52 protein-coding genes (1 of these 52 only partly in view) are annotated in these 57,671 nt (G+C 56.3%); 36 read left to right on the top strand and 16 right to left on the bottom strand.

All coding sequences use genetic code 11. From position 1 onward, the window contains the following. The first annotated feature begins 789 nt into the window (after nt 1–789). The 6 genes from flhD (at nt 790) to cheW (ending at nt 6,222) form a co-directional block, all read left to right on the top strand. Nucleotides 790–1,140, top strand: a complete 351-nt coding sequence (flhD, locus tag ACZ6J2_RS05145) for a flagellar transcriptional regulator FlhD (RefSeq protein ID WP_008500415.1) — start codon at nt 790–792, stop codon at nt 1,138–1,140. Between the two features lie 2 nt (nt 1,141–1,142). Next, nucleotides 1,143–1,721: a flagellar transcriptional regulator FlhC gene (gene flhC / locus ACZ6J2_RS05140; protein WP_013096051.1), complete on the top strand. Its 579-nt coding sequence runs from the start codon at nt 1,143–1,145 to the stop codon at nt 1,719–1,721. Nucleotides 1,722–1,844: 123 nt separating this feature from the next. Continuing rightward, nucleotides 1,845–2,732: a flagellar motor stator protein MotA gene (gene motA, locus ACZ6J2_RS05135; protein ID WP_008500417.1), complete on the top strand. Its 888-nt coding sequence runs from the start codon at nt 1,845–1,847 to the stop codon at nt 2,730–2,732. Then, nucleotides 2,729–3,658: a flagellar motor protein MotB gene (gene motB / locus ACZ6J2_RS05130; protein WP_032658606.1), complete on the top strand. Its 930-nt coding sequence runs from the start codon at nt 2,729–2,731 to the stop codon at nt 3,656–3,658. Before motA ends, motB begins: the two co-directional genes overlap by 4 nt. 4 nt (nt 3,659–3,662) lie before the next feature. After that, nucleotides 3,663–5,699 carry a chemotaxis protein CheA gene (cheA, locus tag ACZ6J2_RS05125; RefSeq protein WP_029741332.1) on the top strand — a complete coding sequence of 679 codons (2,037 nt, stop codon included), beginning with the start codon at nt 3,663–3,665 and terminating at the stop codon, nt 5,697–5,699. Nucleotides 5,700–5,718: 19 nt separating this feature from the next. After that, entirely contained in the window at nt 5,719–6,222 is a 504-nt protein-coding gene (cheW, locus tag ACZ6J2_RS05120) for a chemotaxis protein CheW (protein ID WP_471725019.1), read from the top strand. 104 nt (nt 6,223–6,326) lie between these two features. On the opposite strand, the gene ACZ6J2_RS05115 is transcribed toward cheW, so the two are convergent. Next, nucleotides 6,327–7,592 (bottom strand): dicarboxylate/amino acid:cation symporter, encoded by a 1,266-nt coding sequence (locus ACZ6J2_RS05115; protein ID WP_039263672.1) that lies wholly within the window; start codon nt 7,590–7,592, stop codon nt 6,327–6,329. A gap of 429 nt (nt 7,593–8,021) precedes the next feature. On the opposite strand from ACZ6J2_RS05115, the gene ACZ6J2_RS05110 reads away from it, so the two are divergent. The 11 genes from ACZ6J2_RS05110 to cheZ all read left to right on the top strand — a co-directional run bounded on the left by ACZ6J2_RS05110 (nt 8,022) and on the right by cheZ (nt 19,638). Next, nucleotides 8,022–8,594, top strand: coding sequence for a Csu type fimbrial protein (locus ACZ6J2_RS05110; protein WP_023312260.1), 573 nt, complete (start codon nt 8,022–8,024; stop codon nt 8,592–8,594). 12 nt (nt 8,595–8,606) lie between these two features. Beyond that, nucleotides 8,607–9,155, top strand: coding sequence for a Csu type fimbrial protein (locus tag ACZ6J2_RS05105; protein ID WP_047061108.1), 549 nt, complete (start codon nt 8,607–8,609; stop codon nt 9,153–9,155). Between the two features lie 16 nt (nt 9,156–9,171). Further along, nucleotides 9,172–9,927, top strand: coding sequence for a fimbrial biogenesis chaperone (locus ACZ6J2_RS05100; protein ID WP_471725016.1), 756 nt, complete (start codon nt 9,172–9,174; stop codon nt 9,925–9,927). Next, nucleotides 9,903–12,287, top strand: coding sequence for a fimbria/pilus outer membrane usher protein (locus tag ACZ6J2_RS05095; protein WP_471725015.1), 2,385 nt, complete (start codon nt 9,903–9,905; stop codon nt 12,285–12,287). The genes ACZ6J2_RS05100 and ACZ6J2_RS05095 overlap by 25 nt, the downstream gene beginning before the upstream one ends. Continuing rightward, nucleotides 12,284–13,246: a Csu type fimbrial protein gene (locus ACZ6J2_RS05090; RefSeq protein WP_471725014.1), complete on the top strand. Its 963-nt coding sequence runs from the start codon at nt 12,284–12,286 to the stop codon at nt 13,244–13,246. Before ACZ6J2_RS05095 ends, ACZ6J2_RS05090 begins: the two co-directional genes overlap by 4 nt. A gap of 84 nt (nt 13,247–13,330) precedes the next feature. After that, on the top strand, nt 13,331–14,998 hold the full coding sequence (gene tar, locus ACZ6J2_RS05085; RefSeq protein WP_471725013.1) for a methyl-accepting chemotaxis protein II: 1,668 nt from the start codon (nt 13,331–13,333) through the stop codon (nt 14,996–14,998). A gap of 44 nt (nt 14,999–15,042) precedes the next feature. Next, nucleotides 15,043–16,644 carry a methyl-accepting chemotaxis protein IV gene (gene tap, locus ACZ6J2_RS05080; protein ID WP_023312254.1) on the top strand — a complete coding sequence of 534 codons (1,602 nt, stop codon included), beginning with the start codon at nt 15,043–15,045 and terminating at the stop codon, nt 16,642–16,644. A 19-nt stretch (nt 16,645–16,663) separates the two neighbouring features. Then, on the top strand, nt 16,664–17,530 hold the full coding sequence (gene cheR, locus ACZ6J2_RS05075; RefSeq protein WP_023312253.1) for a protein-glutamate O-methyltransferase CheR: 867 nt from the start codon (nt 16,664–16,666) through the stop codon (nt 17,528–17,530). Then, nucleotides 17,527–18,576 carry a protein-glutamate methylesterase/protein-glutamine glutaminase gene (locus ACZ6J2_RS05070; protein WP_023312252.1) on the top strand — a complete coding sequence of 350 codons (1,050 nt, stop codon included), beginning with the start codon at nt 17,527–17,529 and terminating at the stop codon, nt 18,574–18,576. Before cheR ends, ACZ6J2_RS05070 begins: the two co-directional genes overlap by 4 nt. A 17-nt stretch (nt 18,577–18,593) precedes the next feature. Beyond that, nucleotides 18,594–18,983, top strand: coding sequence for a chemotaxis response regulator CheY (gene cheY, locus ACZ6J2_RS05065; protein WP_008500431.1), 390 nt, complete (start codon nt 18,594–18,596; stop codon nt 18,981–18,983). A 10-nt stretch (nt 18,984–18,993) separates the two neighbouring features. Continuing rightward, nucleotides 18,994–19,638: a protein phosphatase CheZ gene (cheZ, locus tag ACZ6J2_RS05060; protein WP_023312251.1), complete on the top strand. Its 645-nt coding sequence runs from the start codon at nt 18,994–18,996 to the stop codon at nt 19,636–19,638. 48 nt (nt 19,639–19,686) lie between these two features. Here cheZ and ACZ6J2_RS05055 read toward each other — a convergent pair whose 3' ends face one another. The 4 genes from ACZ6J2_RS05055 to ACZ6J2_RS05040 form a co-directional block, all read right to left on the bottom strand. Beyond that, complete coding sequence (locus ACZ6J2_RS05055) at nt 19,687–20,850, bottom strand: fimbrial protein (RefSeq protein WP_471725011.1); 1,164 nt, start codon at nt 20,848–20,850, stop codon at nt 19,687–19,689. Nucleotides 20,851–20,854: 4 nt separating this feature from the next. Next, nucleotides 20,855–23,395 (bottom strand): fimbria/pilus outer membrane usher protein, encoded by a 2,541-nt coding sequence (locus ACZ6J2_RS05050; RefSeq protein WP_471725010.1) that lies wholly within the window; start codon nt 23,393–23,395, stop codon nt 20,855–20,857. A gap of 9 nt (nt 23,396–23,404) precedes the next feature. Then, a complete protein-coding gene (locus tag ACZ6J2_RS05045; protein ID WP_471725009.1) occupies nt 23,405–24,097 on the bottom strand; it encodes a fimbrial biogenesis chaperone in 693 nt (230 codons plus the stop codon). A gap of 128 nt (nt 24,098–24,225) precedes the next feature. Further along, complete coding sequence (locus tag ACZ6J2_RS05040) at nt 24,226–24,843, bottom strand: fimbrial protein (RefSeq protein ID WP_471725008.1); 618 nt, start codon at nt 24,841–24,843, stop codon at nt 24,226–24,228. Between the two features lie 464 nt (nt 24,844–25,307). Here ACZ6J2_RS05040 and flhB point away from each other — a divergent pair, with 464 nt between their 5' ends. The 5 genes from flhB (at nt 25,308) to bglB (ending at nt 31,908) form a co-directional block, all read left to right on the top strand. Beyond that, the gene (gene flhB, locus ACZ6J2_RS05035; RefSeq protein ID WP_033145863.1) at nt 25,308–26,456 is read left to right on the top strand and encodes a flagellar biosynthesis protein FlhB; all 1,149 of its coding nucleotides are present in this window, start codon (nt 25,308–25,310) and stop codon (nt 26,454–26,456) included. Next, complete coding sequence (flhA, locus tag ACZ6J2_RS05030) at nt 26,449–28,527, top strand: flagellar biosynthesis protein FlhA (RefSeq protein ID WP_023312249.1); 2,079 nt, start codon at nt 26,449–26,451, stop codon at nt 28,525–28,527. Before flhB ends, flhA begins: the two co-directional genes overlap by 8 nt. Next, nucleotides 28,527–28,919: a flagellar protein FlhE gene (flhE, locus tag ACZ6J2_RS05025; protein ID WP_213729593.1), complete on the top strand. Its 393-nt coding sequence runs from the start codon at nt 28,527–28,529 to the stop codon at nt 28,917–28,919. Before flhA ends, flhE begins: the two co-directional genes overlap by 1 nt. A gap of 261 nt (nt 28,920–29,180) precedes the next feature. Next, a complete protein-coding gene (locus tag ACZ6J2_RS05020) occupies nt 29,181–30,764 on the top strand; it encodes an MFS transporter (protein WP_471725005.1) in 1,584 nt (527 codons plus the stop codon). Between the two features lie 4 nt (nt 30,765–30,768). Further along, on the top strand, nt 30,769–31,908 hold the full coding sequence (gene bglB / locus ACZ6J2_RS05015) for a beta-galactosidase BglB (protein WP_471725077.1): 1,140 nt from the start codon (nt 30,769–30,771) through the stop codon (nt 31,906–31,908). Nucleotides 31,909–31,944: 36 nt separating this feature from the next. On the opposite strand, the gene argS is transcribed toward bglB, so the two are convergent. Continuing rightward, entirely contained in the window at nt 31,945–33,678 is a 1,734-nt protein-coding gene (argS, locus tag ACZ6J2_RS05010) for an arginine--tRNA ligase (RefSeq protein WP_047647442.1), read from the bottom strand. Nucleotides 33,679–33,917: 239 nt separating this feature from the next. On the opposite strand from argS, the gene ACZ6J2_RS05005 reads away from it, so the two are divergent. Together ACZ6J2_RS05005 and cutC are read left to right on the top strand one after the other, a co-directional pair. Next, complete coding sequence (locus tag ACZ6J2_RS05005) at nt 33,918–34,478, top strand: VOC family protein (protein ID WP_471725003.1); 561 nt, start codon at nt 33,918–33,920, stop codon at nt 34,476–34,478. 78 nt (nt 34,479–34,556) lie between these two features. Further along, nucleotides 34,557–35,300, top strand: a complete 744-nt coding sequence (cutC, locus tag ACZ6J2_RS05000; RefSeq protein ID WP_471725002.1) for a copper homeostasis protein CutC — start codon at nt 34,557–34,559, stop codon at nt 35,298–35,300. Nucleotides 35,301–35,561: 261 nt separating this feature from the next. Here cutC and cmoB read toward each other — a convergent pair whose 3' ends face one another. Genes cmoB through ACZ6J2_RS04975 form a run of 5 tightly spaced genes read right to left on the bottom strand, consistent with a single transcriptional unit; the run spans nt 35,562 to nt 39,142 of the window. Continuing rightward, complete coding sequence (cmoB, locus tag ACZ6J2_RS04995) at nt 35,562–36,533, bottom strand: tRNA 5-methoxyuridine(34)/uridine 5-oxyacetic acid(34) synthase CmoB (RefSeq protein WP_471725001.1); 972 nt, start codon at nt 36,531–36,533, stop codon at nt 35,562–35,564. Continuing rightward, a complete protein-coding gene (gene cmoA, locus ACZ6J2_RS04990) occupies nt 36,530–37,273 on the bottom strand; it encodes a carboxy-S-adenosyl-L-methionine synthase CmoA (protein WP_471725000.1) in 744 nt (247 codons plus the stop codon). The genes cmoB and cmoA overlap by 4 nt, the downstream gene beginning before the upstream one ends. Nucleotides 37,274–37,313: 40 nt before the next feature. Beyond that, a complete protein-coding gene (locus tag ACZ6J2_RS04985) occupies nt 37,314–37,709 on the bottom strand; it encodes an MAPEG family protein (protein WP_021240443.1) in 396 nt (131 codons plus the stop codon). A 51-nt stretch (nt 37,710–37,760) separates the two neighbouring features. Next, complete coding sequence (locus tag ACZ6J2_RS04980; RefSeq protein ID WP_047061095.1) at nt 37,761–38,579, bottom strand: DUF72 domain-containing protein; 819 nt, start codon at nt 38,577–38,579, stop codon at nt 37,761–37,763. Then, complete coding sequence (locus ACZ6J2_RS04975; RefSeq protein WP_471724997.1) at nt 38,576–39,142, bottom strand: hydrolase; 567 nt, start codon at nt 39,140–39,142, stop codon at nt 38,576–38,578. The genes ACZ6J2_RS04980 and ACZ6J2_RS04975 overlap by 4 nt, the downstream gene beginning before the upstream one ends. Nucleotides 39,143–39,405: 263 nt before the next feature. Here ACZ6J2_RS04975 and aspS point away from each other — a divergent pair, with 263 nt between their 5' ends. The 6 genes from aspS (at nt 39,406) to ruvB (ending at nt 44,661) form a co-directional block, all read left to right on the top strand. Continuing rightward, nucleotides 39,406–41,178, top strand: a complete 1,773-nt coding sequence (aspS, locus tag ACZ6J2_RS04970) for an aspartate--tRNA ligase (RefSeq protein ID WP_023312238.1) — start codon at nt 39,406–39,408, stop codon at nt 41,176–41,178. Between the two features lies 1 nt (nt 41,179). Next, entirely contained in the window at nt 41,180–41,623 is a 444-nt protein-coding gene (nudB, locus tag ACZ6J2_RS04965) for a dihydroneopterin triphosphate diphosphatase (RefSeq protein WP_032658557.1), read from the top strand. A gap of 27 nt (nt 41,624–41,650) precedes the next feature. Then, nucleotides 41,651–42,391, top strand: a complete 741-nt coding sequence (locus ACZ6J2_RS04960) for a YebC/PmpR family DNA-binding transcriptional regulator (RefSeq protein WP_008500447.1) — start codon at nt 41,651–41,653, stop codon at nt 42,389–42,391. A 34-nt stretch (nt 42,392–42,425) separates the two neighbouring features. Continuing rightward, nucleotides 42,426–42,947 carry a crossover junction endodeoxyribonuclease RuvC gene (gene ruvC, locus ACZ6J2_RS04955; protein ID WP_003859749.1) on the top strand — a complete coding sequence of 174 codons (522 nt, stop codon included), beginning with the start codon at nt 42,426–42,428 and terminating at the stop codon, nt 42,945–42,947. A gap of 80 nt (nt 42,948–43,027) precedes the next feature. Then, nucleotides 43,028–43,642, top strand: a complete 615-nt coding sequence (gene ruvA, locus ACZ6J2_RS04950; RefSeq protein ID WP_348561377.1) for a Holliday junction branch migration protein RuvA — start codon at nt 43,028–43,030, stop codon at nt 43,640–43,642. Between the two features lie 8 nt (nt 43,643–43,650). Further along, nucleotides 43,651–44,661 (top strand): Holliday junction branch migration DNA helicase RuvB, encoded by a 1,011-nt coding sequence (gene ruvB / locus ACZ6J2_RS04945; RefSeq protein WP_471724995.1) that lies wholly within the window; start codon nt 43,651–43,653, stop codon nt 44,659–44,661. Between the two features lie 57 nt (nt 44,662–44,718). Here ruvB and znuB read toward each other — a convergent pair whose 3' ends face one another. Both znuB and znuC read right to left on the bottom strand, forming a co-directional pair. Further along, the gene (znuB, locus tag ACZ6J2_RS04940; RefSeq protein WP_029741768.1) at nt 44,719–45,504 is read right to left on the bottom strand and encodes a zinc ABC transporter permease subunit ZnuB; all 786 of its coding nucleotides are present in this window, start codon (nt 45,502–45,504) and stop codon (nt 44,719–44,721) included. Continuing rightward, a complete protein-coding gene (gene znuC, locus ACZ6J2_RS04935) occupies nt 45,501–46,256 on the bottom strand; it encodes a zinc ABC transporter ATP-binding protein ZnuC (protein ID WP_023312233.1) in 756 nt (251 codons plus the stop codon). The genes znuB and znuC overlap by 4 nt, the downstream gene beginning before the upstream one ends. 77 nt (nt 46,257–46,333) lie before the next feature. Between znuC and znuA the strand changes: the two genes are divergently transcribed. The 3 genes from znuA (at nt 46,334) to lpxM (ending at nt 49,706) form a co-directional block, all read left to right on the top strand. Then, nucleotides 46,334–47,278 (top strand): zinc ABC transporter substrate-binding protein ZnuA, encoded by a 945-nt coding sequence (gene znuA / locus ACZ6J2_RS04930; protein ID WP_063439346.1) that lies wholly within the window; start codon nt 46,334–46,336, stop codon nt 47,276–47,278. Between the two features lie 15 nt (nt 47,279–47,293). Continuing rightward, nucleotides 47,294–48,613 (top strand): murein DD-endopeptidase MepM, encoded by a 1,320-nt coding sequence (mepM, locus tag ACZ6J2_RS04925; protein ID WP_024909694.1) that lies wholly within the window; start codon nt 47,294–47,296, stop codon nt 48,611–48,613. 121 nt (nt 48,614–48,734) lie between these two features. Further along, nucleotides 48,735–49,706: a lauroyl-Kdo(2)-lipid IV(A) myristoyltransferase gene (gene lpxM / locus ACZ6J2_RS04920; protein WP_033145849.1), complete on the top strand. Its 972-nt coding sequence runs from the start codon at nt 48,735–48,737 to the stop codon at nt 49,704–49,706. Between the two features lie 45 nt (nt 49,707–49,751). Here lpxM and pyk read toward each other — a convergent pair whose 3' ends face one another. Together pyk and ACZ6J2_RS04910 are read right to left on the bottom strand one after the other, a co-directional pair. After that, on the bottom strand, nt 49,752–51,194 hold the full coding sequence (pyk, locus tag ACZ6J2_RS04915) for a pyruvate kinase (protein ID WP_008500455.1): 1,443 nt from the start codon (nt 51,192–51,194) through the stop codon (nt 49,752–49,754). Between the two features lie 140 nt (nt 51,195–51,334). Further along, the gene (locus ACZ6J2_RS04910) at nt 51,335–52,204 is read right to left on the bottom strand and encodes a MurR/RpiR family transcriptional regulator (RefSeq protein ID WP_023312229.1); all 870 of its coding nucleotides are present in this window, start codon (nt 52,202–52,204) and stop codon (nt 51,335–51,337) included. Nucleotides 52,205–52,560: 356 nt separating this feature from the next. On the opposite strand from ACZ6J2_RS04910, the gene zwf reads away from it, so the two are divergent. The 3 genes from zwf (at nt 52,561) to kdgA (ending at nt 56,761) form a co-directional block, all read left to right on the top strand. Then, nucleotides 52,561–54,036 carry a glucose-6-phosphate dehydrogenase gene (gene zwf, locus ACZ6J2_RS04905; protein ID WP_023312228.1) on the top strand — a complete coding sequence of 492 codons (1,476 nt, stop codon included), beginning with the start codon at nt 52,561–52,563 and terminating at the stop codon, nt 54,034–54,036. Nucleotides 54,037–54,268: 232 nt separating this feature from the next. After that, entirely contained in the window at nt 54,269–56,080 is a 1,812-nt protein-coding gene (gene edd / locus ACZ6J2_RS04900; RefSeq protein ID WP_221702165.1) for a phosphogluconate dehydratase, read from the top strand. Between the two features lie 39 nt (nt 56,081–56,119). After that, entirely contained in the window at nt 56,120–56,761 is a 642-nt protein-coding gene (gene kdgA, locus ACZ6J2_RS04895) for a bifunctional 4-hydroxy-2-oxoglutarate aldolase/2-dehydro-3-deoxy-phosphogluconate aldolase (RefSeq protein ID WP_014884307.1), read from the top strand. A gap of 41 nt (nt 56,762–56,802) precedes the next feature. Here the strand turns inward: kdgA and purT are convergent, their stop codons facing one another. Next, nucleotides 56,803–57,671, bottom strand: partial view of a formate-dependent phosphoribosylglycinamide formyltransferase gene (gene purT, locus ACZ6J2_RS04890; RefSeq protein ID WP_471724993.1) — the 3' portion only. The gene runs 310 nt beyond the window's last position; 869 of the gene's 1,179 nt are visible here — the last part of the coding sequence; its start codon lies beyond the right edge, outside the window — the gene reads right to left on this strand; its stop codon occupies nt 56,803–56,805.

Genomic DNA, 57,671 nt, shown 5'->3' with positions numbered 1-57,671 from the left:
ACTCCTTGGATGTCTGAAAGACAGCGTTTAACCACCTTTACCGCGAAATCTCCGGTTCTGCAAGAGCAGATTACGACATTAGTGTGAAGCTTATCATAATTATTCATTAATTATTCTTATAAGAAGAATAACTGAAAAATGCGCCTAAATGAAAAAAATTAACAACTTAACGTAAATCACACAAATTCACGCCTTGACTGTTAAATCGTTTTGACCCGTTACAAACTCATTTCGAATGATCACGTCCTGAAACATCTTTTTTGTGCTATCTGCATAACTATATGTTTTTTCACGGTAAGAAAAATGTTTCCCGAAGAGGGGGTTGTTGTAAATGTTTCCGCGCGGCGCTTACGGCTGGGAAAGCACGTTGCATGCCAGTTCGGATCACCCTTCTGCATGAGTATTCGTCAATTAAGAATACAAAACAGTACCGATTGGCCAAATTTTGAACAAATTACAAGTCATACTGATGGATTTATGGGTCATATTCACTTAAATTGTGTGACGTGGATCACATTTTTTTTAAATTTGAGGGTGGCTGGATTGTATGTGTCAAAACTGACGAGTAGAGTTTGCGTCGAATTAGGAAAAATCTTAGTTATTTGTAAGAAATGATAAATCATGTAAGAGACGCATTCGCGGTTTCTCTCTTACGGTTTCAGTGAATACAAACCTAAATTCAACTATGCATTTAGCCTTTTCTTTTTTATACCGGGTGATTTCCCGGCGACATCACGGGGTGCGGTCTTTCCGCATAAAAATAATAGTTGGTTATTCGGGATGGGAACAATGCATACATCCGAGTTGCTAAAACATATCTATGACATCAATTTGTCGTATTTACTGCTCGCGCAGCGTTTGATTAGTCAGGACAAGGCGTCCGCGATGTTTCGTCTGGGTATTAACGAAGAAATGGCAACCATGCTGGGCGGCTTAACCCTCCCGCAGATGGTTAAACTGGCTGAAACGAATCAACTGGTTTGCCAGTTCCGTTTCGATGATTCACAGACAATAACGCGTCTGACGCAGGAATCCCGTGTGGACGATCTTCAACAGATCCATACCGGTATTCTTCTTTCCACTCGCTTGCTTAACGAAATCAGCCAGCCTGATGACGTAGCCCGTAAGAAAAGGGCCTAGCAATGAGCGAGAAAAGCATTGTTCAGGAAGCGCGTGACATACAGTTGGCCATGGAGCTGATTACACTGGGTGCTCGTTTACAAATGCTGGAAAGCGAGACTCAGCTGAGCCGTGGTCGTCTCATCAAACTGTACAAAGAGTTACGTGGTAGTCCCCCGCCGAAAGGCATGCTGCCGTTTTCTACCGACTGGTTTATGACGTGGGAGCAGAATATTCATGCTTCCATGTTCTGTAATGCCTGGCAGTATCTTCTCAAAACCGGTTTGTGTAGCGGCGTTGACGCCGTGATCAAAGCGTACAAACTTTACCTTGAACAATGCCCACAGCAGGAAGAAGGCCCTCTGCTGGCGCTGACCCGCGCATGGACGCTGGTGCGTTTTGTTGAGAGCGGAATGCTTGAACTGTCGCGCTGCAACTGCTGCGACGGCAATTTTATTACCCATGCTCATCAACCTGCAGGCAGCTTCGCCTGTAGTTTATGTCAGCCTCCATCCCGCGCAGTAAAAAGACGTAAACTTTCCCGGGATGCTGCCGATATTATTCCACAACTGCTGGATGAACAGATCGAACAAGCTGTTTAACCCGAACGTGTGGGAAAGATTCCAGCAGCGGTAAGCAATTACCGCTGCTTTTTTTTACCCCGCAAACGGTAAACGCTGCGAGCTGGACGTCCTTGCCATAGTCACTAGCGGAAGGATGATGTCGTGCTTATCTTATTAGGTTACCTGGTAGTTCTCGGTACAGTTTTCGGCGGTTACATGATGACCGGCGGGCACCTTGGAGCACTCTATCAACCGGCTGAACTTATTATCATCGGCGGCGCAGGGGTAGGGGCTTTTATCGTTGGTAACAACGGTAAATCGATCAAGGGCACGCTGAAAGCGATTCCGTTGCTGTTCCGTCGCTCGAAATACACCAAAAGCATGTATATGGATCTGCTGGCACTGCTCTATCGCCTGATGGCGAAGTCGCGTCAGCAGGGCATGTTCTCGCTTGAACGGGATATTGAAAACCCGAAAGAGAGCGAAATTTTTGCCAGCTATCCGCGAATTCTTGCTGATGCCATGATGCTGGATTTCATCGTCGACTATCTGCGACTCATCATCAGCGGCAACATGAATACCTTCGAAATCGAAGCGCTGATGGACGAAGAGATCGAAACCCACGAAAGCGAATCTGAAGTGCCGGCCAACAGCCTGGCGCTGGTCGGCGACTCGCTTCCGGCATTCGGTATCGTTGCCGCGGTAATGGGCGTGGTTCACGCCCTGGCCTCGGCAGACCGTCCGGCAGCCGAACTGGGCGCGCTGATTGCCCATGCGATGGTGGGGACTTTCCTCGGTATTTTGCTGGCGTACGGCTTCATCTCTCCGCTGGCGAGCGTTCTGCGCCAGAAGAGCGCGGAAACCACCAAAATGATGCAGTGCGTGAAGATCACGCTGCTCTCTAACCTCAACGGTTACGCGCCACCGATCGCGGTTGAGTTTGGCCGTAAAACGCTTTACTCCAGCGAGCGTCCGTCGTTTATCGAGCTTGAAGAACACGTGCGTGCGGTGAAAAACCCAAACCAACAGACGACAACTGAGGACGCATGAAAAACCAGTCCCATCCGATCGTCATCGTAAAAAAACGCAAGCACAAGGGCGGCGGGCATGGTGCACACGGCTCGTGGAAAATTGCGTACGCCGACTTTATGACCGCAATGATGGCGTTCTTTCTGGTGATGTGGCTGATCTCCATCTCCAGCCCAAAAGAACTGATCCAGATTGCCGAATATTTCCGAACGCCGCTGGCAACGGCGGTGGCCGGTGGGCCGCGTATCTCTAACAGCGAAAGCCCGATCCCGGGCGGCGGCGATGATTACACCCAGCAGAAGGGTGAGGTGAAAAAAGAGCCGAACATCGACGAGCTGAAAAGAAAGATGGAGCAGGCGCGTCTGAAGAAACTGCGGGGCGATCTCGATCAGTTGATTGAAGCGGATCCGAAGCTGCGCGCGCTGCGCCCGCATCTGAAGATTGACCTGGTGCAGGAAGGGCTGCGTATTCAGATTATCGACAGCCAGAACCGCCCAATGTTTAAAACCGGAAGTGCGGAAGTCGAACCGTACATGCGCGATATTCTGCGAGCCATTGCACCGGTGCTGAACGGTATTCCTAACCGAATCAGCCTGTCAGGACACACGGATGATTTCCCGTACGCCAGTGGGGAGAAGGGATACAGCAACTGGGAGCTTTCTGCCGATCGTGCCAACGCCTCGCGTCGCGAGCTGGTGGTAGGTGGGCTTGATGATGGCAAGGTACTGCGCGTAGTCGGCATGGCCGCAACCATGCGCGTTTCCGACCGCGGGCCGGATGATGCCATCAACCGTCGTATCAGTCTTTTAGTGCTGAACCAGCAGGCGGAGCAGGCCATCCTGCATGAAAACGCCGAAAGTCAGAATGAGTCACTGGACGATTTAAAACAGCCTGGGGCCGTTCCTTCGGCTGCCGTTCCAACATCGCCACCAGCCAATCCGAGGTGATAGCGTGAGCATGGATATTAGCGATTTTTACCAGACATTCTTTGATGAAGCCGACGAATTGTTGGCCGATATGGAGCAACATTTGCTCGATTTGGTGCCCGAAGCACCGGACTCCGAGCAGCTCAATGCCATCTTCCGTGCGGCGCACTCTATTAAAGGCGGAGCCGGAACGTTTGGATTTACCATCCTGCAGGAAACGACCCATTTAATGGAAAACCTGCTTGATGAAGCACGACGCGGTGAGATGCAGCTCAATACCGACATTATCAACCTGTTTTTGGAAACCAAAGATATTATGCAGGAACAGCTCGACGCCTATAAAAGTTCGGCAGAGCCTGATGCCGCCAGCTTTGAATACATCTGCAATGCGCTGCGCCAGCTCGCCCTGGAAGCAAAAGGTGAAGTCGCTGCAGCCGTTGTCCCTGCGGCGAAACTGAGCGTTGTCGATGCGGTGGCTGCCGACGAGGCCGCGCCAGCCGCTGCACAAGCGGGAAAACTGCGCGTTGTGCTGTCACGCCTAAAAGAGAGTGAAGTTAACCTGCTGGAAGAAGAGCTGGGTAACCTGGCGAAGTTAAGCAACGTGGTAAAAGGCAAAGACAGCCTTGCCGCGACGCTTGATGACGGTATTGGCCAGGACGATATCGTGGCGGTACTGTGCTTTGTGATTGAAGCTGACCAGATCGCCTTCGAAACCGAAACGGCCGCGGTTGACGCCCCTGCCGCTGCGGAAGAGGTGGCCGTTGTCGCTCAGGCCGCCGCACCGGCTGTGGCTCCTGCGGCTCCGGCGCTGAAGGCGGTGCCAAAAGAGGCCGCGGCACCTGGCCGTGGTGAGAAACCTGCTGCGCGCTCCAGCGAGTCAACCAGTATCCGCGTTGCCGTTGAGAAGGTCGACCAGCTGATTAACCTGGTGGGCGAACTGGTGATCACCCAGTCGATGCTGGCCCAGCGTTCTAACGAACTGGACCCGGTCACGCACGGCGATCTGATCACCAGCATGGGCCAGCTGCAGCGTAACGCCCGCGACCTGCAGGAATCGGTCATGTCCATCCGTATGATGCCGATGGAATATGTCTTCAGCCGCTTCCCGCGTCTGGTTCGCGACCTTGCCAGCAAGCTGAATAAACAGATTGAACTGACCCTGATGGGCAGCTCAACCGAACTGGATAAAAGCCTGATCGAGCGCATTATCGACCCGTTAACGCACCTGGTGCGTAACAGCCTCGACCACGGTATCGAACTGCCGGAAAACCGCATTGCCGCCGGAAAATCGCCGGTCGGCAACCTGATCCTCTCTGCGGAACACCAGGGCGGGAACATCTGCATCGAAGTGACCGATGACGGCGCGGGGCTTAACCGCGAGCGCATCCTGGCAAAAGCGATTTCGCAGGGGATGGCGGTCAATGAAAACATGACCGACGAAGAAGTGGGCATGCTCATCTTCGCGCCGGGCTTCTCTACCGCAGAGCAGGTGACCGACGTGTCCGGACGCGGTGTGGGCATGGACGTGGTGAAACGTAACATCCAGGAGATGGGCGGCCACGTTGAGATCCAGTCTAAACAGGGTTCCGGCACCACCATTCGCATTCTGCTGCCGCTGACGCTGGCGATCCTCGACGGCATGTCAGTCAAAGTGGCGGACGAAGTCTTTATCCTGCCGCTGAACGCCGTAATGGAATCCCTGCAGCCGCGTGAAGAAGATCTGCATCCGCTGGCGGGCGGCGAGCGCGTCCTCGAAGTGCGCGGTGAGTACCTGCCGCTGGTTGAGCTGTGGAAAGTGTTCGAAGTGGACGGGGCGAAGACAGAGGCCACGCAGGGCATCGTTGTGATCCTGCAAAGCGCGGGCCGTCGCTACGCGCTGCTGGTCGATCAGCTGATTGGTCAGCACCAGGTGGTAGTGAAGAACCTCGAAAGCAACTACCGCAAAGTGCCGGGTATTTCTGCCGCCACCATTCTGGGTGATGGTAGCGTGGCGCTGATCGTCGATGTGTCGGCGCTTCAGGGATTAAATCGTGAACAACGTGTGGCGTACACAGCCGCCTGATTAAGTAGAAGGTAATAACATGACCGGTATGAGTAATGTAACGAAACTGGCGGGCGAGCCATCAGGGCAGGAATTCCTGGTATTCACTTTAGGCGATGAGGAGTACGGCATCGATATCCTGAAAGTGCAGGAAATCCGTGGTTACGACCAGGTTACCCGCATCGCTAACACGCCTGCTTTTATTAAAGGTGTCACCAACCTGCGTGGCGTCATTGTGCCAATCGTGGACCTGCGCGTGAAGTTCAGCCAGGGCGACGTTGACTACGACGACAACACCGTGGTGATCGTTCTGAATCTGGGGCAGCGCGTGGTAGGTATCGTGGTGGACGGCGTATCTGATGTGCTTTCCCTGACCTCTGACCAAATTCGTCCTGCGCCGGAGTTTGCGGTCACGCTGTCGACCGAATACCTGACCGGCCTGGGCGCGCTCGGCGAGCGTATGCTGATTCTGGTGAACATCGAGAAGCTGCTGAACAGCGATGAGATGGCGCTGCTGGATATCGCCGTGAGTCACGTAGCGTAGGAAAATGCAAAACGGCAACCCAGGTTGCCGTTTTTTGTGTTTACTCCCTCTGCCTGTGGGAGAGGGCAGGGGTGAGGGAATCAGGCCTCACCCTTTTTTTCACCTTACGCTTCCTGCTTTACCAGCTCAGCTTCAGCTTCCGCTTCCCGCGCGCCTTCATTCTGTGACAGCATCGCGGTCGCAATACCATTGCCCAGCACGTTAATTGCGGAACGGCCCATGTCCAGGAAGTGGTCGATCCCCATCAGCAGCAGAATACCCGCCACCGGAATATTAAAGCTCGGAATGGTTGCTGCCAGCACCACCAGTGAAGAACGCGGTACGCCGGCAATCCCTTTCGACGCCAGCATCAGGGTCAGCATCAGCACCGTCACTTCAGAGAAGCTCAGGTGAATGTTGTACGCCTGAGCGATAAACATCGAGGCGAAAGAGCAGTACACCATCGAACCCACCAGGTTGAAGGAGTAGCCAATCGGCAGAACGAAAGAGGCGATGTTGCGCGAGCAGCCGAAGCGCTCCAGCTGCTCCAGCGTTTTCGGGTAGGCGGCTTCAGAGCTGCTGGTGGTAAACGCCACCAGGACCGGATCTTTCAGCATGCTGACCAGGCGAAACACCTCTTTTTTCAGCACCATGTAGCCCACGGCCAGCAGCACCATGCAGGTGAGAAGAATGGCAACATAGTAGCCGCCAATAAAGGAGGCGTAGTTCAGCAGAATGCCGAGACCTTGCGTGGCAATGACGGATGAAATCGCCGCGAAAATGGCCAGCGGAGCAACGTACATCACGTAACCCGTTACCTTCAGCATGATATGGGAAACCACATCCAGCGCGGCCACCAGCGGCGCGTTGAATTTCTGTCCCAGCGACGCGCCGCCGATGCCGAAGAACATCGAGAACACCACAATCTGCAGGATCTCATTGTTCGACATCGCCCCCGCGATACTGGTCGGAATGGTATGCGACAGGAACGCTTTCAGCGTCATGCCGCCAACGGCCAGGCCGGTATCCACCGCTTCTGTCGGAACCGTCAGGTTCAGACCGCTTCCCGGATGCTCCAGCGTGACGATGAACAGGCCCACCAGAATAGAGAGCACGGATGAGCTGATAAACCACACCATCGCTTTTCCGCCAACGCGGCCAATGGTGGAGGTTTCGCCCAGCTTCATAATGCCGACGGTGAGCGTGCTGAAGACCAACGGTGCAATGACCATTTTGATCAGGCGGAGGAAAATATCGGTCAGAAGGGTAATATTATCCGACCAGGCTGTGATGGCATCCGCAGATGCATACTCATGAATTGCTGCCCCTGAAAGAATACCCGCCAGCATGAATATCACGATGAAGAGTGTGAGTTTGTTTGCACTTGCCACGAAAAAAGACCCTCTATGCGCTTCAGATGTAGCCCGCGTCGATACATATAAATTTTTTATTACGATACGGGAAATTATTCGGCACATAAATTGACGCAAAGTGTAGGGGGATACAACTCCTTTTTAATTTTTATTAATTTTGTTGTTAATGCGCTGACGATATATTGTGATCGTCGTCACACTTTAATGGATATATTCTCCCCGGATAGAATGAAATTGCTGCCTGAATTAAATTAACTTTCTGTTATTTATAAAAAAGTTGAGTCAATAAGACATATGCCTTATGCGTTAAGGGTCGGGTGGTCGAAGCGATATCCGTAAACTAAATTCTCAATAACCCCCTCAGAGGAACGTTAAGCGGGGCTAACATCTTGAACGACAAAAATAAAATGTGGCAAGGGAACGGAGACGTCTTCTGGAGGGTGGTAAATGAAAAGAAAACTTCTTTTGATCTGCGCAGGCACCTTACTGGCTGCGACAACGGCCCATCAGGCGCTGGCCGTCACCAGCAGCGGCACCATCGGTGCAACGCTGACGCTGACAAACGGGTGTCTGATAAACGGCTCGCCCGCGCAGAGTGGCATTAACTTCGGTACGCTCGACTTCGGTACCCATCCGGCAACCTTTTCCACGCTTACGACGCAGCTGAGCGGCGCCAGCGGCGGAAACACCTTCACCATTCAATGTACGACCGCCAGCTATACGGTCGCGATCACCGGTAATACCCACTCCACCGCGCCCGGCTCGGTTGTCGGTTCGCCGGGCACGCCTGAACGCTATCTGGTGAATACGGCCAACGCGGCACAGGGCGTGGCCTACAGCCTGTACAGCGACAGCGGGTTTAACACCGTGATTGCCAATAACGCCGCGCTGCCGATCGCGTCTACAGCCGGAGGGGTGGACAGTTACACCCTCTACGGACGGATTACCGGCGGCGGTAACAGCGTGACGGTCGTTCCGGGAACCTACACCGACACGATTAACGTCAGCGTCACCTACTAGTCCCGAACCGCCATGAAGGCATCTCTCACAGGTCTGCGCAAACGCGCAGAGGGACGCGTGCAGCCTTTTTTCGCGCTGATCGTCGGATTGCTCACGATGCCCACGGCGGATGCGGTGACATCCCAGTCGTTTAAGGTCAGCGCGACAATTGTGCCGGGATGCGCGGTGGCCACCGGTAGCGGAGGGCTTCTCGGTACGCTGGATTTTGGCAGCCATAACGGCGTCGAGAGCGCGCCGGTGAGCACCAGCTTTGTGCCAAACGGGGCGTTGTCAATTGCCTGTACGCCAGGCGTGGCGCTGAGCATGAGCATTAATGGCGGTCAAAATTATTCATCCGTTCGCCGCATGAAGCGTGCGAACGGCGCCGACGTGGTGCCATACCGGCTCTACAGCAGCAGCTCGCTGGCCGCGAACAGCGAAATTGGCGTCAACCAGGCGATAGCGGTGACCTATACCAACAGCAATAACATCGCGCTGCCGCTTTTTGGCGTGGCGCTACTGACCGGGTTTAGCCCGGCGGGAACCTATTCCGATCAGCTCACCGTGACCTTGTCATGGTAATAAAGGGAGAGTGTTGATGAAGCCATTTTTCAGACCGGTTTGTCTGGCGGGCGCGTTGGGAATGGCGGTTGCTGGCCAGGCGCAGGCGGCGGCCACCATCCTGCTCTGGCCCATCGATCCCTGGCTTGCTGCAGATGCCAACGCCACGGAACTGTGGATCCAGAACCAGGGAAACAGCGCCACGACGATGCAGGTCCGCATCGTGCGCTGGAAGCAGGAGGACGGACACGAGCGCTATACCGCACAGCAGGACGTGGTCGCCAGCCCGCCCATCGTCACGATTGGCACAGGCAGCAAGCAGCTTATTCGCCTTATCAAACAGGCTTCGGTTCCCGCCGGGGTCGAACAAGCCTATCGCATTATCGTCGATGAAATCCCCCAGCCTGATGCCAAAGCCGAACCCACCATCGGCCTCAAATTGCAGATGCGTTACTCCATCCCTCTGTTCGTGTATGGGCAGGGGATCCCGACCATCAAAGAGGGCGCGCATCACGCGCTGGCGGAGACCCAAAACCTGAGCTGGCGAGTGACGCAGGCGGAGGGGAAGCCTGCGCTGGAGGTCAAAAATCGGGGTGATGTCCACGTCAGGCTGAGCCAGGTGGCGCTGGAGCAGGGAGGTCAGAAACGCACGGTGGCGGAAGGATTGCTGGGTTACGTTCTGCCGGGCAGCACCCGCAGCTGGCCCATACCCGCTGGCGTTCGTCAGCCAGAGCGGATGAGCGCGCAGATTAATGCCAGGGACGCACAATGGCAGTCGACGCCCGTCAACTGAAGCCGGCGATGATGATACTGCTATGCGTCAGTTCCGCGACCCTGGCCGGGCCCGGCGACGACAGTTTACCGCCGCCTCCCCAGGCACAGGCGATAAATGATGAAGCGGTTTTCCAGCTGGCCATCGTGGTCAATCACTACGACACCGGCCTGGTCGTGCCCGTGACGCAGCGTAAAGGCGCTTTCTTTATCTCCAGCGCCGATTTGCTGCGCGCGGGGCTGCCCCCGGCGCACGTTCCCACCGGCGAGGTAAATCTCTCCTCGCTTGCTCAGGTTCGGGTGGAGTACGACAGCGCCGCGCAGCGCCTGCTGCTTAACGTTCCCCGCGACTGGGTAACGGCCCGCGTGACGCCTTTCAGCGCGCAAGCGGCGCAGGCCAAACCGCATTACGGGCGCGGGGCGCTGCTGAATTACGATCTCTACACCAACCACACGGAACATATCGGCGGTCAGGCGTCGATCTGGCATGAGTTCCGCTACTTCAACGAAAACGGCTCGTTTTCCTCGACCGGTTACGCGCGGGAAAATTTCACCGGTAACGACGGCCAGCAGGAAGGGTATGTCCGCTATGACACGACCCTGCTGTTCACCAACGAAGATGACGCGATGAGCTGGAGCGCCGGGGACGTGATCAGCGATGCCCTGAGCTGGAGCTCCAGCGTGCGGATGGGGGGGATAAGCGTCGGGCGGGATTTCTCCCTGCGTCCTGACCTGGTGACATGGCCGCTGCCCGAGTTCGCGGGGGAAGCCGCGGTACCCACTTCGGTCGATCTCTTTATCAACGGCTATCGCTCCGGCTCAACCCAGCTTCAGCCGGGGCCTTTCACCCTGACTAATCTGCCCTATATCAACGGCGCCGGGGATGCGGTGCTGGTCACGACGGATGCGCTGGGGCGCCAGGTAAGCACCACGCTACCGTTTTACGTCACCAGCGACCTGCTGAAACAAGGGCTGAGCGACGGCGCCGTGACGCTCGGCAGCCTGCGGCGTAATTACGGTATCAAGAATTTTGACTACGGTCCGGCAGCCGGCAGCGGCTCGTATCGCTACGGAATGACGGACTGGCTAACCCTCGAGGGCCACGCGGAAGGGGCGCAGGAGCTGGCGCTGGGCGGCGCGGGGACGGTGATAAAACTCGGCCAGTTTGGCGTGGTGAATACCTCTTACTCGCAAAGCCGCATGCGCGGTGATACGGGTGGGCAAATCAACTGGGGTTACCAGTACAGTACCAGCGAGTTTAGCGTCGCCACCCAGCACACGCGTCGCGACCGCGGCTTTGGCAATCTGGCCCTTTACGATCAGCCGACGGTGTATGACGAAAACGATAAGCCCATCGCCAGCTTTAGCCGTAATACGGACCAGTATTCGCTGACCTTCAATCTGGGACGGTACGGCAACATTGGTGCGGCCTGGATCGGCGTGGAGAGTTTTGACAGCCAAAAAACCGAGCTGCTCAATCTCTCCTGGAGCCGAAACCTGTGGGGAGCGAGCAGCATTTACCTGGCCGGCAGCCGGGATCGGCAGCGGGGAGACTGGACGGTCGCGCTGTCGCTGCAGGTGCCGCTGGGGGCGCGCGACAGCGCTGCCGTCACCGTTGAAAACACCCCGGATGCAGGCAGTACCCAGCGCATTAACTACAACCACTCCATGCCTTCTGACGGTGGGTTCAGCTGGAACATGGCCTGGGCCAACCAGTCAAGATCCAGTGATTATCAACAGGGTACGCTGGGCTGGCGTAATAACAACATCGAGCTGCAGGGCGGCGGCTATGGCGAAAGGGATGCCATGACCTGGTGGGGCGAGGCGATGGGCGCCGTTGTGCTGATGGACGGCGAGCTGTTCGCGGCGAATAAGATCAACGATGCTTTTGTGGTCATCAGTACCGACGGCCACCCGGACGTGCCCGTCAGCTATGAGAACCAGCCCGTCGGTAAAACCAATAACAACGGCTACCTGCTGGTCAGCGGGGTGTCGGCGTATTACCCGGCAAGCTACCGGATTGATACTTTGAATCTGCCGGCGGATACCCGTCTGAAAGAGACCGAGCGGCGGATCGCGATTCGGCGTCACAGCGGCTATCTGGTCGATTTCCCGATGGAGCAGGAGCGGGTGGCCAGCGTTATTCTGCATGACGCGCGCGGGAAGGCGTTGCCGGTGGGAAGCCAGGTTCGACGCGCCTCGCGCAGCAATGCGGTGGTGGGGTACGACGGCATCGCCTGGCTGGAAAATCTCAGCGATGTGAACCCGCTGGAGGTGATCGCACCTGACGGGAGGCGCTGTAAGACTACCCTGACCGTGGGGGCCAATCCGGAGCATAAGTTGAAAACCTACGGGCCGCTGGTTTGCCGGGAGGAGCCATGACGCGCCTGCTGCTATTCATCCTGCTGCTATTCTCCGGCGGCGGCTGGGCGGCGTGTACCGTCACTACGGTTAATGCGTCGTTTGGCAGCGTCACCTCGTTCGCGCTTAGCGGTACCGGAGAAGTTCAAACCACCGGCACGCTGGTGGTGGCCTGCGATGCCGTGCTGAATCTGCTGACCAGCGACTCGGTAACGCTGACCTACACCGCGGCATCGGTTTCGGGCAGCAGCCGGGCCACGATGAAACGCACGGATAATGCGGCCATCACGGACGTGATCCCCACCCGGCTGTGCGGGTTATCGGGATGCGCGAGCAGCAGCGAGGTACAGATAAGTAAATCGTATACCTGGAGCGGGAGTACCCTGCTGGGGTTGCTGGGGTCAAAGCAGTACAACATTCCGCTCTATTTCCGCACCGTCGCCGGGCAAAACGTCACTGCCGGGCCATATCAGGTGCAGTTAACCTTCAGCATTAACTACAGCGTCTGCTCCGTGGGCGCGCTCGGCATTTGCACAATCAATCAGACGGGAACCGCGACAACCACCATCCTGTTGGATATGACCGTCACCAACGACTGCAGCGCCATGACCACGCCAGATGTGAACTTCAACAGCGCGCCGCTGGTGCAAAGTTTCCCCACCGTCTCGCAGGCGATTGCCGTCACCTGTACCAAAGGAAGTTCGTATACCATCGGCATTAATAACGGTGCCAACGCGCTGAACAACGTGCGGCGGATGGTGAGCGGCAGCAACGCCATGAGCTACGACATCTATAAGGAAGCCACCGGTAACCGTTGGGGCGGCAGCGGCAGCGAGCGCTGGTCCAGCGCGGTATCGTCGCAGGTCAGTACCGACGGTTTACTGCGCACCTACAACTACACCGCGAAAGTCCTGACCAATCAGGCCACGCCGCCCGCCGGAACCTACACCGACACGCTGATTGTCGACGTGGCGTTTTAACCCCGCGCTTTTCCCTTTCGCAAATGTAAAGTTCCTGTGGGCTGTGCCGATAACACCGTTAATAAATCTATGAGAAGGTGTTGTATGTTGAACCGTATCCGCGTTGTCACAATGCTCATGATGGTGCTGGTCATTTTCGCACTTCTTCAGCTCATCTCCGGCGGGCTTTTTTTCTCGTCATTAAAACAGAACCAGGACAGCTTCGCGGCCTCGAACGATCTCCGCCTGCAGCAGAGTGAACTCACGTCGACGTGGGATCTGATGCTGCAAACGCGTATCAACCTGAGCCGCTCGTCCGCGCGCATGATGATGGACCCCAACAATCAGCAGAGCAGCGCGAAAACCGATCTGTTGAAAAATGCCCGTGCCACCCTCGCTGACGCCGCGAAACATTACAACGCCTTCAAAAAGATCGCCCCGCAGCCTGCTATGGAGCAGGTGAGCCAGAATATCGATGAAAAATACAATGCCTACCATACCGGCCTGACAGAGCTGATTCAGTTCCTGGAGAGCGGCAACATGGACGCCTATTTCGCGCAGCCAACGCAGGGGATGCAAAACGCACTCGGCGCGGCGCTGGGGGAATACGCGAAGGTCAGTGGCGATCTCTATCACTCGGCCTTTACGGCAAGCCAGAATGACTACCGCTTTGCGAAATGGCAGATGGCCGTGATGGCGCTGGCGCTGGTCATTGTGCTGGTCGCGGTCTGGTACGGCATTCGCCATATCCTGCTGAACCCTCTCGGCCGCGTCATTGCCCACATTCGTGAAATTGCCGGCGGTGACCTGACCAAAACGCTGACCGTTTCCGGGCGCAATGAGATCACCGAGCTGGCAAACAGCGTTGACCATATGCAGCGTTCGTTAATCGAAACCGTCGCCAACGTGCGCAACGGGTCGGAGGCTATCTACACCGGTACCAGCGAAATTGCGATGGGGAATAACGATCTCTCATCCCGTACCGAGCAGCAGGCGTCCGCCCTGGAAGAGACGGCCGCCAGCATGGAGCAGCTCACCGCGACCGTGAAGCAGAACGCCGATAACGCCCGCCAGGCGTCTCAGCTGGCGGAAAGCGCCTCCGAGACGGCGCAGCGCGGCGGACGCGTGGTGGACGGCGTGGTGAAAACCATGCACGAAATCGCCGACAGCTCGAAGAAAATCGCCGACATCATCAGCGTTATCGACGGCATTGCCTTCCAGACCAACATTCTGGCGCTGAACGCCGCCGTGGAAGCGGCGCGCGCGGGTGAACAGGGGCGCGGGTTTGCCGTGGTGGCCGGGGAAGTACGCAACCTGGCCAGCCGCAGCGCCAACGCGGCAAAAGAGATCAAGTCGCTGATTGAAGATTCCGTCTCCCGCGTGGATACCGGCTCCGTGCTGGTGGAAAGCGCCGGGGAGACCATGAATGACATCGTGAATGCCGTCACCCGCGTGACGGACATCATGGGTGAAATCGCCTCTGCGTCCGATGAGCAGAGTCGTGGTATCGACCAGGTTGCCCTGGCGGTATCGGAAATGGATCGCGTGACACAGCAAAACGCCGCGCTGGTGCAGGAGTCCGCTGCGGCGGCCGCTGCTCTGGAAGACCAGGCGAGCCGTCTGAAGATGGCCGTCTCGGCGTTTCGTCTCGCTTCACTCGCTGGAAACTCGGTCACCCCGCAGGCGACGTATCGCGCGCCAGCCGCTGAATCGGCTGCAAACCGTACGCGCACCGCGACGACCGGACAAGATGAAAACTGGGAAACATTTTGACTGACAATTAAACCGCGGCTGCTTGCCGCTTGATGGGAGCGTGGATGTTAAATCGTATTCGTATCTCGACCACACTGTTTTTGATTCTGATCCTTTGCGGTGTGTTGCAGGTTGGCAGTAACGGGTTGTCTTTTTGGGCGTTTCGCGATGGCTATCAGAATTTGCAGGAAGTTGAGGCGAGTAATCAGCAGCGCTCCGCACTGGCACAAACGCGTGCCGTGCTGTTGCAGGCAAGCACTGCGCTGAACAAGGCGGGAACCTTAACCGCGCTGAGTTATCCGCCGGATGACATTAAAGCGCTGATGGCGACCGCGCGCGACAGCCTGAAGCAGGCTGACGCACAGTTTAAAGCCTTTACGGCGCAGGCCGCCGACAGTGAGAAAGAGAAAGCGCTGAAGGCCGCCATGAAGACGAACTTTGAGCAGTGGTACAGCGATCTGGACCACCAGGCGACGTGGCTTGAGAACAACCAGCTTTCGGACTTTATGACTGCACCGGTTCAGGCCTCGCAGGCGGCGTTTGACGGCAGCTTTAACGCGTGGCAGCAGGATATTAACCAGTCTGTTCAGCGTGCCGGTGACCAGAGCCGTCAAAGCTATCACATGTCGGGCGTCATCTTTGCCGTGGTGGTGATCCTGGCAGGGCTGCTGACCGGCGGGGCGCTGCTCTGGTCGCGCAGAATGATTGTGCAGCCGCTGGCGATTATCAGCAGCCACTTCGACAGCATTGCGAAAGGGGACCTGGCGCGTCCGGTGGCGGTGTTCGGCAAGAACGAAATTTCGGCGATCTTTGCCAGCCTGAAGGCGATGCAGGGATCGCTGCGGGAAACGGTGAGCGACGTGCGGCAGGGCAGCTATGCCATGCACACCGGGATCTCTGAGATTGCGGCGGGGAACAACGATCTCTCGTCCCGCACCGAGCAGCAGGCGGCCTCGCTGGCGCAGACGGCGGCCAGCATGGAGCAGTTAACCGCGACGGTAGGCCAGAACGCCGATAACGCGCGTCAGGCGTCTGACCTGTCAAAACAGGCGGCGATGACGGCGAAGAAAGGCGGGGACCAGGCGTCCCATGTCGCCAGCACCATGCAGGAGATTGCTACCAGCTCGCAGAAAATTGGCGACATCATCAGCGTGATTGACGGTATCGCGTTCCAGACCAACATTCTGGCGCTGAATGCCGCCGTGGAAGCGGCGCGCGCCGGTGAGCAAGGGCGCGGGTTTGCGGTGGTGGCGGGGGAGGTGCGTAACCTGGCGAGCCGCAGCGCCAACGCGGCGAAAGAGATTAAGGTGCTGATCGAAGAGTCGGTTTCGCGCGTTCAGCAGGGCTCAACCCTTGTGGATACGGCGGCGAAAACCATGCACGAGATTGTCACCTCCGTGACGCGGGTGAACGACATCATGGGCGAGATTGCCTCTGCGTCGGATGAACAGCGTCGCGGGATTGAGCAGGTTGCCCAGGCCGTCAGCCAGATGGATCAGGTGACGCAACAGAACGCCTCGTTAGTTGAGGAAGCGGCAGCGGCAACCGATCAGCTGGCCAGCCAGGCGGATCGTCTGACCGGACTGGTCGCGGTATTTAATGTGAAAGAGCACGTTGAAGCAGTAACAGAAGTCGGGCGGTCGCAGGCCGTGCCAGTTGTATCCTGAATGTAATTAAGAAGGCGCTATGACATCACCAATGCCCCCTGGGCAAACGTCATTATTGTTGCAGATGACACAGCGCCTCGCGCTGTCCGACGCGCATTTTCGTCGGATATGTCAGTTAATCTATCAGCGTGCGGGGATCGTGCTTGCGGATCATAAGCGGGACATGGTCTACAACCGTCTGGTGCGGCGCTTGCGTACGCTGGGGCTGGATGATTTTGGCCGCTATCTGAGCATGCTCGAAGCGAACCAGAACAGCGCAGAGTGGCAGGCTTTTATTAACTCGTTAACCACCAACCTGACGGCGTTTTTCCGTGAAGCTCACCACTTCCCGGTCCTGGCTGAGCACGCCCGCCGTCGCACCGGGGAGTATCGCGTATGGAGCGCGGCCGCCTCGACGGGTGAAGAGCCGTACTCGCTGGCGATCACCCTTGCTGACACCCTGGGCATGACGCCCGGACGCTGGAAAGTCTACGCCAGCGATATCGATACCGAGGTGCTGGAGAAGGCGCGTAACGGCGTGTATCGCCAGGATGAACTGAAAACGCTGTCGCCGCAGCAGCTGCAGCGTTATTTCATGCGCGGCACGGGCCCGCATGAAGGCCTGGTGCGCGTACGCCAGGAGCTGGCGAACTGCGTCGAATTCGCGCCCGTTAACCTGCTGGATAAGCAGTACAACGTGCCGGGGCCGTTCGATGCCATTTTTTGCCGTAACGTCATGATCTATTTTGATAAAACGACGCAACAGGACATTCTGCGTCGGTTTGTTCCGTTGCTCAAGCCTGACGGTTTACTGTTTGCCGGGCACTCGGAAAACTTCAGCAACCTCGCGCGTGAGTTTAGCCTGCGTGGGCAAACGGTATATGCGCTGAGTAAGGAAAAAGCATGAGTAAAATCAGGGTGTTGTCTGTCGATGATTCAGCGCTGATGCGTCAGATCATGACTGAAATTATCAATAGCCACAGCGACATGGAGATGGTGGCGACTGCGCCCGATCCTCTGGTAGCGCGGGATTTAATTAAAAAATATAACCCCGACGTGCTAACGCTGGATGTCGAGATGCCGCGCATGGATGGCATAGATTTCCTCGAAAAATTGATGCGGCTTCGGCCCATGCCGGTGGTGATGGTCTCCTCCCTGACCGGAAAAGGATCGGAAATCACCCTGCGCGCGCTGGAGCTGGGGGCGGTGGATTTTGTCACCAAACCGCAGCTCGGCATTCGCGAAGGGATGCTGGCCTACAGCGAAATGATCGCGGAGAAGATCCGCACCGCGTCGCGGGCGAAGCTTGCTGCCCATACGCCATTGGCCGCGCCTGCGACCCTGAAGGCCGGTCCCTTACTCAGCTCGGAAAAACTGCTGGTTATTGGGGCGTCAACCGGAGGAACAGAGGCAATTCGTCATGTACTCCAGCCATTGCCGCTTTCAAGTCCGGGTATTCTGATCACTCAGCATATGCCACCAGGCTTTACCCGTTCATTCGCCGAACGCCTGAACAAGCTTTGCCAGATCAGCGTGAAGGAGGCGGAAGACGGCGAGCGCGTGCTCCCGGGACATGCCTATATCGCCCCGGGCGACAAGCATATGGAGCTGGCGCGCAGCGGCGCTAACTATCAAATCAAAATTCATGACGGACCGCCGGTCAACCGGCACCGTCCGTCGGTGGATGTGCTGTTTCATTCGGTGGCGAAACATGCGGGGCGCAACGCCGTTGGGGTGATCCTGACGGGGATGGGCAACGATGGTGCCGCCGGAATGCTTGCAATGCACCAGGCTGGCGCCTGGACGATTGCGCAGAATGAAGCAAGTTGTGTGGTGTTCGGCATGCCGCGCGAGGCCATCAATATGGGTGGCGTGAGCGAAGTGGTCGATCTTAGCCAGGTAAGCCAGCAGATGCTGGCGAAAATCAGTGCCGGACAGGCAATACGTATTTGACTCAGGAGTATTATTTTATGGCGGATAAAGAGCTTAAGTTTTTGGTTGTGGATGACTTTTCCACCATGCGTCGCATCGTGCGCAACCTGCTGAAAGAGCTGGGCTTCAACAACGTTGAAGAAGCAGAAGACGGCGTTGATGCGCTGAACAAACTGCAGGCTGGCGGGTTTGGTTTTGTTATCTCCGACTGGAACATGCCTAACATGGACGGTCTGGAACTGCTGAAAACCATTCGTGCCGATGCGGGAATGGCGTCTATGCCGGTTCTGATGGTTACTGCAGAAGCGAAAAAAGAGAACATCATTGCCGCTGCACAGGCGGGCGCAAGCGGCTATGTGGTGAAGCCATTCACCGCGGCAACCCTGGAAGAGAAGCTCGGTAAGATCTTCGAGAAACTCGGCATGTGAGGTGATGGAAATGTTGCAACCTGCTATGAAACCCGTTGAAGAACACTCGCCGAGCGATATTATCGTCCGCATCGGCAGCCTGACGCGCATGCTGCGTGACAGCCTGCGTGAGCTGGGTCTGGATCAGGCGATTGCCGAAGCGGCGGAAGCCATTCCTGATGCCCGCGATCGTCTGGACTATGTTGTGCAGATGACCGCTCAGGCCGCGGAACGTGCGCTGAACAGCGTTGAAGCGTCACAGCCGCACCAGGATGCGATGGAAAAGGGGGCGAAAGCGCTGAGCAAACGCTGGGACGAGTGGTTTGAGAATCCTATCGAGCTGGCGGATGCCCGCGAGCTGGTGACGGATACCCGTCAGTACCTGGGGGATGTGCCGGGGCACACCAGCTTCACCAACGCCCAGCTGCTGGACATCATGATGGCGCAGGATTTCCAGGACCTGACCGGTCAGGTGATCAAGCGCATGATGGATGTTATCCAGGAGATTGAGCGTCAGCTGCTGATGGTTCTGCTGGAGAACATCCCTGAACCGGCAGCCCGTCCAAAACGCGAGAACGAAAGCCTGCTCAATGGTCCACAGCTCGACGCCAGCAAGGCGGGCGTTGTGGCAAGCCAGGATCAGGTAGACGATCTGCTCGACAGCCTCGGCTTCTGATTGTTCTGATTACCCTCAGGCTGCGGCCTCAACCTGAGGGTAGTTCGGTTAGCGAAGATCCATCTTCACCGTCACGTTCCCTTCAAAGCGGCCCGGGGCCGGAGAGGCATTCGTCGTGCTGACCGGTACAGCCTGAATTTTGACCACACCGTTTCCCTGCGCGTCCATCGTCACCGGAAACTCATAGGTCCCGTCCAGCGCGACGTTCTGACTGTGTTCATCATATACACGCACCCCGAGGTCGTCCCTGTCCAGAAGTTTTGCAATGTACGGCGTACTGCTGTCCGCGACCCCCTGATCTGCGGTCAGCGTGAGCTTTATCCGGTCCGTGTTTCCCACTGCGTTATCATCACAGTGATAGGCAATATCAACGTTTTTGATGGCATAACGTTTTGGCGGTTGCCCCTTGATGACGAATTGCTTGCTGACGATGCTGCCAAACTCAACCTCAATGGTGCTGCCTTCGTTGATAACGCAGCTTAGCGGCGCAGAAAGCGTGCCGCTAAACCAGATATCAGAGACCTGATCTGCCTGCCCGGGATCGCAGCTTCCCCCCGAGCCGAAATAAAGACAGGCATAGTTTTGCGCGACGATCGTCGAAGGGATCACCTCTTGACCCAGGATGGGTTTTTTAATGTGAAGAAGGATCGCCACGACGTTCCAGCGGAAATTACGCTTTACTGTAGCGGCGTTGCTCGGCTGGGTGCCACTACTGCAAACGTTGGCATCTCCCTCCGTTTTGGCGAGTGCATTCTCGCTAGTGTTACGCATATTAGCTCTGGACGTCGGGTATTCATTGACAGCTATCGGGGTCAAAGAAGTGCCGTCCGGAGAGTTGATTGCATCCGCATAGGCGGTGATATCGGCATCGATCTTTTCTGTCAAATAGCCATATCCGCTTGTTCCCGGTTTCAACGGGCTTCCGGCAAACGTTTTTTCATAAACCATGCTCGACGAAAATATATTTCCGGGACAGCTGCAGTTGGCCACTATCACCGGGCCATTGCCGACCAGATGATTTGGCACATCATAGTCATGATTGGCGATATTTTCGCTGGACGAAAACTCATGATCGAACGTCGTGGTGTAGGCTTGCGGCGCACCGAAGCAGTCATGAAGTAAAGTCGCGGCCATGCTCGGGCTGGTTGCGGTCAGGCTCAGTACCGTGGCCAATGAAGCCCAGACGTCCCGTTTCTTGAGTATAGTTGTCATATGCTTATTCCTGCTGACAAAGCTCGTTAACCGAGCGAATACCGTTAGGGCTTTCGGTTTGGTTGGCTGACTGTTGCGAAATGCTGGCGCGGCACTGTTGGCCCGTGCCGTTGCCCCACTTCACGGTGAGCTGCGCGGTCTCTCCAATGCCTGACAGATAGACGGTGCTGGTTTCATCGACAATGCCGCTCATCACCGGGTCGCTACTGGTCGCGATGGCGCCGAACGGAACGGGGAGACCGTTTGGACGCTTCAGGGTGACCAGCATCCGGTAGCCTGTGTGTGCGTCAAATCTGGCCAGCACCGCCGCGTTGCGCGAGGGAATGACGGTGATGGCGGTATCGCTGCTGTCCACATTTTCCGGCAGGCTCGAGGTATCAATACGAATATTGTTCTCCTGGTACGGAGTGAGTGATGGAATGACCGCATTACCCTGCCAGTCGGTCTGAATACCCCGCTGGTTCAGGAAACGGACGCCGGAAGCATCGTTGGCGTTGACGATAGCAAACTGGCTTCCTAAAGGTTGAGCCAGCGTGATGCCCTGAGGATGGGCAACAATAGCGCCGCTAATGCCGTAGTTAAGCTGCTGAGAGTGATCGGTGGAAGCGTAATATCCGGCGGTCAGATTGGCGTATTGCGAGCGGTAGCTGCCATAGACGCTGCTGATATCTTCCCCGTCGTGGTTGGAGTGGCTCTGCTGCAACGAGTAGCTCAGACGCTCATCCTCCAGAAGCGTGCCGTTGAGGCCCACGTTTTGCCGCGTATAGCCATTTTTAGTGTTGCTGATGTTGTAGCTACTCCAGGCGCGTGGCAGCCATCTGGCGAGAGGAATGCTAAATCCCAAAGAGACCATCCTGTCAGACTCGTCGCCGTTGGTTTTGCTGTACGTATAGGCAATGTGATAGCTCGTGCCGGCAACAACGGTATTGAATCCCAGAGACAGGCTGCGCTCTTTTTTAGAGGTGCCCCAGTAATCCTGCTGATAACCGTTAAGATACAGACTCACCCCAGCAACGGTTTGGCTAACGCTGGCCTGAATGCGGTTGCGTTTATTGTAACGAAACTGCAGATCGTCTTCGTGGCCGTCATGCTTTTGGTTGGCGTCGGCAAAGCTGTAATACCCGCGGCTGGAGTATCGGTAGCTGCCGAGGCTGAAGTTGGTATCGGTCGAATCCAGCTTACCGGTATAAAGCAAACGCCATGACTGGCCGGTATGCTGGCTGTTATCGTCTAGCCGGGTGTCGGCCATGGTAACGTCAGCGGACAGCGAGCCCAGCGGCCCGAGCGCCAGACCGGCACCGGTATTGGCTGCGTTATAGTCTTTCGAGAGCGTCAGCCCTCCAAACCAGGTGAGAAGGTTATTTAAACCGTAAATCATGCTGCCCTGGAAAAAATCGGGTTCCTTTTGGTCGCTCCCGCTTTCAGCACGATAACGGCCTGCTGTCATTTCGTACTTCATACGCCCAGGCCGCAGCATAACCGCGATACTGGAGTAGGGCTGCGTAAAGTGATGCTCGGTGCCGTCAGCTTCTTTCACCGTAACGTCCAGATCGCCGCTGTTGGTCGTGGAGTAGAGATCGTCGATTTCGAACGCGCCCGGCGCGACATTTTGCTGATAGATGAGGTAGCCATTCTGGCGCACCGAGACTTCCGCATTTGAACTGGCGATGCCGCGTATGACAGGGGCATAGCCGCGTTGGCTGTAGGGAAGCATCTCTTCATCCGACGCAAGGTTAACGCCCCGGTACTGTAAGCTATCAAATACCTCGCCCCGCGTGTTGCTTTCTCCGGCAGTGAACTGTGCCTTGAGGGCGTCAACGTCATGCTGGAGGAAGGTATTGATGTTTTCCCACAGGTTTTCATTCTCTGAATTGCTCCACGTTGAATAGTTGCGCACTCGCCAGCCACCCAGGTTGGCGCCGGTGCGCAAATTCAGATACTGACTGGTGGCGCTGTTGTCGCCGCTCTCCTTATTTTTTGATCCTGAGAAAGCGTAGTCACTGAACAACACGGGAACACCGTCGTCCCAGCGCGAGGGATCGATGTAATCGCGACCGGTACTTCTTAACGCGGCCTGAGGAATACTCAACGCTAATGTCATGGTTGAAAAATCAAGCCGCGCGGAGGCCTGGGGGATATAGTTGCTGATATCTTTGGGTAAAGCCTTATTGCCTGGTAACGCAAGCAAGGCGGGATACCGGTCGATAGCAATTCCCCATGCCCGCAGCATATCCGGTGTGAGCTGCGGTATCAGTGACCCTTCCGGAGAGCTGACGTAAGCGATGTTGGTGGTGCTCAGACGGTGTTCGTTCACCTGCACTCGTGAAGAATAGGTGCCGGGTAGCTGAGCATTCGACTTTGAAAAGAGTGAAAGGTCGATCTCCTGCTGGGCCAGCATGTCTCCTTCAAGCGATGAGGGAGAGAAACGATACTCACGGGCCAGCGTCGAGAAGCTCGCGATGAGCAAGACACCGCCAAGGCAGCGAAGAAGCGGATTCGGTCTAAAGAGCCGCTCGTATGACATATCATTACGTCCTGTCATCATCGCGGTTTTTTAATCCTGCGCCAGGGGGGCGGTGTATTTTTCGGAAGCATTGCCGTAATCGGTTATGCAGCGCCAGGTGACGCTCGTTCCCTGAGCATTGTCAGGGAGAGGAATGTCAGCGCGGGATTTAGGGGCAACCATGTCGGCTTTCTCCACTTTGTGCGCTCCCAGCGCAAGTGAATCAAAGACGCTGTAGAACGCCCCCTCGTTGATGACAGTGAGCTGCTGACCATGACGCGCGAAGCGCAGGTTTTTGCAGGATTCAGAGGGCGTACCGCTCAGTCCAACAGGGCGCCAGAACAGTTTCAGACGCGTTTTATATATTAACCGCAGGACGTTTTTGTCTCCCTCATCCGTAGCCGTGGCAGGAACGGTTCGTACATTCATATAGAACAGAGACTCTTTATCGCCTGCTAAGGTTGTCCCGTTCCAGGTAATACGCAGGCTTTGCTCCTTTTGCGGATCGAGCCGAAAGAGAGGCGGTGTCACGATAAACGGTCCGTGCGTTTTACCATCACCTGTATCCGTCCATGACTGTATTAACCATGGAAGCTCTTTATCATTATTTTGTAAGGGCAGGGCAACTTCCTTTTTCGCGGCATCGTAGATTATGCGTGTGCGACCGATCTGAATACCTGCTGCGTGACAAAAGGTGCTCGCAATAACAGGAATGCATAATAAGACCTGGAGTAAAATGCGCATGGTGAAACCTTTAATAAAGGAGGTTAAGGGAAATGATAATAGTCCGAGTCCGGACTATTATCAGATCATGACTCCTTAAACGTCATGACGCCTAAATATATATATTGTGAATATCAGTAATACGATTATTAACGGTAAAGAATATTTACCGTCATATCAGCATCTGCCGGACCGGCGGTAACCGCATCTGCAAATGATTTATAGCGGGCATTAAAATCAGCTTTAATCGTATCTTCGGATTTTGTCGCCAGTTCGATATAGATCTGCCCTTCAGCACCATCCATCGTGATGAGCTTATCATCTTTACCCGCCGGGCTGACGGCAATGCCGATACCGGTGGCCGCGGTTTCGCCCGTGGTGGTAATTTTACTGACGTCCAGCAGCGTCTTGGTCTTGGTCAGGGTCGTTGGGCCGTTAAAGGTCAGCTGAACAGCCGGAAGCCCAGCGCTTGTTAACGGGCAGTTCGCCAGCGTAATGGAGAACTCCGTAAGTGCGGTCTCCTTCCCAACGGTATTAAACAATGATGTAGGATAGGTACCCAGTGGTATAGTACTGTCCGTGCCGTCGTCACCCTGAATGGTGCAGCTTGATTCGATAATTTCACCCGTGAAGTGAATAGTGCCAGCATTCATTTCTGCGGCGAAACCATTCATCGACAGTGTTGCAAGGGCTAAGCCCGCAATAATATTCTTTTTGAAATTCATCTTAGATGTCCCTTTTAATGATAAGAAATATTTGGCATACATTTTGCCTTCTTTTGAAAAAGTAAGTTATGTCGCGTGAAATTATAACATTTAATTTTTATCTGGTAAGGGAGTCTCAGGGTTAATGTTATGCAGATTAATCCATTTTAGGATTGTTTATGCTAATGGCTAATATACTTTCAATTGATCTGGATTATTGAATTCACATAGTTATATCAATCCTGCAATACCAGGTGGTTAAAATCGACGGCTATGTTAATTTTGTTTCGGAATGTTTTTAGAGTAAACGTTTTTTAAAACTGCGCTTAATTCATGAGGTGATGTGAAACACATCATAAAAGCTGGACTATATTTGTTCGGTCATTACGAGCCCTCTCTTCGCTCACCCAACGTGCGTAGGGTGGCCTTAAACTGGATAAAAAGACCCGGTTATAGGGTTTTTTCTGCCCATTGATGAAAGGCGGGGCTGGCATGATACCCGTGACGTAATGGGCTGAGCATGCACTGTGGCAGAAGAGAACGACGACAAAACGGAAGCCCCCACACCCCACCGACTAGAAAAGGCGCGTGAGGAAGGGCAGATCCCCCGATCCCGAGAATTGACCTCCCTGCTGATCCTTATCGTAGGCGTGTGCATTATCTGGTGGGGCGGGGAGTCGCTCGCCCGCAAGCTGGCGGGAATGTTGTCCACCGGCTTACGTTTTGACCACAGCATGGTCAACGATCCGAATCTGATCCTCAGCCAGATTATTCAGCTTATTAAAGGGGCCATGGTCGCGCTACTGCCCCTGATCACCGGGGTCGTGCTGGTCGCGCTGGTCTCTCCGGTGATGCTCGGCGGTCTGGTTTTTAGTGCCAAATCGCTGCAACCGAAATTTTCCAAACTGAACCCGCTGCCGGGCATTGCGAAAATGTTCTCTGCGCAGACCGGGGCTGAGCTGCTCAAAGCCGTTCTCAAATCGGTGCTGATGGGCAGTTCCGCAGGCTTTTACCTCTGGTACCACTGGCCTGAAATGATGCGTCTTATCAGCGAATCGCCGCTCACCGCGATGAGCAACGCGCTGAATCTGGTCGGGCTCTGCGCGCTGCTGGTGGTGCTCAGCATTATCCCGATGGTGGGTTTTGACGTGATCTTCCAGCTTTATACCCACTTCAAAAAGCTGCGCATGTCGCGTCAGGATATTCGTGACGAATATAAGCAGATGGAAGGTGACCCGCACGTAAAAGGGCGTATCCGCCAGATGCAGCGTGCCGCCGCCCGTCGCCGCATGATGGACGATGTGCCGAAGGCCGACGTCATTGTTACCAACCCGACGCACTATTCCGTTGCGCTGCGCTATGACGAAAACAAAATGAGCGCGCCGAAAGTCGTTGCGAAGGGGGCGGGGCTGATCGCACTGCGAATCAGGGAAATTGGCACTGAAAACCGCGTGCCGATCCTGGAAGCCCCTCCGCTGGCGCGTGCCCTGTACCGCCATGCGGATATCGGACAACAGATCCCGGGACAACTCTACGCCGCCGTGGCGGAAGTGCTGGCCTGGGTGTGGCAGTTGAAGCGCTGGCGTCTGGCTGGCGGTCAGCGGCCTGTGAAACCTGAAAACCTTCCGGTGCCTGCCGCGCTGGATTTTATGAACGAGAAGGACACTGATGGCTAATCTGGTGGCAATGTTGCGCCTGCCCGGCAACCTGAAATCGACTCAATGGCAGATCCTTGCCGGGCCGATTCTGATCCTGCTAATTCTGTCGATGATGGTACTGCCGCTCCCGGCGTTCATCCTCGATCTGCTTTTCACTTTCAATATTGCGCTGTCCATAATGGTGCTGCTGGTGGCGATGTTCACCCAGCGCACCCTGGAGTTCGCCGCGTTCCCGACCATTCTGCTGTTCACCACTTTGCTCCGACTGGCGCTGAACGTGGCGTCCACGCGTATCATCCTGATGGAAGGTCACACCGGTGCGGCAGCGGCAGGTAAAGTGGTGGAGGCGTTCGGCCACTTCCTGGTGGGCGGCAATTTCGCTATCGGTATCGTGGTGTTCGTTATCCTCGTTATCATCAACTTTATGGTTATCACCAAAGGTGCAGGGCGTATCGCGGAAGTGGGCGCGCGTTTTGTGCTGGACGGGATGCCGGGCAAGCAGATGGCGATCGACGCCGACCTGAACGCCGGTCTTATCGCCGAAGATGAAGCCAAAAAACGCCGTTCGGAAGTGACGCAGGAAGCGGACTTCTACGGCTCCATGGACGGTGCGAGCAAGTTTGTGCGCGGTGACGCCATCGCGGGCATTCTGATCATGGTGATTAACGTGGTCGGCGGTCTGCTGGTGGGGGTATTGCAGCACGGGATGGACATGGGCCATGCGGCGGAAAGCTATACGCTGCTGACCATTGGTGACGGTCTGGTCGCGCAGATCCCGGCGCTGGTTATCTCCACGGCGGCGGGTGTGATTGTAACCCGCGTGAGCACCGATCAGGACGTTGGCGAGCAGATGGTGGGCCAGCTCTTCAGCAACCCGCGCGTTATGCTGCTGGCCGCTGCCGTTCTGGGTTTGCTCGGCCTGGTGCCGGGGATGCCAAACCTCGTCTTCCTGCTGTTTACGGCGGGTCTGCTGGGGCTTGCCTGGTGGATGCGTGGCCGTGAAACCAAACCGGCAGCGGAGCCTGTTCAGGTAAAAATGCCGGAGAATACCCAGGCCGTCGAAGCGACCTGGAACGACGTTCAGCTGGAAGATTCCCTGGGAATGGAAGTGGGCTATCGCCTGATTCCGATGGTCGATTTCCAGCAGGATGGCGAGCTGCTTGGCCGTATCCGCAGTATCCGTAAAAAATTCGCGCAGGATATGGGCTTCCTGCCGCCGGTTGTACACATCCGCGACAATATGGACCTGCCGCCCGCGCGCTATCGCATACTGATGAAAGGGGTCGAAATTGGTAGCGGTGATGCCTATCCGGGCCGCTGGCTGGCGATTAACCCGGGCACCGCCGCAGGCACGCTGCCGGGCGAGCAAACCATCGATCCGGCCTTTGGTCTGGCCGCTATCTGGATTGAAAGTGCCCTGAAAGAGCAGGCGCAAATCCAGGGGTATACGGTTGTTGAAGCCAGTACCGTGGTGGCGACCCATCTTAATCACCTGATCGGGCAATTCTCGGCAGAGCTGTTTGGCCGTCAGGAAGCGCAGCAGCTGCTTGACCGCGTCACGCAGGAGATGCCGAAGCTGACGGAAGATCTGGTCCCGGGCGTGGTGACCTTAACCACGCTGCACAAGGTGCTGCAAAACCTGCTCGAAGAGAAAGTGCCGATCCGCGATATGCGCACCATTCTGGAAACTCTTGCCGAGCATGCGCCGATACAAAACGATCCGCACGAGCTGACGGCGGTGGTACGCGTGGCGCTGGGCCGTGCGATCACCCAGCAGTGGTTCCCGGGAACCGGAGAAGTGCAGGTTATTGGCCTCGATACGCCGCTTGAACGCCTGCTGCTGCAGGCCCTGCAGGGCGGGGGCGGCCTGGAGCCGGGCCTGGCGGACCGTCTGCTGGCGCAAACGCAGGAGGCGCTGGCGCGCCAGGAGATGCTGGGCGCGCCGCCGGTGCTGCTGGTGAACCATGCGCTGCGTCCGCTGCTGTCGCGCTTCCTGCGTCGTAGCCTGAACCAGCTGGTCGTGCTGTCGAATATGGAGCTGTCGGATAACCGTCACATCCGCATGACCGCGACGATTGGAGGAAAATAATGCGTAAATGGCTCTGGATTTTGTTCTTCCCGCTGGCAGCGTACGCTGCCGGGGAAGGCACCTGGCAGGCAAGCAGCATGGGAGTGACCCTCAGCAACCGGGGCGTTGCCATGTCATCTAACCCGCTGTCGCCTTCTGAAGGCGTTTCCGGTCAGATGGGCCTTGTGGTCTGGAATTACCGGCTGATTGGCCCAACGCCCGCAGGGCTGCGGGTGCGCCTCTGTTCTCAGACGCGCTGCACGGAAATCGACGGCGAAAATGGCACGACGCAGGCATTCAACGGCGTACCGGCTATTGAACCTTTGCGTTTCATCTGGGAAGTGCCGGGCGGGGGACGTTTAATCCCGGCGCTGAAAGTACAGAGTAATTCTGTCATCGTGAACTACCGCTAACACCCTGCCTTTTCACCAGCCATCAGCAATTTTGATGGCTGGCTCTCAAAACTGACCTCACCTTTTGATCAAATAGAAACGCTGTTTTATAAATCAGTGACGCGCGTGACGGTACTCTTTGCATTATTGCCATTCACCCTCTTAGTGATGGCAGAAACAGAAAGGTAACAACCGGTCGATGCATTTACTGTAGCCGTCTAAAAGCTCCCGGAAGACGCTTGCTTGCAGGGAGTCTCCCAAAACTGATTAGGGGTGACGGCAATGAGAACACGTAAAATTGGGCTCGCAAATTATCTCGCTTACGGTTCAGGCGATTTCCTCGGGGCGGGTACCACCGCCCTGACGGCGGCCTGGCTCTTATATTTTTATACCACCTTCTGCGGGCTCTCACCGATCGAAGCAACGTTTATCTTTGCCGCTGCAAGGGTGCTGGATGCCGTCGTTAGCCCGTTAATGGGCTTTTTAACCGATAACTTTGGGACGACCTGGCTCGGTAAGCGCTTCGGCCGTCGTAAGTTTTTTATCCTGCTGGGAATTCCGTGCGTGTTCAGCTACTCGCTGATGTGGGTTGGGGACATGAGCTTCTGGTACTACCTGCTCACCTATCTGGTGTTTGATATTGTCTACACCATGATTCTGGTGCCGTACGAAACGCTGGTACCGGAAATGACCGATGACTTTAAACAGAAAACCAAGTTCTCCGGGGCGCGTATCTCAATGGCGCAGATGTCCGCCATTCTGGCCTCCTTCCTGCCGGGGATCCTGTTAACCCACTTCGGGAAAGAAAACGCCATCTCCTTCTTCTACGCAAGCCTGGTCTTCTCCTTGCTCTGCGCGATGATGCTAACCTTCGTCTGGTTCTTTACCTGGGAACGCCCGCGTGAAGAGTGGTCAGAAGCGGCGCTGCGTGCTGAAGAAGAAAAGAAGAAGCTGACGCTGGGGCAGAGCCTCAACCGCCTGATCGTTGAGTTAAGCTCCACGCTGCGCATCAAGATTTTCCGTCAGCATCTGGGCATGTACCTTGGCGGCTATATCGCGCAGGACGTGTTTAATGCGGTATTCACCTACTACGTGGTGTTCGTGCTGATGCAGGAAGCGTCAATGGCGTCCAATCTGCTGGGCACGATGGCTATTTTCCAGTTCTTTGCGGTTATCGCCATGATCCCGCTGTGCATCCGTTTCGGGCCTGCACCGTCCTACCGCATGGTCGTGGTGCTGTTTGGTCTGGCGTCTCTCTCTTACGCCATGCTCTATTACGCGGGCCTGAGTGACGTCTACGCTCTGCTGTTGCTGATCTCAGCGGTTGCCGGTCTCGGTCGCGGCGGTATCAACTATGTGCCGTGGAACACCTATACCTACATTGCTGACGTGGATGAAGCGATCACCGGCCAGCGCCGCGAAGGGATCTTCGCGGGCATCATGACCCTGACCCGTAAGGCGTCACAGGCCGGTGCGGTGATGCTGGTGGGTATCGTGATGCAGATGTCCGGCTTTGTCAGCGGTCAGAAAGTACAGCCTGCGGAAGTGAGCCACACCATTTTGACGATCCTGAGCGTGGGCACGATCCTGGTGCTGTTCTGCGGCTTCCTCGTTTCCCTGCGCTTCAGGCTCAATTTGCAGACCCACAGCACGCTGCGCGAGGAGACCGCGAAAATGCGTGAGTGTGGTCATGCGATGCCTGAGTCAGCGACGCCACACGCCCGCGCCACCGTCGAGATGCTGGCCGGTATGCCTTATGAGTCACTGTGGGGCAATAACAACATCGGTTATCTGAATCGCAATAAGCCAGCGGCACCCTCGCTGAAGGATCGCGCGGTACTGAATTCGACATACAACAGAGGTTAAGATGATGAAAGTTTGGCCTGTCAAACATAGCCCGTTATTACGTCAGCCAGAGCGCTTTATCGCCCGGGACGAACTGAAATCGCTGATTCAAAAGGTGACGCATAGCCTGGTCAATATCCACGACAAAGCGGGTGAGTTTTTGCTGCGGCTGGACGACGGGCGCGTGATCGACACTAAAGGCTGGGCCGGATGGGAGTGGACGCACGGCGTTGGCCTGTACGGTATCTGGCAATATTACTGCCAGACCGGCGACGAAGGTATGCGAGACATCATCGACAGCTGGTTTGCCGACCGCTTTGCGGAAGGCGCGACCACCAAAAACGTGAATACCATGTCGCCGTTCCTGACGCTGGCTTATCGCTACGAAGAGACCAAAAATCAGGCCTGGCTGCCGTGGCTTGAAAGCTGGGCGGAATGGGCGATGGCTGAGATGCCGCGCACGGAACACGGCGGGATGCAGCACATCACCCTGGCGGAAGAAAACCATCAACAGATGTGGGATGACACGCTGATGATGACGGTGCTGCCGCTGGCGAAAATCGGCAAGCTGCTCAACAAACCGGAATACGTGGAAGAGGCGGTGTATCAGTTCCTGCTGCACGTGCAGAACCTGATGGACCGGGAGACCGGGCTGTGGTTCCACGGCTGGAGCTACGATGGCAACCATAACTTTGCCCGTGCCCGCTGGGCGCGCGGCAACAGCTGGCTCACCATCGTGATCCCGGACTTCCTTGAGCTTGTGGATCTGCCGGAAAACAGCGCCGTGCGTCGCTACCTGGTGCAGGTACTGAATGCGCAGATTGCCGCGCTGGCGAAATATCAGGACGACAGCGGGCTATGGCATACGCTGCTCGACGATCCACATTCTTATCTTGAGGCGTCCGCCACGGCAGGGTTTGCCTACGGCATTCAGAAAGCCGTGCGCAAGCGCTACGTTGGCGCGGAGTATGCCGAAGTGGCAGAAAAAGCGATTCGCGGTATCGTCAAAAATATTTCGCCGGAAGGCGAGCTGTTGCAAACGTCGTTCGGCACGGGCATGGGCAGCGATCTTGAGTTTTATCGCCAGATCCCGCTGACGTCGATGCCGTACGGACAGGCGATGGCGATTCTCTGTTTGACGGAATATTTGCGGAAGTATTTCTGATAAGAAAAAACCCGGCGATTGCCGGGTTTTTTTGTATTACATGCGTTCTACGGTTTCGATACCCAGGGTATCCAGACCCAGCTTCAGGGTCTTCGCCGTGAGCTGCGCCAGCTTCAGGCGGCTGTTGCGGACCGATTCGTTTTCCGCAGACAGAATAGGGCAGTGTTCGTAGAAGCCGGAGAACAGACCCGCCAGATCGTACAGGTAAGCACACATCACGTGCGGCGTGCCGTCACGCGCGACAACCGTCAGCGTCTCTTCAAACTGCAGCAGGCGCGCCGCCAGCTGTGCTTCACGATCTTCCGTGATGGTCACTGCCGCATTCGCCAGTACGCTTTCATCAATGTTCGCCTTACGGAACACCGAGAGCACGCGGGTGTAGGCGTACTGCATGTAAGGCGCCGTGTTGCCTTCAAACGCCAGCATGTTATCCCAGTCGAAGATATAGTCGGTGGTACGGTTCTTGGAGAGATCCGCGTATTTCACCGCACCGATACCCACGGCGTTGGCCAGTTTTTCCAGCTCATCGGCAGGCATGTCCGGGTTCTTCTCGGCCACCAGACGGCGGGCGCGTTCCAGCGCTTCGTCCAGCAGGTCGGACAGCTTCACGGTACCGCCCGCACGGGTTTTGAACGGCTTGCCGTCTTTACCCAGCATCATGCCGAACATGTGGTGTTCCAGCGGCACGCAATCCGGCACGTAACCGGCTTTACGCACGATGGTCCACGCCTGCATCAGGTGCTGGTGCTGACGGGAGTCGATGTAGTACAGCACGCGGTCAGCATGCAGCGTCTCGTAACGGTACTTCGCACAGGCGATGTCTGTGGTGGTGTAGAGGTAGCCGCCATCCTTTTTCTGGATGATCACGCCCATCGGTTCACCTTCCTTGTTTTTATACTCATCAAGGAACACCACCGTTGCGCCTTCGCTCTCTACCGCCAGGTTTTTGGCTTTCAGGTCAGCCACAATGCCGGGCAGCATTGGGTTATAGAGGCTTTCACCCATCACGTCGTCACGGGTCAGGGTGACGTTCAGACGGTTATAGGTCAGCTGGTTCTGAGACATGGTAATGTCGACAAGCTTGCGCCACATCTCGAGGAAGTATTGGTCGCCGCCCTGCAGTTTAACCACGTAGCTGCGCGCGCGCTCGGCAAAGGCTTCGTCTTCGTCGTAGTGTTTTTTGGCTTCGCGGTAGAACCCTTCCAGGTCCGCCAGCGCCATTTCACCCGCGTTTTCCTGCTGCTGTTTTTCCAGGTAAGCAATCAGCATACCGAACTGGGTACCCCAGTCGCCCACGTGGTTCGCGCGGATCACCTTGTGACCGAGGAACTCGAGCGTGCGCACTGCGGCATCGCCGATGATAGTGGAGCGCAGGTGGCCAACGTGCATCTCTTTCGCCACGTTCGGCGCAGAGTAGTCGATCACGACGGTCTGCGCCTCCGGCTGGGAAACGCCCAGACGGTCAGATTTCAGCGCCGCGTCAACATGGCTTGCCAGAAATGCAGGCTCAAGGAAGATGTTGATAAAGCCCGGACCGGCAATTTCGGTTTTGCTGGCAATGCCGGAAAGATCCAGATGCGTCAGTACCTGCTCAGCGAGTTGTCGCGGCGGCATGCCCAGTTTTTTAGCCACTGCCATCACGCCATTAGCCTGATAGTCGCCAAACTGTACTTTTGCTGACTGACGAACCTGCGGTTCGCAATCCGCAGGCGCGCCTGCGGCAATCAGTGCCTGACTGACTTTTTCGGAGAGAAGAGCCTGAATATTCACCTGGATACCTTACGTTTTTGATGCGGGCTTACAACCGCCCGCGCCAGTTAAAGAATTTAGGGCGGGAGTATACTGCAAATGCCCTCTGGCGTCAGCATTGCGGGGCCTGAAGATTGCTCAGAATCCAGGCGGTAAAGGTGTGCATAATCATGCAGTCGCAAAAAGCCGGATTCTGCGGTTGGTCAAAACAGGGCAACAGAGTAAATTAGCGGCTTTGCGACATGAAAAGAGAGTGACTTATGGCGAACTGGCAATCCATTGACGAACTGCATGATATTTCCGCAGATTTACCGCGCTTCACAAAGGCGTTCACAGAACTTGCCACCCGTCTCGGTCTGGATATCGCGCCGCTTGAGGCCGATCACATCTCTTTGCGCTGTCATCAGAATGCCACCGCTGAGCGCTGGCGTCGCGGGTTCGAACGGTGTGGCGAATTGCTCTCCGAGAACATCATCAATGGTCGCCCGATTTGCCTGTTCAAACTGCATGAATCGGTGAACGTGGCGCACTGGCAATTCAGCGTGGTTGAATTGCCGTGGCCGGGCGAGAAACGCTATCCGCACGAAGGCTGGGAGCATATCGAAATAGTCCTGCCGGGTGAGCCGGAAACGTTGAACGCGCGCGCGCTGGTCCTCCTTTCCGACGAAGGCTTAAGCAAGCCGGGGATTTTTGTGAAGACGAGTTCACCCAAAGGCGAGCGCGAGCGGTTACCTAACCCGACGCTGGCCGTCACTGACGGGCAGGTCACGGTGAAGTTTCATCCGTGGACCATTGAGCAGATCGTTGCCAGCGAAGCGTAAGAGATGTGAGTTCACGCCGGGACTGAAAACAGACGGCGTGGCATGATGTGTCGTTTAGTGGAATTTCAGGAGGATTAAATGGCGCTGCTGGAGATTTGTTGTTACAGCGTGGAGTGTGCCGTGACCGCGCAAAAGCACGGGGCTGACCGCATTGAACTGTGTGCGGCACCCAAAGAGGGTGGGCTGACGCCGTCTTACGGCGTGTTGAAGTCTGCCCGTCAGGCCGTCACCATTCCCGTTCACCCGATCATTCGTCCGCGCGGCGGTGATTTTTGTTACACGGCGGGCGAGTTCAGTGCCATGCTTGATGATATCGCGCTCGTTCGGGACCTGGGGTTTCCGGGGCTGGTGACCGGCCTGCTGAATGAAGACGGCAATATCGATATACCGCGCATGCGTCAGATTATGAGCGTCGCGCAGGGGCTGGCCGTCACTTTTCATCGCGCATTTGATATGTGTAAAAACCCGCTTCAGGCCTTTGAAACGCTTGGAGAACTTGGCGTGGCGCGCATCCTGACATCGGGTCAGCAGGCGTCAGCTGAAAAAGGACTGCAATTAATTACGGAACTAAAAGCACATTCCGGTGTTCCAATAATAATGGCGGGTGCGGGAGTCCGCGCCAGCAATCTGGAACGGTTTTTAAACGCAGGGGTAGAAGAGCTGCACAGCTCCGCGGGTAAATGGATACCTTCACCCATGCGTTATCGCAATACAGGATTGTCAATGTCGACGGATGCTGAAGCGGATGAGTATTCACGCTATGGCGTAGAGGGAGAGTCGGTTGCGGAAATGAAGTCGCTGATTGAGCGCCATCACGTGTAGCAACGTACCGATTTTTACCGCGCATCATGTCGCCCAATATGATGCTTGCTTGTACCAGGCCCCTGCAATTTCAACAGGGGCCTTTTTTTCTCCTTTATATTTCAAGCCACAGCTGCGTTGGCCGCCTCGCTCACCCCGGTCACTTACTGATGTAAGCTCCCGGGGATTCGCTGCGTTGCCGCCTTGCTGCAACTTGAACTATTTCGGAGAAAACGTGCTACGAGTAGGCCGGGTAAGGCGTAGCCGCCACCCGGCTAAAGGCTACGGCTTCGTCGCAATCAACACCGCACGCATCGGGGCTGGATAGCCTTCGATGGTTTTGCTGTGGTCGGCCGGGTCGAGGAATTGCTCCAGCGATTCGGTGATCATCCAGTCGGTGCGGCGCTGTTCCTCAATTGAGGTCACGCTGACGTCGGCAATCCGCACATCCACAAACCCGCACTTCTCCAGCCAGTTCTTCAGCGCCAGCGCGGAAGGGATGAAGTAAACGTTGCGCATCTGCGCGTAGCGATCGCCCGGCACCAGAACGGCATGTTCATCGCCTTCAATCACCAGCGTTTCCAGCACCAGCTCGCCGCCGCTGACCAGCTGATCCTTCAGTTGCCACAGGTGTTCAAGCGGGGAACGGCGGTGGTACAGCACGCCCATGGAGAAGACGGTATCAAAGGCTTTCAGGGCAGGGAGTTGTTCAATACCCAGCGGCAGCAGGTGCGCGCGCTGGTCGTTACCCAGCAGCTTACGCACCGCTTCAAACTGGCACAGGAACAGCTGCATCGGGTCAATACCGACCGCCAGATGCGCCCCCGCGCCAATCATGCGCCACATGTGGTAACCGCTGCCGCAGCCCACGTCCAGAATGGTACGTCCGGTCAGGTCGGAAAGGTGGGGCAGCACGCGATCCCATTTCCAGTCCGAGCGCCATTCGGTATTGATGTTCACGCCGTAAAGTGAAAACGGCCCTTTGCGCCACGGCATCAGGTTACGCATCAGCGTTTCGATACGGTTGATCTGCCCGGCCGGAAGCGGCTCTTTGCTCTCGGCGGTTACGCTGTGCAGAAGATCCAGACGATGCGGGGTCAGTTCGGGCAGAAACTCCACCGCGTTTGACCACTGCTTTAACAGGCCGTGCTGCTGATCGCGCTGCCAGGCGGCAATCTGCGCGGGCAAGGTTTCCAGCCAGTGGGAGAGCTGGTTTTTGGCAATCAGCTGATAGAAGTTACTGAATTCGATCATGCGGATTCTCCCGCTTTTAGCGCCACCAGAGAGCCAAAGTTAAAGCACTGGAACCACAGTTCGCTGTGCTCAAACCCGGCTTTGCTCAGACGCGCTTTGTGGGTTTCTACGGAATCCGTCAGCATCACGTTTTCGAGCATGCTGCGCTTCTGGCTGATCTCCAGCTCGCTGTAGCCGTTCGCCCGTTTGAAATCGTGGTGCATATTGAACAGCAGTTCGCCAACCACGGCATCTTCGAAGCTGAATTTCTCCGAGAGCACCAGCGCGCCGCCGGGATTCAGCCCCTGATAAATTTTGTCCAGCAGCAGCTGGCGGTCTTCAGGCACCAGGAACTGCAGAGTGAAATTCAGCACCACCATCGACGCGTTATTGATCTCAATCTCGCGGATATCGCCTTCCACCACGTCTACCGGAACAGGAGCTTTGTACGCGTCAATGTGGCGACGGCAGCGTTCAACCATCGCCGGGGAGTTATCGACGGCAATGATTCGGCAGCCTTCGTGGTGAACGTTACGACGAACCGACAGCGTTGCCGCGCCGAGCGAGCAGCCCAGGTCATAGACCTGCGTGCCGGGTTGAACGAAGCGCTCAGCCAGCATGCCGATCATAGAGATAATATTGGAATAACCGGGAACAGAGCGCTGGATCATATCCGGGAAGACTTCGGCTACCCGTTCATCGAAGGTCCAGTCGCCCAGGCTGGCGATAGGCGCGGAAAAAAGCGTGTCGCGATCTGACATAACGTAAAAATCCGGGAAAAATAAAGTGGCGTATTGTGCGCTAATGAAGGGAGAAAACCAACTCCCACGGCATATACCACAGGTTAGCCAGCACCATCAGCAAAAGCGAACACCAGGTGGCACTCATGCCGGAACGACGCCAGCGGATTAAGCGGTGGTGAAAACCGTAATAGTGCATCAGGCGGCCAGCAATAAGAAGCAGGCCACAGATGTGCACCATCCAGGTTTCTGCGCCATTCATCTCCATAAAAAGCAGCAGGATTAAGGCTGCGGGGATGTATTCGACCGCGTTGCCATGAATGCGGATAGCGCTTTGTAGCTCGGAAAATCCGCCGTCACCGTAAGAGACGCGGTACAGCGTTCTGAGGCGCACAACATCAAATGAAAACTTAATCAGCAGTAATGCACCTAACACCGCATACAGCGCGCTGACCATACAAACTCCCTGTTTTTGGCAGATGGCACTTCACTATGATAGGGGGTGATATCAGAAAAGAGAAGATTGTTGTGGGATGGAAGGGGCGCTGCCCACGGACGGCACCGCAGCCTGCAAGGCCTGCCACAGAGCATCGACCAGTTCGGGCGCCTGGGCGATATCCGGCGTATGTAAAAAGAGATACGGCGTGGTGGTGTGTTCCCACTTCGCTAACGTTTGCAGCCAGACGGCGAACATCGCCTGATTTTGCTGCATGTTATCGCTGCCGATAAACCTGACCATTGGATTATGCGCGGTCACGATGGCGTGGACCGGCACTTTCGGTTTTTTACGCTGAGCTTCAACGATGGCTTCGCTATGGGGGACAGCGCTGTGCACCGGCCGGCTATCGAGGATCACCCGGTTAACGGAACGCTCAAGCAGGCCGCGATTGAGCGCTTTTTCTGCTTCGCCCTTCGCAAAAAATTCAGGATGCCTGACTTCAACGCCGTAGGTGAATTCACGGGGCAGGGCATCCAGGAACTGCCAGAGCGCAGGTAAATCGCGCGGGCCAAACGTGGCGGGTAGCTGGATCCAGTACTGACCAATGCGGTTCGCCAGCGGCGACATGCGCGTAAAAAACTCTTCGGTCAAATCACCGCAGTTGCGCAGCGCGGCCTGGTGGGAAATGGTGGCCGGAAACTTAAAGCAGAAGCGGAAGTCGTCGGTCGTTTGTTCCCGCCAGCGCGTAACAATCTCGGCTTTGGGGAGCGCATACAGGGTGGTGTTACCCTCGACACAGTTGAAGTGCCGGGCATATTCCTCAAGGCTGGTGATGCCAAGGCGCACCCATTTCGGGTGCGACCACTGGGGCAGGCCCACGTACATCATAGCGCGCTGACAATCTCATCCGTGCTGCGCACGCGGGCAATGCGCGGGAAGATATGGGTCATGCTGCCCTGGTGCTGTTCCGCGGAGGCCGCGCTGCAGGCATCTTCGGCGATCACCAGGTTAAAGCCCAGCTCCCACGCGTTGCGGGCGGTAGACTCCACGCCGATGTTGGTGGAAATGCCGCACAGGATGATGGTGTCGATGCCGCGACGGCGGAGCTGCAGTTCGAGATCGGTACCGTAAAATGCGCCCCACTGGCGTTTGGTTACTTCAATATCGCTGTCGCGTTTGCCAAGTGAGGCCGGGTACGTCCACCAGTTTTCAGGCAGGGCGCGTGCAGGAACCTGGGCATCAACGGGCTGTTTTAACGCTTCGGCGTAATCCGCGGACCAGCCGACGCGCACCATGACAACAGGCGCACCGCTGGCACGACATGTTTCCGCCAGGCGAGCTGCGCGGCTGACCACATCATCCGCGGTATACGGGCCACCGGCGAAGGGCAGAATGCCTTCCTGTAAATCAATCACAACAAGTGCGGTTTTACTGGCATCTAGTGTTAACATCGTTACTCCCGTTAAATGAATCACTTCCAGACACCATACGATGTGATGGCCTGTTCCTGGTCGGATAATTTTGTTAATTTTTGTGAGAATGCGCAATAAGAGTGCAGCAAACGACCGCCTGGCCGTGGTTCGCTCTTATCGTCCGGCGGAATTTCCAGTATAATAGCCGCCTTTTTTCATCCAGTTGTGACATACAGAAAGCTGCGACATAGTAGCCTGCATACCAGGCGACATTTAGCCTGCGGCTAATTAAGGGATATCTCATGCGTACAGAATATTGCGGGCAGCTGCGTCAGTCCCACGTCGGACAGCAGGTAACCCTGTGTGGTTGGGTCAATCGTCGTCGTGATCTTGGTAGCCTTATCTTCATCGATATGCGCGACCGCGAAGGTATCGTCCAGGTGTTCTTCGACCCTGATCGCGCAGATGCGTTGAAGCTGGCCTCTGAGCTGCGTAATGAGTTCTGCATTCAGGTTACCGGCACCGTGCGTGCGCGTGACGAGAAAAACGTCAACGCCGACATGGCGACGGGCGCCATCGAAGTGCTGGCGTCCGATCTGGTGATCATCAACCGTGCAGAAGCGCTGCCACTGGACTCCAACCACGTCAACACTGAAGAAGCGCGTCTGAAATACCGCTACCTGGATCTGCGTCGTCCGGAAATGGCTCAGCGCCTGAAAACCCGTGCGAAAATCACCAGCCTGGTGCGTCGCTTTATGGATGACCACGGTTTCCTCGACATCGAAACCCCGATGCTGACCAAAGCCACGCCGGAAGGCGCGCGCGATTACCTGGTCCCATCCCGCGTTCATAAAGGCAAATTCTACGCGCTGCCGCAGTCTCCACAGCTGTTCAAACAGCTGCTGATGATGTCCGGCTTCGATCGCTACTATCAAATCGTTAAGTGCTTCCGCGACGAAGACCTGCGCGCTGACCGCCAGCCAGAATTTACCCAGATCGATGTGGAAACCTCCTTCATGACTGCCGAGCAGGTGCGTGAAGTGATGGAAGCCCTGGTGCGTAGCCTGTGGAACGACGTGAAAGGCGTTGAACTGGGCGATTTCCCTATCATGACCTTCGCTGAAGCCGAGCGTCGTTACGGCTCTGACAAACCAGACCTGCGTAACCCGATGGAGCTGGTGGACGTAGCAGACCTGGTGAAAGGCGTTGAGTTTGCCGTCTTCGCTGGCCCGGCTAACGATCCTAAAGGCCGTGTAGCGGCCCTGCGTGTACCGGGCGGTGCTGCCCTGAGCCGCAAGCAGATCGACGACTACGGCAACTTCATCAAGATCTACGGCGCGAAAGGTCTGGCCTATATTAAAGTGACCGAGCGTGCGAAAGGTCTGGAAGGCATCACCAGCCCGGTAGCGAAATTCCTGAACGCGGACATCGTGGAAGCGATCCTTGAGCGCACCGGCGCGCAGGACGGCGACATGATCTTCTTCGGCGCAGACAACAAGAAAGTCGTGGCGGATGCGATGGGCGCGCTGCGTCTGAAGCTCGGCAAAGACCTGAGCCTGACCGATGAAAACAAATGGGCACCGCTGTGGGTTATCGATTTCCCAATGTTTGAAGACGACGGTGAAGGCGGCCTGACCGCAATGCACCACCCGTTTACCTCGCCAAAAGACATGACGGCGGCAGAGCTGAAAGCGGCACCGGAAGATGCGGTCGCGAACGCTTATGACATGGTTATCAACGGCTACGAAGTGGGCGGCGGTTCCGTGCGTATTCACAGCGGCGAAATGCAGCAGACCGTGTTCGGCATTCTGGGCATCAACGAGCAGGAGCAGCGCGAGAAGTTTGGCTTCCTGCTGGACGCTCTGAAATACGGTACGCCGCCGCACGCGGGTCTGGCCTTCGGTCTTGACCGTCTGACCATGCTGCTGACCGGCACCGATAACATTCGTGATGTTATTGCCTTCCCGAAAACCACTGCCGCAGCGTGTCTGATGACCGAAGCGCCAAGCTTTGCCAACCCGGCCTCTCTGGCCGAGCTGGGCATTGAAGTGGTGAAGAAGGAAGAGAAAAACTGATATGGCATATAAGCTTCCCGTTTCGGTCCTGGTGGTCATTTATGCAGAAGACACGAAGCGGGTGCTGATGTTGCAGCGGCGCGATGACCCTGATTTCTGGCAGTCGGTAACCGGCAGTCTGGAAGAGGGGGAAACCGCGTTGCAGGCCGCCGCGCGCGAAGTAAAGGAAGAGGTCACCATTGACGTTGCCCGCGAGCAACTGACCCTGAAGGACTGCCAGCGCACGGTGGAGTTTGAAATTTTTAGCCATTTACGTCATCGCTACGCGCCGGGTACCGAGCGCAATACGGAGTCGTGGTTCTGTCTCGCGCTCCCCCATGAACGGGAGATCGTGTTTACCGAACACCTGACCTACCGCTGGGTGAATGCGGCGGATGCCGCCGCACTGACCAAGTCGTGGAGCAACCGGCAGGCGATTGAAGAATTTGTAATTAACGCAGCCTGAGAAGGCGCGATTTTTGGAGAACTTTTTATGGCAGGTCATAGTAAGTGGGCCAACACCAAACACCGCAAAGCGGCACAGGATGCCAAGCGCGGTAAGATCTTTACCAAAATCATTCGCGAGCTGGTGACAGCAGCGCGTCTGGGCGGCGGCGACCCGGCTTCTAACCCGCGTCTGCGCGCGGCGGTGGATAAAGCGCTGTCTAACAACATGACGCGTGACACCCTGAACCGTGCAATCGCACGTGGCGTGGGCGGTGACGAAGACGCGAACATGGAAACCATCATTTATGAAGGTTACGGCCCTGGCGGTACTGCGGTGATGGTTGAGTGTCTGTCCGACAACCGTAACCGTACCGTTGCGGAAGTGCGCCACGCGTTCACCAAAACCGGTGGCAACCTGGGCACTGACGGTTCCGTTGCTTACCTGTTCAGCAAAAAAGGCGTCATCTCCTTCGAGAAAGGCGACGAAGATGCGATCATGGAAGCGGCGCTCGAAGCCGGTGCGGAAGACGTGGTAACCTTCGATGACGGTGCTATCGACGTTTATACCGCGTGGGAAGAGATGGGTGCCGTGCGCGATGCGCTGGAAGCGGCTGGCCTGAAGGCGGACAACGCTGAAGTCTCTATGATCCCGTCCACTAAAGCGGACATGGATGCGGAAACGGCACCGAAACTGCTGCGTCTGATCGACATGCTCGAAGACTGCGACGACGTGCAGGAAGTGTACCACAACGGTGAAATCTCTGATGAGGTTGCTGCGACTCTCTGATGAGAGCGTTTAAACCCGTTACAGGAGACGCGTGATGTCGATTATTCTCGGGATTGACCCAGGCTCACGCGTCACCGGTTATGGCGTTATCCGTCAGGTGGGGCGCCAGTTAACCTACCTGGGCAGCGGCTGTATTCGCACCAAAGTGGACGATCTTCCTTCGCGCCTGAAGCTCATTTATGCGGGCGTGTCGGAGATCATCACCCAGTTTCAGCCGGACTATTTCGCCATCGAGCAGGTCTTTATGGCGAAAAACGCCGATTCGGCGCTAAAGCTCGGTCAGGCGCGCGGTGTTGCCATCGTCGCTGCCGTGAACCAGGATTTGCCGGTATTCGAATATGCGGCGCGTCAGGTCAAGCAGACGGTGGTGGGCATTGGGAGCGCGGAGAAAAGCCAGGTGCAGCATATGGTGCGTACCCTGCTGAAGCTTCCCGCGAACCCGCAGGCCGACGCCGCGGATGCGCTGGCGATTGCGATTACCCACTGTCACGTCAGCCAGAACGCGATGCAAATGAGCGAGTCGCGGCTCAATCTGGCGCGAGGCAGGTTACGATAATCAGAAATCAGGCTGGATAAACATCCAGCCTTTTTTTATTATGTCGGCAGTTAATTTCTCCCAGAACGCAGGAGCGTCACGTGATAGGCAGACTCAGAGGCATCATCATTGAAAAACAACCCCCGTTAGTGCTGCTGGAAGTGGGTGGCGTGGGCTATGAAGTCCATATGCCGATGACCTGCTTCTACGAGCTGCCGGACGCGGGCAAAGAGGCGATAGTCTTTACCCAGTTTGTGGTGCGTGAAGATGCCCAGCTGCTGTACGGCTTCAATAACAAGCAGGAACGGACCCTGTTCCGCGAGCTGATTAAAACCAACGGCGTCGGTCCGAAGCTGGCGCTGGCGATTTTGTCCGGCATGTCGGCACCACAGTTTGTGAATGCCGTCGAGCGCGAAGATCCTGCGGCGCTGATTAAGCTCCCGGGCATTGGTAAGAAAACCGCCGAGCGCCTGATTGTCGAGATGAAAGACCGCTTTAAAGGTCTGCATGGCGATCTGTTCACTCCGGCAGCTGATTTGGTACTGACCTCTCCTGGCGGCCCTGCGACGGATGATGACGCCGAGCAGGAAGCGGTTGCCGCGCTGGTGGCGCTGGGCTATAAACCTCAGGAGGCCAGCCGAATGGTGAGCAAAATTGCCAGACCGGACGCCAGCAGTGAAACCCTGATTCGTGAAGCGCTGCGCGCTGCATTGTGAGGTAAAGGATGATTGAAGCAGACCGCCTGGTGTCGGCAGGCACTATGCAGGCAGATGACGTGGTGGATCGCGCGATTCGTCCAAAACTGCTTGATGAGTATATCGGCCAGCCGCAGGTTCGTTCCCAGATGGAGATTTTTATCCAGGCGGCAAAGCTGCGCGGCGATGCGCTCGATCACCTGCTGATTTTTGGCCCTCCCGGTTTAGGCAAAACCACGCTGGCGAATATCGTTGCCAATGAGATGGGCGTCAACCTGCGCACCACCTCCGGCCCGGTGCTGGAGAAGGCGGGCGATCTCGCGGCGATGCTGACCAACCTCGAACCGCATGACGTGCTGTTTATCGATGAGATCCACCGCCTGTCCCCGGTGGTGGAGGAAGTGCTCTATCCGGCGATGGAAGATTACCAGCTGGATATCATGATCGGTGAAGGCCCGGCCGCGCGCTCTATAAAAATCGATCTGCCGCCGTTTACGCTGATTGGCGCCACCACCCGCGCCGGCTCGTTGACCTCTCCGCTGCGCGACCGTTTCGGCATCGTTCAGCGTCTTGAGTTTTACCAGGTCGCGGACCTCCAGCACATCGTTGGCCGTAGCGCCCGCTATATGGGGCTCGAAATGAGCGAAGAGGGCGCGTTTGAAGTGGCGAAGCGTTCCCGCGGTACGCCGCGTATCGCCAACCGCCTGCTGCGCCGCGTGCGTGACTTTGCCGAGGTGAAGCACGATGGCTCGATTTCCGCCGAGATCGCTGCCCAGGCGCTGGATATGCTGAACGTCGATGCCGAAGGCTTTGACTATATGGACCGTAAATTGCTGCTGGCGGTGCTGGATAAGTTCTTTGGCGGCCCGGTCGGGCTGGATAACCTGGCTGCGGCTATTGGGGAAGAGCGTGAGACGATTGAAGATGTGCTGGAGCCGTATCTGATCCAGCAGGGCTTTCTGCAGCGCACCCCGCGTGGACGTATGGCAACGGTGCGGGCGTGGAATCATTTCGGCATTACGCCACCGGCAATGCCGTAATGTTTTGTTCCCTCTCCCTGAGGGAGAGGGCCGGTGAGGGCTTCTGCGCCCTCCATGTTAATTCGCGGTCTTTTTCATCATACTGAAAATAAACAGCACCGCCGCACTCAGCACCACTGACGGCCCCGCAGGCGTGTCATAGAACGCCGAGAACGTTAACCCACCCGTTACCGCAATCATCCCGATAATCACGGCTACGCCGGCCATCTGCTCCGGCGTACGGGCAAAACGACGCGCCGTGGCGGCAGGGATGATCAGCAGCGACGTAATAATCAGCGCGCCGACAAACTTCATTGCGACACCAATCGTTAACGCCGTCACCAGCATCAGCAGAAGTTTCACGCGCTGCAGCTTCACGCCGTCGACAAATGCCAGATCCGGACTGACGGTCATGGCAAGTAAATTCCGCCACTGCCAGAGCAGAATAGCGAGCACCACCACCACGCCAACGGCGATAGCGATGAGATCTTCCGGCGTCACAGCCAGCAGGTCGCCGAAGAGGTAGGCCATCAGATCCACGCGGATGTTCGACATCAGGCTGACCACCACCAGGCCCAGAGACAGGGCACTGTGCGCCATAATGCCAAGCAGCGTATCAATGGCGAGGTGAGGGCGCTTTTCCAGCCAGACCAGACCGGCGGCCAGCAGCAGCGTGACCACAATCACCGCATAGAAGGGGTTTACATCCAGCAGCAGACCAAAGGCAACGCCCAGCAGAGACGCGTGCGCCAGGGTATCGCCAAAATAGGACATTCTGCGCCAGACAACAAACGAGCCGAGTGGGCCCGCGGCGCAGGCAAGCATAATCCCGGCCAGCCAGCCGGGCAGTAACAGTTCAATCATGAGTGTCCATTTCCCCGACGCAGTACGATTCGTCCCTGTAAATCATGGCGATGATTATGATGATGACGGTAAATGCCCAACTGTTCAGCGCCGCGGGGGCCGAACATAGAGATAAACTCCGGGTGCATTGACACCACTTCAGGCGTACCGGAGCAGCAGATATGGTGGTTAAGACACAGCACTTCGTCGGTTTTTGCCATCACCAGATGCAGGTCGTGAGACACCATCAGCACGGCGCAATCAAGCTCCCGACGTAGCTGGTCGATCAAATCATAAAGCGCAACCTGACCATTCACATCCACACCCTGAGTTGGCTCATCCAGTACCAGCAGCTGCGGGCTGCTCAGCAGCGCGCGGGCAAGTAAAACACGCTGAGTTTCACCGCCGGACAGTTTTTGCAGCGGCGCATCGACAAGATGGCCCGCCTGCACGCGTTTCAGCGCCGGGAGAATATCGGCTTTACGGGTGCCGGGGCGCAGACGCAGGAAACGGCTGACCGTCAGCGGCAGCGTAGCGTCGAGATGAAGTTTTTGCGGCACATAGCCAATACGCAATTTTTCCTCGCGCTTAATCACGCCTTCATCGGGTGCGACCAGACCCAGCACCACGCGCACCAGGGTGGATTTGCCTGCGCCATTGGGGCCGAGCAGCGTCAGAATTTTGCCGGGCTTCAGATCGAGCGACACGTCAGAGAGGACGCGGCGCTGCCCGAATGAGACCGAAATATTTTCAAGAGAAACCAATGTCGTCATGTCATTTTAAGCTTGAAGAAGTCAACGAATGTTATAATATCACATTCCACGCATTCACTACGATGATTAGTCGCATTATGTTACATAAAAATACGCTTCTTTTCGCAGCATTATCCGCTGCCCTTTGGGGTACAACCGCACAAGATGTTAACGCTGCGGTTGTCGCTTCGCTTAAACCACTCGGTTTCATCGCGTCCGCCATTGCAGACGGGGTAACGGAAACCCAGGTTCTGCTCCCTGATGGTGCATCCGAGCATGACTATTCCCTGCGCCCGTCAGATGTAAAACGCTTACAAAACGCGGACTTAGTTGTCTGGATTGGTCCTGAAATGGAAGCGTTCATGCAGAAGTCAGCAAAACAGGTTGCTGGCGAAAAACAGGTCGCGATTGCCGAACTCGCCGGCGTGAAACCGTTGCTCATGAAAGGGGCGGATGACGACGGCGACGAACATGACCATCATGCCGCAGACGGCGAAAAAGGTGATGGAGATCACCATCACGGCGAGTACAACATGCATCTTTGGTTATCCCCAGAGATAGCGCGGCTTTCAGCGGTTGCAATCCACGACAAATTAGTGGAACTTATGCCGCAAAGTCGAGCCAAACTAGACGCCAACCTGAAGGATTTTGAGGCACAATTAGCCGCAACCGATAAGCAGGTTGGTAATGAGCTCGCACCGTTGAAAGGTAAAGGGTATTTCGTTTTTCATGACGCCTACGGCTATTACGAAAAACACTACGGTTTGACCCCACTGGGCCACTTCACCGTCAACCCTGAAATTCAGCCTGGTGCGCAGCGTTTACATGAAATCAGAACACAGTTGGTTGAGCAAAAAGCGACATGCGTTTTTGCTGAGCCACAGTTCAGGCCAGCGGTCGTAGAAGCCGTGGCCAGGGGAACATCCGTGCGCATGGGAACCCTTGACCCGCTAGGTACGAATATCCAGTTGAGCAAAGCGAGCTATTCGCAGTTTCTCAGCCAACTGGCGAACCAGTATGCGAGCTGCCTGAAAGGAGATTAACGAGGAAGTGAATACGTGCAACAGATAGCCCGCTCTGTCGCCCTGGCATTTAACAATCTGCCACGACCCCACCGCGTTATGCTGGGGTCGCTTACAGTTCTCACCTTAGCGGTCGCCGTCTGGCGGCCCTATGTTTACCACCCGAGTTCTGCCCCTATCATTAAAACCATTGAGCTTGAAAAGAGCGAAATCCGTTCTTTGCTGCCTGAAGCCAGTGAGCCTATCGACCAGGCGGCTCAGGAAGATGAAGCTATCCCGCAGGATGAGCTGGACGATAAAACCGAGAACGAGGCGGGTATCCACGAATATGTTGTCTCTACCGGGGATACGCTGAGCAGCGTGCTGAACCAGTACGGCATCGACATGGGCAATATCAGCCAGCTGGCGGCTGCGGATAAAGATCTTCGCAACCTGAAAATCGGACAACAGCTCTCCTGGACATTAACGGCGGACGGCGATCTCCAGCGTCTGACCTGGGAAATGTCCCGCCGCGAAACCCGCACCTACGATCGCACTGCAAACGGTTTCAAAATGACCAGCGAAATGCAGAAGGGCGACTGGGTTAACAGCGTTCTGAAAGGCACCGTGGGCGCGAGCTTTGTCTCCAGCGCGCGCGATGCAGGCCTGACCAGCGCTGAAATCAGCTCGGTGATCAAAGCCATGCAGTGGCAGATGGATTTCCGCAAGCTGAAGAAGGGCGATGAGTTCTCCGTCCTGATGTCCCGCGAAATGCTGGACGGCAAGCGCGAGCAAAGCCAGCTGCTGGGCGTACGTCTGCGCTCCGAAGGCAAAGATTACTACGCGATTCGTGCCGAAGACGGTAAGTTCTATGACCGCAGCGGTACGGGCCTTGCAAAAGGTTTCCTGCGCTTCCCGACGGCAAAACAGTTCCGCGTCTCCTCTAACTTTAACCCGCGTCGTCTGAACCCGGTAACCGGGCGCGTCGCGCCGCACCGTGGCGTTGACTTTGCCATGCCGCAGGGCACGCCGGTACTGGCGGTTGGAGATGGTGAAGTGGTGGTGGCCAAGCGTAGCGGTGCCGCCGGATATTATGTCGCGGTACGTCATGGCCGCACTTATACGACCCGCTATATGCACCTGCGTAAGCTGCTGGTCAAACCGGGCCAGAAGGTGAAGCGTGGTGACCGTATCGCGATCTCCGGCAATACCGGACGCTCTACCGGCCCGCACCTGCACTATGAAGTGTGGATCAACCAGCAGGCCGTGAACCCGCTGACGGCGAAACTGCCGCGCACCGAAGGCCTGACAGGTAAAGATCGTACTGATTATCTGGCGCAGGTGAAAGAGGTGATGCCGCAGCTGAGCTTAAACTAAGCCCTCTGTTTTTGTTAAAAAAGCCGGCGCACACTGACGCCGGCTTTTTCTTTTGTGCGTGGACGACTGCCTCGCTACACTATCTGAATAAAATTTTGCGTCATCAGACCCTGGATCCAGCATGGAAACCAAAAAAAACAATATTGAATACATTCCTGAGTTTGAAAAATCCTTCCGCCATCCGCGCAACTGGGGCGCCTGGCTTGGTGTTTACACTTTTGCGGGGATGGCGATGCTGCCTGCCTCTGTACGCGATCCAGTTCTCGGTAAAATTGGCCGTCTGGCCGGGCGTTTAGGTAAGAGCGCCCGCCGTCGCGCGCAGATCAACCTTTACTACTGTTTTCCTGAGAAAAGCGACGCCGAGCGCGAGGCAATCATTGATGAGATGTATACCACCGCGCCGCAGGCAATGGCGATGATGGCGGAACTGGCGCTGAAAGGGCCGGATAAAATCGTCGATCGCGTTGACTGGAAAGGGCTGGACATCATCGAGGAGATGCGCCGCAACGACGAGAAAGTCATTTTCCTCGTCCCCCACGGCTGGGGCGTTGATATTCCGGCGATGCTCATGGCGTCTCAGGGCCAGAAAATGGCGGCGATGTTCCATAACCAGGGAAATAAAATCTACGATTTTGTCTGGAATACGGTGCGTCGTCGTTTTGGCGGACGTTTGCATGCGCGTAACGATGGCATTAAGCCCTTCATTCAGTCGGTGCGTCAGGGGTACTGGGGCTATTATCTGCCGGATCAGGACCACGGCCCCGAGCACAGCGAGTTTGTCGATTTCTTTGCGACCTATAAAGCGACGCTCCCCGCGATTGGTCGCCTGATGAAAGTCTGTCGTGCCCGCGTGATCCCGCTGTTCCCGGTCTATGACGGCAAAACGCATCGTCTGAGCATTGAGGTCCGTCCGCCTATGGACGATCTGCTGACCGCTGACGACCACACCATCGCGCGTCGAATGAACGAAGAGGTGGAAATCCTGGTGGGGCCGCATGCCGAACAGTACACGTGGATATTGAAGCTGCTTAAAACGCGGAAACCGGGTGAAACAGAGCCCTATAAACGCAAAGAGCTTTATCCGAGGAAATAAAAAAAGCCCTCTCCAGATGGAGAGGGCTTTTTAACACAGACGTTATTACTCGACGGTCATAACGCGCGTGGTGTTGGTTGAGCCGATGGTGCTCATCACGTCGCCCTGGGTCACAATGACGATATCACCGGACACCAGATAGCCTTTGTCACGCAGCAGGTTTACGGCATCGTGCGCCGCAGCTACGCCGTCATTGGTGCTGTCGAAGTGAACCGGCGTCACGCCGCGGTACAGCGCCGTCAGGTTCAGGGTACGTTCGTGACGGGACATAGCGAAGATCGGCAGACCAGAGCTGATACGAGAGGTCATCAGCGCGGTGCGGCCAGATTCGGTCATGGTGATGATCGCGGTAACGCCCTTCAGATGGTTTGCCGCGTACATCGCAGACATCGCAATCGCTTCTTCCACGTTGTCAAACTGCACGTCCAGACGGTGTTTAGAGACGTTGATGCTTGGGATCTTTTCAGCGCCCAGGCAGACGCGCGCCATGGCGGCCACGGTTTCTGCCGGATACTGGCCTGCAGCGGTTTCCGCAGAGAGCATCACCGCATCGGTACCGTCCAGCACGGCGTTAGCCACGTCCATGACTTCTGCACGGGTTGGCATTGGGTTGGTGATCATCGATTCCATCATCTGAGTGGCGGTGATCACCGCGCGGTTCAGCTGACGTGCGCGACGAATCAGCGCTTTCTGGATCCCTACCAGCTCAGGGTCGCCAATTTCTACGCCCAGGTCACCACGCGCAACCATTACCACGTCGGACGCGAGGATCACATCGTCCATGGCATCCTGATCGCAAACGGCTTCCGCGCGTTCAACTTTCGCGACGATTTTAGCATCGCAGCCTGCATCACGTGCCAGACGACGCGCATAGTTCAGATCTTCACCGCAGCGCGGGAAGGAGACCGCCAGGTAGTCAACGCCGATCAGCGCAGCCGTCACGATGTCCGCTTTGTCTTTATCGGTAAGCGCTTCTGCAGAGAGGCCGCCGCCCAGTTTGTTGATGCCTTTATTGTTGGAGAGCGGGCCGCCGACGGTGACTTCGGTGAACACTTTCATGCCCTGAACTTCCAGCACCTTCAGCTGTACGCGACCGTCGTCGAGCAGCAGGATATCGCCCGGCACCACGTCAGCCGGCAGGCCTTTATAGTCGATACCGACTTTCTCTTTATCGCCTTCGCCTTTGCCCAGGTTGGCATCAAGCAGGAATTTGTCGCCGATATTGAGGAAAACCTTACCCTCTTTAAAGGTCGATACACGAATTTTTGGACCCTGCAAATCGCCGAGGATAGCAACGTGGCGGCCCAGTTTGGCTGCGATTTCACGCACTTTATCGGCACGTAATTTATGGTCTTCTGGCGTACCGTGAGAGAAGTTCATACGCACCACGTTGGCGCCGGCGGCGATAATTTTCTCAAGATTATTATCGCGATCGGTGGCCGGGCCTAAGGTGGTTACGATCTTGGTTCTGCGAAGCCTTCTGGACATGTAATACTCCGTTGACTGAAACAACTTTGGTGTTGCGTGAACATTGAATCGGCCTTCATCTGCTGCAAGGCAGCGGAGAGTGGACCGAATGCCGTAAATCGTTACATCGTAATTATTGGTTACGTCTTCGTTATCAACTATCAGGGAACATCGCTCTTTATAAGCAATTCTTTATCAAAACGCGATTCCTTCAGCGCTTCCTTGACCCGCTTCAAGTTATCCCGGAATTTTGCGCCCCGGCGCAAGGTAAAACCGGTTGCCAGCACGTCAATCACGGTGAGCTGCGCCAGTCGGGAAACCATCGGCATATAAATGTCGGTGTCTTCCGGTACGTCGAGGGTGATCGCCAGCGTCGCTTCACGCGCCAGCGGCGTGCCTGCCGTGGTGAGGGCAATCACCATGGCATCGTTTTCACGGGCCAGCTGCGCCAGCTCTACCTGACTCTTGGTGCGCCCGGTGTGCGAAATCAGTACCACGACGTCATCTTCACTGCAATTCATACAGCTCATGCGTTGCAGCACAATGTCATCGGAATAAATAACCGGGACGTTAAAGCGGAAAAATTTATTCATGGCGTCATGCGCCACGGCTGCCGATGACCCGAGACCAAAGAACGCAATCCGCTTGGCCTGGGTGAGTAAATCCACCGCGCGATTCACGGAACTCATGTCCAGCGACTGGCGGACGTGGTCAAGCGAAGCCATAGCCGATTCAAATATTTTCGCGGTATAGGCATCAACGCTGTCGTCTTCATCCACATTACGATTAACATATGGGGTGCCGTTAGCCAGACTTTGTGCCAGATGCAGTTTAAAATCAGGAAAGCCGCGCGTTTCGAGGCTGCGGCAAAAGCGATTTACCGTCGGTTCGCTAACACCCGCTTCCTGTGCCAGAGCGGCGATGCTTGAATGAATCGCCTGAGCGGGGGAGGCGAGAATGACCTCGGCCACTTTTCGCTCGGATTTGCTAAGGTGTTCCAGTTGAAACTGGATTTTTTCCAGCATGTTCATGTTAACAGGACGCTCATGGGTGTAAACGATTTCATAAATTGATGAAATCGTGATTCGATTTAGCCGATATTACCCTTGTGGCTTCCATTAAGGGTAACAATCGACAAGATAATGTTGTTGTTTTTTTTCATTACTTGATCGGTGTCGGGTTTTGCTGTGACCCCGTTGCGCAAAGAAACGACGGTTGTTGCGTCATTGCGCCGTCGTAATCCTCCAAAGGGGGAAAAATCGCGTTATCGCACGCGACGATAAGCGCTAATGGTTTCGGGAATGACGTAAAAGCAGTACAGTGCATTGTAATAAAATTACAACGATACCTGGCAGAAGTACCAGGTGATCCAACTGAGGAGAATGACATGGCGGTAACGCAAACAGCCCAGGCATGTGACCTGGTCATTTTCGGCGCGAAAGGCGATCTTGCACGCCGAAAATTGCTGCCTTCCCTGTATCAACTGGAGAAAGCGGGCCAAATTCATCCGGATACCCGTATCCTGGGTGTCGGGCGCGCCGACTGGGATAAGGACGCTTATACCAAAGTCGTCCGCGAGGCGCTCGAAACTTTCATGAAGGAAAAAATTGATGAAAGTTTGTGGGATACCCTGAGTGGACGCCTCGATTTCTGCAACCTGGACGTTAATGACGTCAGCGCGTTTACCCGCTTAGGCGCGATGCTGGATCAGAAAAACCGTGTCACCATTAACTATTTCGCCATGCCGCCAAGCACCTTCGGCGCCATCTGCAAAGGTCTGGGCGAAGCCAAACTGAACGCCAAACCGGCGCGCGTCGTGATGGAGAAGCCGCTGGGTACGTCGCTGGCAACCTCGCGTGAAATCAACGACCAGGTGGGCGAGTTCTTTGAAGAGTGCCAGGTCTACCGTATCGACCACTACCTCGGTAAAGAGACGGTACTGAACCTGCTGGCGCTGCGTTTCGCTAACTCCCTGTTTGTGAATAACTGGGACAACCGCACTATCGACCACGTGGAAATCACCGTGGCGGAAGAGGTGGGGATTGAAGGTCGCTGGGGCTACTTTGACCAGGCCGGTCAGATGCGCGACATGATCCAGAACCACCTGCTGCAAATTCTGTGCATGATTGCCATGTCTCCACCATCTGACCTGACGGCTGACAGCATCCGTGACGCAAAAGTGAAAGTGCTGAAGTCACTGCGCCGCATCGATCGCTCCAACGTGCGTGAGAAGACCGTCCGCGGCCAGTACACCGCCGGGTTTGCGCAAGGCAAAAAAGTGCCGGGCTACCTGGAAGAAGAGGGCGCGAACAAGTCCAGCAACACCGAGACGTTCGTGGCGATCCGCGTGGATATCGACGACTGGCGCTGGGCGGGCGTTCCGTTCTACCTGCGCACCGGTAAACGTCTGCCGGCCAAATGTTCCGAAGTGGTGGTTTACTTCAAAAACCCGGAACTGAACCTGTTCAAAGAGTCCTGGCAGGAACTGCCGCAGAACAAACTGACCATTCGACTGCAGCCGGACGAAGGGGTGGATATCCAGATCCTCAACAAAGTGCCGGGGCTGGATCATAAACACAACCTGCAGACCACCAAGCTGGATCTGAGCTACTCCGAAACCTTTAACCAGACGCACCTGGCCGATGCTTACGAGCGTCTGCTGCTGGAAACCATGCGCGGTATCCAGGCGCTGTTCGTGCGCCGCGATGAAGTGGAAGAGGCGTGGAAATGGGTCGACTCCATCACCGAAGCCTGGGCGGCCGATCAGGATGCGCCAAAACCGTATCAGGCGGGTACATGGGGACCTGTCGCGTCGGTGGCGATGATCACCCGCGATGGCCGCTCCTGGAACGAGTTTGAGTAAGATAATACTCTAGCTCGAAAGTGTTATTTTACCGGTAACATGATCTAACACAGCTAGTGGCACAATTTTCAACTTTTAAGCTCCGCGTGGATTCACCCGCGGAGCTTTTTTTATTACACTGCCGGAAGTGATTTTGCCCCTGAGCTCCGGACAGCAAGCGTTTCAGCGTTGTTAACAACTGCCAGCGACTTTGTAAACTCCCGAGCCGGACAGATAATTTAGAGGAGATTTTATGAATCCGACATTGTTACGCGTAACACAGCGCATTATCGAGCGCTCGAAAGAGACCCGTTCGGCCTACCTCGCCCGGATTGAACAGGCAAAGAGCAGCACCGTCCACCGATCTCAGCTGGCCTGCGGGAACCTGGCGCACGGCTTCGCCGCCTGCCAGCCTGATGATAAAGCGTCGCTGAAAAGCATGTTGCGTAACAATATCGCCATCATTACCTCCTATAACGATATGCTTTCCGCCCACCAGCCGTATGAGGTCTATCCCACTATCATCCGCAACGCGCTGCACAGCGTAAATGCGGTGGGCCAGGTGGCGGGCGGTGTACCAGCCATGTGCGACGGCGTAACGCAGGGGCAGGACGGCATGGAGCTGTCCCTGCTGAGCCGCGAAGTGATTGCGATGTCTGCCGCGGTGGGCCTGTCACACAACATGTTTGATGGCGCGCTGTACCTCGGCGTGTGCGACAAGATCGTCCCGGGCCTGGTGATGGCGGCGCTGTCGTTTGGGCATCTGCCTGCGATCTTCGTCCCGTCCGGCCCAATGGCGAGCGGTCTGCCGAACAAAGAAAAAGTGCGTATCCGCCAGCTGTACGCGGAAGGGAAAGCAGACCGTCAGGCGCTGCTGGAAGCGGAAGCCGCGTCCTATCATGCGCCGGGCACCTGTACGTTCTACGGTACGGCTAACACTAACCAGATGGTCGTGGAATTTATGGGAATGCAGCTTCCGGGCTCGTCCTTTATCCAGCCGGATGCGCCGCTGCGCAAGGCGCTGACCGAGGCCGCGGCCCGTCAGGTCACGCGTCTGACCGGCAACGGCAACGAATGGATGCCGATGGGCAAAATGGTCGACGAAAAAGTCATCGTCAACGGGATTGTCGCGCTACTGGCAACCGGGGGGTCAACCAACCACACCATGCACCTGGTGGCCATGGCGCGTGCGGCGGGCATTCTGATTAACTGGGATGACTTCTCCGAGATCTCTTCCGTGGTGCCGCTGATGGCGCGCCTGTACCCGAACGGTCCGGCGGATATTAACCACTTCCAGGCTGCGGGCGGCGTACCGCTGCTGATGCGCGAGCTGCTGAAAGGCGGACTGCTGCATGAAGACGTGAATACCGTGGCGGGCTTTGGCCTTCAGCGCTACACCCAGGAGCCGTGGCTGAACAACGGCGAGCTGGACTGGCGTGAAGGGGCGAGCGCGTCCCTTGATGCGCAGGTGATTGCCACGATCGACAAACCGTTCTCTCCTCATGGCGGCACCAAAGTGCTGAGCGGCAACCTCGGTCGTGCGGTAATGAAGACCTCTGCCGTACCGGAAGAGAACCAGGTTATCGAAGCGCCGGCGGTGGTATTTGAAAGCCAGCACGACGTGTTACCCGCCTTTGACGCCGGTCTGCTCGATAAAGACTGCGTGGTGGTGGTGCGTCACCAGGGGCCTAAAGCCAACGGGATGCCAGAATTACATAAACTTATGCCACCACTTGGTGTATTATTGGACCGCCGTTTCAAAATTGCGCTAGTCACCGATGGACGCCTCTCCGGGGCATCCGGTAAAGTGCCTTCAGCCATCCACGTGACGCCGGAAGCCTACGACGGCGGTCTGCTGGCGAAAGTACGCGACGGTGACATGATCCGCGTGAACGGCCAGACGGGCGAGTTAATCCTGCTGGTGGATGAAGCCGAGCTGGCGGCACGTCAGCCCCATATTCCTGACCTGAGCGCATCGCGCGTGGGGACCGGACGCGAAATGTTCAGCGCGCTGCGTGAGAAACTCTCCGGTGCGGAGCAGGGCGCAACCTGTATTACGTTTTAAGACGACTTGATTTTAACGATCTGGCGAGAGAAAACTCTGATGAAAAACTGGAAAACAAGTGCAGAAGCAATCCTGACCACTGGCCCTGTCGTGCCGGTTATCGTGGTAAACAAGCTGGAGCACGCTGTACCGATGGCGAAAGCGCTGGTTGCGGGTGGCGTTCGCGTTCTGGAAGTGACCCTGCGCACCGCCTGTGCGATGGATGCTATCCGCGCTATCGCCAAAGAAGTGCCGGACGCCATCATCGGTGCGGGTACCGTTCTCAACGCGCAGCAGCTGGCAGAAGTGACCGAAGCGGGTGCGCAGTTCGCCATCAGCCCTGGCCTGACCGAGCCGCTGCTGAAAGCCGCCACCGAAGGTACCATTCCGCTGATCCCTGGCATCAGCACCGTCTCTGAACTGATGCTGGGCATGGACTACGGTCTGAAAGAGTTCAAATTCTTCCCGGCTGAAGCGAACGGCGGCACCAAAGCGCTGCAGGCGATTGCGGGTCCCTTCTCTCAGGTACGCTTCTGCCCGACGGGCGGTATCTCTCCTGCCAACTACCGTGACTACCTGGCGCTGAAAAGCGTGCTGTGCATCGGTGGTTCATGGCTGGTTCCGGCAGATGCGCTGGAAGCGGGCGACTGGGATCGCATTACCAAACTGGCTCGCGAAGCGGTTGAAGGCGCGAAGCAGTAAGTTAATCGCAGCATGAAAAACGGGCCTTCTGGCCCGTTTTTTTATCCCTCTACCTTGACGTTCGCAGCGGCCGCTTTCGCTTTTGCCACAGCGTCGTCAACGTTATCCCCGGTGGCTAATGCCACGCCAAGACGGCGGGTTCCGTCGATCTCCGGCTTGCCGAACAGACGTACCTGCAATCCTGCGCCCACCGCCCCGTCGACGTTATCAAACGTGACGTTCTGGCTGGTTAACTGCGGCAGGATCACCGCCGAGGCGGCAGGGCCATACTGACGTACACCGCCGACGGGCAGGCCGAGGAACGCGCGCACGTGCAGGGCGAATTCGGAGAGATCCTGCGAAATCAGCGTGACCATGCCGGTGTCATGCGGGCGAGGTGAGACTTCGCTGAAAATCACCTCATCACCGCACACAAACAGCTCCACGCCGAACAGGCCATAGCCGCCCAGCGCCAGGACGGTTTTACGGGCGATCTCCTGAGCACGCTCCAGCGCCAGGGCGCTCATCTGCTGCGGCTGCCAGGATTCGCGGTAATCGCCATCTTCCTGACGGTGGCCAATCGGGTCGCAGAAATGGACGCCGTCAACGGCGCTGACGGTCAGCAGGGTGATTTCGAAATCAAACTTCACGACGCCTTCGACGATCACGCGACCGGCTCCGGCACGACCGCCCTGCTGGGCATAATCCCACGCGTTATCCAGGGTGCCGCTGTCGCGAATAAAGCTTTGCCCTTTTCCGGAGGAGCTCATCACCGGCTTAACGATGCACGGGTAGCCAATTTCCTCGACGGCCTGCAGAAACGCGGCCTTATCGCCAGCAAAACGGTAGCTCGAGGTGGGCAATCCCAGCTCTTCCGCCGCCAGGCGACGAATGCCTTCGCGGTTCATGGTCAGCTTTGCGGCTTTCGCAC

Source organism: Enterobacter sp. E14S (assembly GCF_055666685.1).
This window is presented reverse-complemented; position numbering and strand designations above follow the sequence as displayed.

What these genes read in the sequence shown, in the direction of transcription:
- flhD (WP_008500415.1), top strand. Translation starts at nt 790, where the DNA reads ATGCATACATCCGAGTTGCTAAAACATATCTATGACATCAATTTGTCG.
- flhC (WP_013096051.1), top strand. Translation starts at nt 1,143, where the DNA reads ATGAGCGAGAAAAGCATTGTTCAGGAAGCGCGTGACATACAGTTGGCC.
- motB (WP_032658606.1), top strand. Translation starts at nt 2,729, where the DNA reads ATGAAAAACCAGTCCCATCCGATCGTCATCGTAAAAAAACGCAAGCAC.
- cheW (WP_471725019.1), top strand. Translation starts at nt 5,719, where the DNA reads ATGACCGGTATGAGTAATGTAACGAAACTGGCGGGCGAGCCATCAGGG.
- ACZ6J2_RS05110 (WP_023312260.1), top strand. Translation starts at nt 8,022, where the DNA reads ATGAAAAGAAAACTTCTTTTGATCTGCGCAGGCACCTTACTGGCTGCG.
- ACZ6J2_RS05105 (WP_047061108.1), top strand. Translation starts at nt 8,607, where the DNA reads ATGAAGGCATCTCTCACAGGTCTGCGCAAACGCGCAGAGGGACGCGTG.
- ACZ6J2_RS05100 (WP_471725016.1), top strand. Translation starts at nt 9,172, where the DNA reads ATGAAGCCATTTTTCAGACCGGTTTGTCTGGCGGGCGCGTTGGGAATG.
- ACZ6J2_RS05095 (WP_471725015.1), top strand. Translation starts at nt 9,903, where the DNA reads ATGGCAGTCGACGCCCGTCAACTGAAGCCGGCGATGATGATACTGCTA.
- ACZ6J2_RS05090 (WP_471725014.1), top strand. Translation starts at nt 12,284, where the DNA reads ATGACGCGCCTGCTGCTATTCATCCTGCTGCTATTCTCCGGCGGCGGC.
- tar (WP_471725013.1), top strand. Translation starts at nt 13,331, where the DNA reads ATGTTGAACCGTATCCGCGTTGTCACAATGCTCATGATGGTGCTGGTC.
- tap (WP_023312254.1), top strand. Translation starts at nt 15,043, where the DNA reads ATGTTAAATCGTATTCGTATCTCGACCACACTGTTTTTGATTCTGATC.
- cheR (WP_023312253.1), top strand. Translation starts at nt 16,664, where the DNA reads ATGACATCACCAATGCCCCCTGGGCAAACGTCATTATTGTTGCAGATG.
- ACZ6J2_RS05070 (WP_023312252.1), top strand. Translation starts at nt 17,527, where the DNA reads ATGAGTAAAATCAGGGTGTTGTCTGTCGATGATTCAGCGCTGATGCGT.
- cheY (WP_008500431.1), top strand. Translation starts at nt 18,594, where the DNA reads ATGGCGGATAAAGAGCTTAAGTTTTTGGTTGTGGATGACTTTTCCACC.
- cheZ (WP_023312251.1), top strand. Translation starts at nt 18,994, where the DNA reads ATGTTGCAACCTGCTATGAAACCCGTTGAAGAACACTCGCCGAGCGAT.
- ACZ6J2_RS05055 (WP_471725011.1), bottom strand. Translation starts at nt 20,850, where the DNA reads ATGACAACTATACTCAAGAAACGGGACGTCTGGGCTTCATTGGCCACG.
- ACZ6J2_RS05050 (WP_471725010.1), bottom strand. Translation starts at nt 23,395, where the DNA reads ATGATGACAGGACGTAATGATATGTCATACGAGCGGCTCTTTAGACCG.
- ACZ6J2_RS05045 (WP_471725009.1), bottom strand. Translation starts at nt 24,097, where the DNA reads ATGCGCATTTTACTCCAGGTCTTATTATGCATTCCTGTTATTGCGAGC.
- ACZ6J2_RS05040 (WP_471725008.1), bottom strand. Translation starts at nt 24,843, where the DNA reads ATGTATGCCAAATATTTCTTATCATTAAAAGGGACATCTAAGATGAAT.
- flhA (WP_023312249.1), top strand. Translation starts at nt 26,449, where the DNA reads ATGGCTAATCTGGTGGCAATGTTGCGCCTGCCCGGCAACCTGAAATCG.
- flhE (WP_213729593.1), top strand. Translation starts at nt 28,527, where the DNA reads ATGCGTAAATGGCTCTGGATTTTGTTCTTCCCGCTGGCAGCGTACGCT.
- ACZ6J2_RS05020 (WP_471725005.1), top strand. Translation starts at nt 29,181, where the DNA reads ATGAGAACACGTAAAATTGGGCTCGCAAATTATCTCGCTTACGGTTCA.
- bglB (WP_471725077.1), top strand. Translation starts at nt 30,769, where the DNA reads ATGAAAGTTTGGCCTGTCAAACATAGCCCGTTATTACGTCAGCCAGAG.
- ACZ6J2_RS05005 (WP_471725003.1), top strand. Translation starts at nt 33,918, where the DNA reads ATGGCGAACTGGCAATCCATTGACGAACTGCATGATATTTCCGCAGAT.
- cutC (WP_471725002.1), top strand. Translation starts at nt 34,557, where the DNA reads ATGGCGCTGCTGGAGATTTGTTGTTACAGCGTGGAGTGTGCCGTGACC.
- cmoB (WP_471725001.1), bottom strand. Translation starts at nt 36,533, where the DNA reads ATGATCGAATTCAGTAACTTCTATCAGCTGATTGCCAAAAACCAGCTC.
- cmoA (WP_471725000.1), bottom strand. Translation starts at nt 37,273, where the DNA reads ATGTCAGATCGCGACACGCTTTTTTCCGCGCCTATCGCCAGCCTGGGC.
- ACZ6J2_RS04985 (WP_021240443.1), bottom strand. Translation starts at nt 37,709, where the DNA reads ATGGTCAGCGCGCTGTATGCGGTGTTAGGTGCATTACTGCTGATTAAG.
- ACZ6J2_RS04980 (WP_047061095.1), bottom strand. Translation starts at nt 38,579, where the DNA reads ATGATGTACGTGGGCCTGCCCCAGTGGTCGCACCCGAAATGGGTGCGC.
- ACZ6J2_RS04975 (WP_471724997.1), bottom strand. Translation starts at nt 39,142, where the DNA reads ATGTTAACACTAGATGCCAGTAAAACCGCACTTGTTGTGATTGATTTA.
- aspS (WP_023312238.1), top strand. Translation starts at nt 39,406, where the DNA reads ATGCGTACAGAATATTGCGGGCAGCTGCGTCAGTCCCACGTCGGACAG.
- nudB (WP_032658557.1), top strand. Translation starts at nt 41,180, where the DNA reads ATGGCATATAAGCTTCCCGTTTCGGTCCTGGTGGTCATTTATGCAGAA.
- ACZ6J2_RS04960 (WP_008500447.1), top strand. Translation starts at nt 41,651, where the DNA reads ATGGCAGGTCATAGTAAGTGGGCCAACACCAAACACCGCAAAGCGGCA.
- ruvC (WP_003859749.1), top strand. Translation starts at nt 42,426, where the DNA reads ATGTCGATTATTCTCGGGATTGACCCAGGCTCACGCGTCACCGGTTAT.
- ruvB (WP_471724995.1), top strand. Translation starts at nt 43,651, where the DNA reads ATGATTGAAGCAGACCGCCTGGTGTCGGCAGGCACTATGCAGGCAGAT.
- znuB (WP_029741768.1), bottom strand. Translation starts at nt 45,504, where the DNA reads ATGATTGAACTGTTACTGCCCGGCTGGCTGGCCGGGATTATGCTTGCC.
- znuC (WP_023312233.1), bottom strand. Translation starts at nt 46,256, where the DNA reads ATGACGACATTGGTTTCTCTTGAAAATATTTCGGTCTCATTCGGGCAG.
- znuA (WP_063439346.1), top strand. Translation starts at nt 46,334, where the DNA reads ATGTTACATAAAAATACGCTTCTTTTCGCAGCATTATCCGCTGCCCTT.
- lpxM (WP_033145849.1), top strand. Translation starts at nt 48,735, where the DNA reads ATGGAAACCAAAAAAAACAATATTGAATACATTCCTGAGTTTGAAAAA.
- pyk (WP_008500455.1), bottom strand. Translation starts at nt 51,194, where the DNA reads ATGTCCAGAAGGCTTCGCAGAACCAAGATCGTAACCACCTTAGGCCCG.
- ACZ6J2_RS04910 (WP_023312229.1), bottom strand. Translation starts at nt 52,204, where the DNA reads ATGAACATGCTGGAAAAAATCCAGTTTCAACTGGAACACCTTAGCAAA.
- zwf (WP_023312228.1), top strand. Translation starts at nt 52,561, where the DNA reads ATGGCGGTAACGCAAACAGCCCAGGCATGTGACCTGGTCATTTTCGGC.
- edd (WP_221702165.1), top strand. Translation starts at nt 54,269, where the DNA reads ATGAATCCGACATTGTTACGCGTAACACAGCGCATTATCGAGCGCTCG.
- kdgA (WP_014884307.1), top strand. Translation starts at nt 56,120, where the DNA reads ATGAAAAACTGGAAAACAAGTGCAGAAGCAATCCTGACCACTGGCCCT.